57 protein-coding genes, 3 tRNA genes and 1 riboswitch (1 of these 61 cut by a window edge) are annotated in these 54703 nt (G+C 73.6%); of the genes, 29 read left to right on the top strand and 31 right to left on the bottom strand.

What is annotated here, in order from left to right:
* Positions 1 to 58 precede the first annotated feature (58 nt).
* Positions 59 to 1078, top strand: coding sequence for a class II fructose-bisphosphate aldolase (fbaA, locus tag BCL65_RS01595; RefSeq protein WP_106264555.1), 1020 nt, complete (start codon positions 59 to 61; stop codon positions 1076 to 1078).
* A gap of 64 nt (positions 1079 to 1142) precedes the next feature.
* Here fbaA and BCL65_RS01600 read toward each other — a convergent pair whose 3' ends face one another.
* Positions 1143 to 1565 (bottom strand): STAS domain-containing protein, encoded by a 423-nt coding sequence (locus BCL65_RS01600; RefSeq protein ID WP_106264557.1) that lies wholly within the window; start codon positions 1563 to 1565, stop codon positions 1143 to 1145.
* Positions 1566 to 1679: 114 nt separating this feature from the next.
* Between BCL65_RS01600 and BCL65_RS01605 the strand changes: the two genes are divergently transcribed.
* Positions 1680 to 3950: an ATP-binding SpoIIE family protein phosphatase gene (locus BCL65_RS01605; RefSeq protein ID WP_106264559.1), complete on the top strand. Its 2271-nt coding sequence runs from the start codon at positions 1680 to 1682 to the stop codon at positions 3948 to 3950.
* Positions 3951 to 4021: 71 nt separating this feature from the next.
* On the opposite strand, the gene BCL65_RS01610 is transcribed toward BCL65_RS01605, so the two are convergent.
* Positions 4022 to 4471, bottom strand: coding sequence for a DUF3151 domain-containing protein (locus tag BCL65_RS01610; protein ID WP_106264561.1), 450 nt, complete (start codon positions 4469 to 4471; stop codon positions 4022 to 4024).
* A 124-nt stretch (positions 4472 to 4595) separates the two neighbouring features.
* Here BCL65_RS01610 and BCL65_RS01615 point away from each other — a divergent pair, with 124 nt between their 5' ends.
* From BCL65_RS01615 to BCL65_RS01635, 5 genes are all read left to right on the top strand, one after another.
* Positions 4596 to 4973, top strand: coding sequence for an STAS domain-containing protein (locus BCL65_RS01615; protein ID WP_106264563.1), 378 nt, complete (start codon positions 4596 to 4598; stop codon positions 4971 to 4973).
* Positions 4974 to 5093: 120 nt separating this feature from the next.
* Complete coding sequence (locus tag BCL65_RS01620) at positions 5094 to 6389, top strand: adenylosuccinate synthase (RefSeq protein ID WP_106264565.1); 1296 nt, start codon at positions 5094 to 5096, stop codon at positions 6387 to 6389.
* 34 nt (positions 6390 to 6423) lie between these two features.
* Complete coding sequence (locus BCL65_RS01625; protein ID WP_106264566.1) at positions 6424 to 7158, top strand: transporter substrate-binding domain-containing protein; 735 nt, start codon at positions 6424 to 6426, stop codon at positions 7156 to 7158.
* 85 nt (positions 7159 to 7243) lie between these two features.
* Positions 7244 to 8539, top strand: a complete 1296-nt coding sequence (purD, locus tag BCL65_RS01630; protein WP_106264568.1) for a phosphoribosylamine--glycine ligase — start codon at positions 7244 to 7246, stop codon at positions 8537 to 8539.
* Between the two features lie 75 nt (positions 8540 to 8614).
* Entirely contained in the window at positions 8615 to 9577 is a 963-nt protein-coding gene (locus BCL65_RS01635; RefSeq protein ID WP_106265147.1) for a phosphoribosylaminoimidazolesuccinocarboxamide synthase, read from the top strand.
* Between the two features lie 6 nt (positions 9578 to 9583).
* On the opposite strand, the gene BCL65_RS01640 is transcribed toward BCL65_RS01635, so the two are convergent.
* The 3 genes from BCL65_RS01640 to BCL65_RS01650 form a co-directional block, all read right to left on the bottom strand.
* Positions 9584 to 9799 (bottom strand): helix-turn-helix domain-containing protein, encoded by a 216-nt coding sequence (locus BCL65_RS01640; protein WP_106264570.1) that lies wholly within the window; start codon positions 9797 to 9799, stop codon positions 9584 to 9586.
* A complete protein-coding gene (locus BCL65_RS01645) occupies positions 9799 to 10596 on the bottom strand; it encodes a DUF2975 domain-containing protein (protein ID WP_106264572.1) in 798 nt (265 codons plus the stop codon). The genes BCL65_RS01640 and BCL65_RS01645 overlap by 1 nt, the downstream gene beginning before the upstream one ends.
* Before the next feature lie 81 nt (positions 10597 to 10677).
* Positions 10678 to 11517, bottom strand: coding sequence for a DUF4190 domain-containing protein (locus BCL65_RS01650; protein ID WP_125206477.1), 840 nt, complete (start codon positions 11515 to 11517; stop codon positions 10678 to 10680).
* A 218-nt stretch (positions 11518 to 11735) separates the two neighbouring features.
* Here BCL65_RS01650 and purS point away from each other — a divergent pair, with 218 nt between their 5' ends.
* The 3 genes from purS to BCL65_RS01665 are packed head-to-tail and all read left to right on the top strand — an operon-like array spanning position 11736 to position 13266.
* Positions 11736 to 12008 (top strand): phosphoribosylformylglycinamidine synthase subunit PurS, encoded by a 273-nt coding sequence (gene purS / locus BCL65_RS01655; protein WP_106264576.1) that lies wholly within the window; start codon positions 11736 to 11738, stop codon positions 12006 to 12008.
* Positions 12008 to 12739: a phosphoribosylformylglycinamidine synthase subunit PurQ gene (gene purQ, locus BCL65_RS01660; protein WP_106264578.1), complete on the top strand. Its 732-nt coding sequence runs from the start codon at positions 12008 to 12010 to the stop codon at positions 12737 to 12739. The genes purS and purQ overlap by 1 nt, the downstream gene beginning before the upstream one ends.
* Entirely contained in the window at positions 12736 to 13266 is a 531-nt protein-coding gene (locus BCL65_RS01665; protein WP_106264580.1) for a GNAT family N-acetyltransferase, read from the top strand. Before purQ ends, BCL65_RS01665 begins: the two co-directional genes overlap by 4 nt.
* 91 nt (positions 13267 to 13357) lie before the next feature.
* On the opposite strand, the gene BCL65_RS01670 is transcribed toward BCL65_RS01665, so the two are convergent.
* Genes BCL65_RS01670 through BCL65_RS01680 form a run of 3 tightly spaced genes read right to left on the bottom strand, consistent with a single transcriptional unit; the run spans position 13358 to position 16139 of the window.
* A complete protein-coding gene (locus tag BCL65_RS01670) occupies positions 13358 to 14257 on the bottom strand; it encodes an LLM class flavin-dependent oxidoreductase (protein WP_106264582.1) in 900 nt (299 codons plus the stop codon).
* A gap of 41 nt (positions 14258 to 14298) precedes the next feature.
* A complete protein-coding gene (locus tag BCL65_RS01675; RefSeq protein ID WP_106264583.1) occupies positions 14299 to 15066 on the bottom strand; it encodes an MBL fold metallo-hydrolase in 768 nt (255 codons plus the stop codon).
* A 35-nt stretch (positions 15067 to 15101) separates the two neighbouring features.
* Positions 15102 to 16139, bottom strand: a complete 1038-nt coding sequence (locus BCL65_RS01680; protein ID WP_106264585.1) for an LLM class flavin-dependent oxidoreductase — start codon at positions 16137 to 16139, stop codon at positions 15102 to 15104.
* A gap of 170 nt (positions 16140 to 16309) precedes the next feature.
* Between BCL65_RS01680 and BCL65_RS01685 the strand changes: the two genes are divergently transcribed.
* The gene (locus BCL65_RS01685; RefSeq protein WP_106264587.1) at positions 16310 to 17365 is read left to right on the top strand and encodes an FUSC family protein; all 1056 of its coding nucleotides are present in this window, start codon (positions 16310 to 16312) and stop codon (positions 17363 to 17365) included.
* Between the two features lie 27 nt (positions 17366 to 17392).
* Here the strand turns inward: BCL65_RS01685 and BCL65_RS01690 are convergent, their stop codons facing one another.
* Together BCL65_RS01690 and BCL65_RS01695 are read right to left on the bottom strand one after the other, a co-directional pair.
* Positions 17393 to 18664, bottom strand: a complete 1272-nt coding sequence (locus BCL65_RS01690; RefSeq protein ID WP_106264589.1) for an O-succinylhomoserine sulfhydrylase — start codon at positions 18662 to 18664, stop codon at positions 17393 to 17395.
* The gene (locus BCL65_RS01695) at positions 18661 to 19140 is read right to left on the bottom strand and encodes a rhodanese-like domain-containing protein (RefSeq protein WP_106264591.1); all 480 of its coding nucleotides are present in this window, start codon (positions 19138 to 19140) and stop codon (positions 18661 to 18663) included. The genes BCL65_RS01690 and BCL65_RS01695 overlap by 4 nt, the downstream gene beginning before the upstream one ends.
* Before the next feature lie 308 nt (positions 19141 to 19448).
* A riboswitch (SAM riboswitch) is annotated at positions 19449 to 19564 on the top strand.
* Positions 19565 to 19595: 31 nt separating this feature from the next.
* Between BCL65_RS01695 and BCL65_RS01700 the strand changes: the two genes are divergently transcribed.
* Positions 19596 to 21032 (top strand): aminotransferase class V-fold PLP-dependent enzyme, encoded by a 1437-nt coding sequence (locus BCL65_RS01700; RefSeq protein ID WP_106264593.1) that lies wholly within the window; start codon positions 19596 to 19598, stop codon positions 21030 to 21032.
* Between the two features lie 13 nt (positions 21033 to 21045).
* Here the strand turns inward: BCL65_RS01700 and BCL65_RS01705 are convergent, their stop codons facing one another.
* Positions 21046 to 21522, bottom strand: a complete 477-nt coding sequence (locus BCL65_RS01705; RefSeq protein WP_106264595.1) for a redoxin family protein — start codon at positions 21520 to 21522, stop codon at positions 21046 to 21048.
* A 75-nt stretch (positions 21523 to 21597) separates the two neighbouring features.
* Between BCL65_RS01705 and BCL65_RS01710 the strand changes: the two genes are divergently transcribed.
* Complete coding sequence (locus BCL65_RS01710; RefSeq protein WP_165799932.1) at positions 21598 to 22062, top strand: MarR family winged helix-turn-helix transcriptional regulator; 465 nt, start codon at positions 21598 to 21600, stop codon at positions 22060 to 22062.
* Between the two features lie 86 nt (positions 22063 to 22148).
* Here the strand turns inward: BCL65_RS01710 and BCL65_RS01715 are convergent, their stop codons facing one another.
* Complete coding sequence (locus tag BCL65_RS01715) at positions 22149 to 23618, bottom strand: amidase (RefSeq protein WP_106264599.1); 1470 nt, start codon at positions 23616 to 23618, stop codon at positions 22149 to 22151.
* 72 nt (positions 23619 to 23690) lie between these two features.
* On the opposite strand from BCL65_RS01715, the gene BCL65_RS18225 reads away from it, so the two are divergent.
* Positions 23691 to 23825: a hypothetical protein gene (locus BCL65_RS18225; protein ID WP_258176856.1), complete on the top strand. Its 135-nt coding sequence runs from the start codon at positions 23691 to 23693 to the stop codon at positions 23823 to 23825.
* 65 nt (positions 23826 to 23890) lie between these two features.
* Here the strand turns inward: BCL65_RS18225 and BCL65_RS01725 are convergent, their stop codons facing one another.
* From BCL65_RS01725 to BCL65_RS01735, 3 genes are read right to left on the bottom strand one after another with little or no spacing between them, the layout of a single operon-like run.
* Complete coding sequence (locus BCL65_RS01725; protein WP_106264602.1) at positions 23891 to 24883, bottom strand: MaoC family dehydratase; 993 nt, start codon at positions 24881 to 24883, stop codon at positions 23891 to 23893.
* Positions 24880 to 26226, bottom strand: coding sequence for a 3-oxoacyl-ACP reductase (locus tag BCL65_RS01730; protein ID WP_106264604.1), 1347 nt, complete (start codon positions 26224 to 26226; stop codon positions 24880 to 24882). Before BCL65_RS01730 ends, BCL65_RS01725 begins: the two co-directional genes overlap by 4 nt.
* A 16-nt stretch (positions 26227 to 26242) precedes the next feature.
* Positions 26243 to 27598, bottom strand: coding sequence for an acetyl-CoA C-acetyltransferase (locus BCL65_RS01735; protein ID WP_106264605.1), 1356 nt, complete (start codon positions 27596 to 27598; stop codon positions 26243 to 26245).
* A gap of 91 nt (positions 27599 to 27689) precedes the next feature.
* Between BCL65_RS01735 and BCL65_RS01740 the strand changes: the two genes are divergently transcribed.
* The gene (locus tag BCL65_RS01740; RefSeq protein ID WP_106264607.1) at positions 27690 to 28415 is read left to right on the top strand and encodes a TetR/AcrR family transcriptional regulator; all 726 of its coding nucleotides are present in this window, start codon (positions 27690 to 27692) and stop codon (positions 28413 to 28415) included.
* Positions 28415 to 30526 carry an acyl-CoA dehydrogenase family protein gene (locus BCL65_RS01745; protein WP_106264609.1) on the top strand — a complete coding sequence of 704 codons (2112 nt, stop codon included), beginning with the start codon at positions 28415 to 28417 and terminating at the stop codon, positions 30524 to 30526. The genes BCL65_RS01740 and BCL65_RS01745 overlap by 1 nt, the downstream gene beginning before the upstream one ends.
* A 42-nt stretch (positions 30527 to 30568) precedes the next feature.
* On the opposite strand, the gene BCL65_RS01750 is transcribed toward BCL65_RS01745, so the two are convergent.
* Together BCL65_RS01750 and BCL65_RS01755 are read right to left on the bottom strand one after the other, a co-directional pair.
* On the bottom strand, positions 30569 to 30910 hold the full coding sequence (locus BCL65_RS01750) for a hypothetical protein (RefSeq protein ID WP_106264611.1): 342 nt from the start codon (positions 30908 to 30910) through the stop codon (positions 30569 to 30571).
* A 154-nt stretch (positions 30911 to 31064) separates the two neighbouring features.
* On the bottom strand, positions 31065 to 31538 hold the full coding sequence (locus tag BCL65_RS01755) for a hypothetical protein (RefSeq protein WP_106264612.1): 474 nt from the start codon (positions 31536 to 31538) through the stop codon (positions 31065 to 31067).
* 154 nt (positions 31539 to 31692) lie between these two features.
* Between BCL65_RS01755 and BCL65_RS01760 the strand changes: the two genes are divergently transcribed.
* Complete coding sequence (locus BCL65_RS01760) at positions 31693 to 32322, top strand: hypothetical protein (protein WP_106264614.1); 630 nt, start codon at positions 31693 to 31695, stop codon at positions 32320 to 32322.
* On the opposite strand, the gene BCL65_RS01765 is transcribed toward BCL65_RS01760, so the two are convergent.
* From BCL65_RS01765 to BCL65_RS01785, 6 genes are read right to left on the bottom strand one after another with little or no spacing between them, the layout of a single operon-like run.
* Complete coding sequence (locus tag BCL65_RS01765) at positions 32300 to 33196, bottom strand: prenyltransferase (RefSeq protein WP_106264615.1); 897 nt, start codon at positions 33194 to 33196, stop codon at positions 32300 to 32302. The two genes, BCL65_RS01760 and BCL65_RS01765, sit on opposite strands and share 23 nt — an antisense overlap.
* Positions 33193 to 33504 (bottom strand): lycopene cyclase domain-containing protein, encoded by a 312-nt coding sequence (locus BCL65_RS01770; protein ID WP_106264617.1) that lies wholly within the window; start codon positions 33502 to 33504, stop codon positions 33193 to 33195. The genes BCL65_RS01765 and BCL65_RS01770 overlap by 4 nt, the downstream gene beginning before the upstream one ends.
* A complete protein-coding gene (locus BCL65_RS01775; RefSeq protein ID WP_243400786.1) occupies positions 33501 to 33851 on the bottom strand; it encodes a lycopene cyclase domain-containing protein in 351 nt (116 codons plus the stop codon). Before BCL65_RS01775 ends, BCL65_RS01770 begins: the two co-directional genes overlap by 4 nt.
* Positions 33848 to 35458, bottom strand: a complete 1611-nt coding sequence (gene crtI / locus BCL65_RS01780; RefSeq protein ID WP_165799934.1) for a phytoene desaturase family protein — start codon at positions 35456 to 35458, stop codon at positions 33848 to 33850. The genes BCL65_RS01775 and crtI overlap by 4 nt, the downstream gene beginning before the upstream one ends.
* Entirely contained in the window at positions 35455 to 36315 is an 861-nt protein-coding gene (locus BCL65_RS17895; protein ID WP_165799935.1) for a phytoene/squalene synthase family protein, read from the bottom strand. The genes crtI and BCL65_RS17895 overlap by 4 nt, the downstream gene beginning before the upstream one ends.
* Positions 36312 to 36518, bottom strand: a complete 207-nt coding sequence (locus BCL65_RS01785; protein ID WP_106264618.1) for a hypothetical protein — start codon at positions 36516 to 36518, stop codon at positions 36312 to 36314. Before BCL65_RS01785 ends, BCL65_RS17895 begins: the two co-directional genes overlap by 4 nt.
* A gap of 85 nt (positions 36519 to 36603) precedes the next feature.
* Here BCL65_RS01785 and BCL65_RS01790 point away from each other — a divergent pair, with 85 nt between their 5' ends.
* Positions 36604 to 37176, top strand: coding sequence for a MarR family winged helix-turn-helix transcriptional regulator (locus BCL65_RS01790; protein WP_243400787.1), 573 nt, complete (start codon positions 36604 to 36606; stop codon positions 37174 to 37176).
* A gap of 168 nt (positions 37177 to 37344) precedes the next feature.
* Positions 37345 to 39690 (top strand): phosphoribosylformylglycinamidine synthase subunit PurL, encoded by a 2346-nt coding sequence (gene purL, locus BCL65_RS01795; RefSeq protein WP_106264620.1) that lies wholly within the window; start codon positions 37345 to 37347, stop codon positions 39688 to 39690.
* Between the two features lie 57 nt (positions 39691 to 39747).
* On the opposite strand, the gene BCL65_RS01800 is transcribed toward purL, so the two are convergent.
* A complete protein-coding gene (locus BCL65_RS01800) occupies positions 39748 to 40233 on the bottom strand; it encodes a Dps family protein (protein WP_106264622.1) in 486 nt (161 codons plus the stop codon).
* 227 nt (positions 40234 to 40460) lie between these two features.
* Between BCL65_RS01800 and BCL65_RS01805 the strand changes: the two genes are divergently transcribed.
* Positions 40461 to 40853 (top strand): hypothetical protein, encoded by a 393-nt coding sequence (locus BCL65_RS01805; protein WP_106264623.1) that lies wholly within the window; start codon positions 40461 to 40463, stop codon positions 40851 to 40853.
* Between the two features lie 60 nt (positions 40854 to 40913).
* On the opposite strand, the gene BCL65_RS01810 is transcribed toward BCL65_RS01805, so the two are convergent.
* The gene (locus BCL65_RS01810) at positions 40914 to 43148 is read right to left on the bottom strand and encodes an NADP-dependent isocitrate dehydrogenase (RefSeq protein ID WP_106264625.1); all 2235 of its coding nucleotides are present in this window, start codon (positions 43146 to 43148) and stop codon (positions 40914 to 40916) included.
* 122 nt (positions 43149 to 43270) lie between these two features.
* Between BCL65_RS01810 and BCL65_RS01815 the strand changes: the two genes are divergently transcribed.
* The 7 genes from BCL65_RS01815 (at position 43271) to purM (ending at position 52127) form a co-directional block, all read left to right on the top strand.
* Positions 43271 to 44767, top strand: coding sequence for an RNB domain-containing ribonuclease (locus BCL65_RS01815; protein WP_106264626.1), 1497 nt, complete (start codon positions 43271 to 43273; stop codon positions 44765 to 44767).
* Positions 44768 to 44832: 65 nt separating this feature from the next.
* Entirely contained in the window at positions 44833 to 45204 is a 372-nt protein-coding gene (locus BCL65_RS01820) for a sterol carrier family protein (RefSeq protein WP_106264628.1), read from the top strand.
* Between the two features lie 134 nt (positions 45205 to 45338).
* The gene (locus BCL65_RS01825) at positions 45339 to 46010 is read left to right on the top strand and encodes a GAF and ANTAR domain-containing protein (RefSeq protein WP_106264629.1); all 672 of its coding nucleotides are present in this window, start codon (positions 45339 to 45341) and stop codon (positions 46008 to 46010) included.
* A 152-nt stretch (positions 46011 to 46162) separates the two neighbouring features.
* Positions 46163 to 49003 carry an ExeM/NucH family extracellular endonuclease gene (locus tag BCL65_RS01830; protein WP_106264631.1) on the top strand — a complete coding sequence of 947 codons (2841 nt, stop codon included), beginning with the start codon at positions 46163 to 46165 and terminating at the stop codon, positions 49001 to 49003.
* Between the two features lie 35 nt (positions 49004 to 49038).
* Entirely contained in the window at positions 49039 to 49395 is a 357-nt protein-coding gene (locus tag BCL65_RS01835) for a histidine kinase (RefSeq protein ID WP_106264632.1), read from the top strand.
* A gap of 43 nt (positions 49396 to 49438) precedes the next feature.
* The gene (purF, locus tag BCL65_RS01840; protein ID WP_106264634.1) at positions 49439 to 50986 is read left to right on the top strand and encodes an amidophosphoribosyltransferase; all 1548 of its coding nucleotides are present in this window, start codon (positions 49439 to 49441) and stop codon (positions 50984 to 50986) included.
* 37 nt (positions 50987 to 51023) lie between these two features.
* Positions 51024 to 52127: a phosphoribosylformylglycinamidine cyclo-ligase gene (gene purM, locus BCL65_RS01845; protein WP_106264636.1), complete on the top strand. Its 1104-nt coding sequence runs from the start codon at positions 51024 to 51026 to the stop codon at positions 52125 to 52127.
* A 73-nt stretch (positions 52128 to 52200) separates the two neighbouring features.
* Here the strand turns inward: purM and BCL65_RS01850 are convergent, their stop codons facing one another.
* Positions 52201 to 52404: a DUF3073 domain-containing protein gene (locus BCL65_RS01850; protein ID WP_106264637.1), complete on the bottom strand. Its 204-nt coding sequence runs from the start codon at positions 52402 to 52404 to the stop codon at positions 52201 to 52203.
* Between the two features lie 359 nt (positions 52405 to 52763).
* Here BCL65_RS01850 and BCL65_RS01855 point away from each other — a divergent pair, with 359 nt between their 5' ends.
* Positions 52764 to 53018 carry a BldC family transcriptional regulator gene (locus tag BCL65_RS01855; protein WP_106264639.1) on the top strand — a complete coding sequence of 85 codons (255 nt, stop codon included), beginning with the start codon at positions 52764 to 52766 and terminating at the stop codon, positions 53016 to 53018.
* Between the two features lie 37 nt (positions 53019 to 53055).
* Here the strand turns inward: BCL65_RS01855 and BCL65_RS01860 are convergent, their stop codons facing one another.
* The 5 genes from BCL65_RS01860 to BCL65_RS01880 form a co-directional block, all read right to left on the bottom strand.
* Positions 53056 to 53391: a DUF3618 domain-containing protein gene (locus BCL65_RS01860; protein ID WP_165799936.1), complete on the bottom strand. Its 336-nt coding sequence runs from the start codon at positions 53389 to 53391 to the stop codon at positions 53056 to 53058.
* On the bottom strand, positions 53388 to 53804 hold the full coding sequence (locus BCL65_RS01865; protein WP_106264641.1) for a phage holin family protein: 417 nt from the start codon (positions 53802 to 53804) through the stop codon (positions 53388 to 53390). Before BCL65_RS01865 ends, BCL65_RS01860 begins: the two co-directional genes overlap by 4 nt.
* A 226-nt stretch (positions 53805 to 54030) precedes the next feature.
* Positions 54031 to 54106 (bottom strand) — tRNA-Phe (locus tag BCL65_RS01870).
* Between the two features lie 56 nt (positions 54107 to 54162).
* Positions 54163 to 54236: transfer RNA gene (locus BCL65_RS01875), tRNA-Asp, on the bottom strand.
* Positions 54237 to 54385: 149 nt separating this feature from the next.
* Positions 54386 to 54458: transfer RNA gene (locus tag BCL65_RS01880), tRNA-Glu, on the bottom strand.
* 70 nt (positions 54459 to 54528) lie between these two features.
* On the opposite strand from BCL65_RS01880, the gene BCL65_RS01885 reads away from it, so the two are divergent.
* Positions 54529 to 54703: the 5' end (the start) of a metallopeptidase family protein gene (locus tag BCL65_RS01885; protein WP_106264643.1), read on the top strand. 188 nt of this gene lie beyond the right edge of the window; the window shows 175 of its 363 coding nt (coding positions 1-175); the start codon lies at positions 54529 to 54531; its stop codon lies off the right edge, out of view.

The following is a 54703-nucleotide window of genomic DNA, read 5'->3' on the forward strand; positions in this document are numbered from 1 at the left end:
AGGGTGTGTCGCCCGCCCGCCTGCGTTCCTCGTACGTTCCCTCATTGGAGTACCGCAGATGCCTATCGCAACCCCCGAGGTCTACGCCGAGATGATCGACCGGGCGAAGGCTGGCAAGTTCGCCTACCCCGCCGTCAACATCACCTCGTCGCAGACCGTCACCGCCGCGCTCCAGGGCTTCGCCGAGGCGGAGTCGGACGGCATCATCCAGGTCTCCGTGGGCGGCGGCGAGTACGCCTCGGGCTCCACGATCAAGGACCGCGTCTCCGGCTCGCTGGCCCTCGCCGCGTACGCCGCCGAGGTCGCGAAGAACTACCCCGTCAACATCGCGATCCACACCGACCACTGCGTCAAGAAGAATCTCGACTCCTGGGTCCGCCCGCTGCTGGCCCTCGAGGCGGAGCAGGTGAAGGCGGGCAAGAACCCGACCTTCCAGTCGCACATGTTCGACGGCTCGGACATCCCGCTGGAGGAGAACCTCGTCATCGCCGAGGAGCTGCTCGAGCTGTCGCAGGCCGCGCGCACCATCCTCGAGGTCGAGATCGGCGTCGTCGGCGGCGAGGAGGACGGCCACGAGGCCGAGATCAACGAGAAGCTCTACACCACGGTCGAGGACGGCCTGGCCACGGTCCGCGCCCTCGGCGCCGGCGAGAAGGGCCGCTACCTGACGGCCCTGACCTTCGGCAACGTGCACGGCGTCTACAAGCCGGGTGCCGTCAAGCTGCGTCCGGAGATCCTCGCCGAGATCCAGCAGGCCGTCGGCGCCGAGATCGGCCAGGAGAACCCGTTCGACCTCGTGTTCCACGGTGGGTCCGGCTCCACGGCCGAGGAGGTCGCCACGGCGGTCGACAACGGCGTCATCAAGATGAACATCGACACGGACACGCAGTACGCGTTCTCGCGCCCCGTCGCCGGTCACTTCTTCACCAACTACGACGGCGTCCTGAAGGTCGACGGCGAGGTCGGCAACAAGAAGGCCTACGACCCGCGCGCCTGGGGCAAGCTGGCCGAGGCCGGCATGGCCGCGCGCATCGTCGAGGCGTGCCAGTGGCTGCGCTCGGCCGGCCACAAGATGTGATCTCTCCTCGTCGAGAGAGTGCTCAGCGCCCCTTCGCCGGTCACCGGCGGAGGGGCGTCGTGCGTCAGCGAGGGCCGGCGGTCGTGATGTCCAGGTCGACGCCGGGGTCCTCGTCGACGATCTCCAGGAGCTCGCCGATCCGGGTGACCTCGAGGAGGAACCGCACGGTGGGAGGTGCGCGCAGCACCCGCACCTTGTGCGGGCTCCGTGACGCCAGCCGCGCCAGGAACGCCACGCCGGAGGAGTCCATGAAGGTGACGTGGTGCGCGTCGAGCTCCACCGGGAGGCCCGAGGCCTCGGCGTCGGAGATCGCCTCGCCGAGCTCGGCGCTGACGTCGGCGTCGATCTCGCCCGAGAGGACGACCCGTGCCCGGGAGGTGCCCACGATGACGTGGATGCTCGCGGGGTCGCCGATCTGGGGCGCCGTGTGCCCCGTGCCGTCGCCGGCCGCCGGGGCGCTCGGCGTCGCGTTCGATCCCTCCTGCACGGTGCTCCTTCCTCGAGCTGCTCGCTCTTCTCGGGTCTCAGCGGACACCAATCTACGGTTGAATGTGCAGCGAATGCACCAACTTGGCCGCGACACGTCGGAAACGGAGGGCGTATGACCGATTTGCCCGTCCCTTCCTCGCTCGCGGCCCTGGTTTCCGGCGAGCAGCTCGCCGCCGCGATCGCCACCACCACCGTCCCCGCCTTCATCACCGGGCCGTGGGAGGCCGGGATGCCGGTGATCTGGGTCAACGAGGCCTTCGAGCGGCTGGTCGGCGTCGGCGCCGACGGCCTGCGGATGCTCGGCCCGCACCCGCTCCTGGCACTCGTCGAGGACGACCCGAACCGTGCCGCCGCCCAGGCGGACCTCGCCGCGGGGCGTTCGATGCGGCGCATCGTCAGCGCCCGCAAGCGCGACGGCGGCGTCAGCTGGCTGCAGGTGGACGTCACGCCGATCCCGCACGCCGAGGGCGAGGAGATGCGCTGGGTCGGCGTCACGACCGACGTCTCCGAGTACGTCGACCAGCAGGCCGCCCAGCTCGCCTCGCTGGAGGTCGAGCGCCGGCAGCGTGCCGACCTGGACCTCATCGCCCAGACGACGGAGCTCCTGGGCGACCTGGAGTACCCGTTCGCGCTGCGGGACATCGCGGACCTGCTGCGCTCGCTCGTCCCGTGGAGCGGCTTCTACCTCAACGACGACGGCCTGCAGTACGCCGAGGGCGTCGACGTCGCGTCGCCCCCCTCCGGCCGCGGCCGGCGGCACACCCGGTACGTGCCGGAGACGTGGCACACCGACGACCTGCAGGGCGACGCCCCGCACCCCGACGAACCGGGCGAGGCGCCGGCCGGCGGACCGGATGGGAGCGCTCGCACCCCGGGTGCCGCCCCGTCGGTCGACCACGTCCAGGAGCTGCTCGACGGCGTGGTCGACGGTCCGGTCCGTCTCGACCTGGGCGGGTCCTACGGCCCGCACTCGGCGTCGGGCTGGCTGCGCCGCGACCTGGTGCGCCGCGTGGTGGAGGAGTCGGGCGTGGTGCCGCGCTCCGTCGTCGTGCACGCCGTGGCGGGCCGACGGCGGGTGCTGGGCCTGCTCGTGACGTGGCACGGCGACGCCGCCCGCGGGCCGGGCGCCACCGAGGCCGGTGGCTGGTCCGAGCCCGGGCCGGAGCACATCTTCACCGTCGTCGAGGTCGTCGCGCGCCGTGCGGGCACGGCCATCGACAACGCGCGCCTGTACGCCCGGGAGCACCGGCTCGCCGAGGCGTTGCAGCGCGCGATGCTGCCGGAGCAGGCGGACGTCTCGGGGCTCGACGTCTGGACCTACTACGCGCCCAACGCGGAGCACGCCCAGGTGGGCGGCGACTGGTACGACGTGCTGCAGATCAGCGACGGCACGGTCGGGCTCGTCATCGGTGACGTCGTCGGGCACGACGTCGAGGCCGCGGCCGCGATGGGCCAGCTCCGGTCGGTGGTGCGCGCCTACGCCTACGAGCTGACGACGCCCGGGACGGTGCTCGACCGGGTCGACCAGCTCGTCGCAGGGATGCGCGTGCCCCGCCCCGCCTCGATGGTCTACGCCACGCTGCGCCACGTCGCCGACGACGACTCGTGGTCGGTCGAGTACACGCGCGCCGGCCACCTGCCCCCGCTGCTGCTGCGCGACGGCGACGTCCGGCAGCTCGCGGGCGCGGGCGGCTCCCTCGTCGGGTTCGGCACCACGACCCGCACGACGGGCAGCGAGGTGCTGCACCGCGGCGACATCCTGCTGTTCTACACCGACGGTCTCATCGAGCGCCGCGACCGGTCGCTGAAGGTGGGGCTGGACACCCTCGTGGAGATGTCGGGCCGCATCACGGCGCGGGACTCCGCGGGCGTCGGCGAGGAGCTGCTCTCCCGGCTGGCGGACTCCCCGGAGGACGACGTCGCCATCGTGGTCGTGCGGGTGCCGGACCCGGTGCAGGACGCCCAGGTGACGGCGCTGAGCCCGCGCTCGCGGCGCTGGCTGCTCCCGAGCGAGCCCGCGTCCATCGGGCGGGCGCGGCACGCCGTGCTGCGCACCTGCCAGGCCTGGGGGCTGCCGGAGTCCGCGGCCGCCGAGCTGGTGGTCTCCGAGCTCGTGGCGAACGGCGTGCTGCACGGCTGGGGGAACATCGCCCTGCGCCTCTTCGACACGGGCGACGGCCTGCGGATCGAGGTCGAGGACGCCAACCCCGCACCGCCGGTGGCCACCGACGGGCACCCGAACCGGGTGGGCGGGTTCGGCATGCAGATCGTCGAGCGGCTGGCGGACTGGGGCTGGCGTCCCGCGGGCTCGGGCAAGCTGGTGTGGGCCAAGCTGCGGTCGCAGCCCGCCGATGGGCAGGACTCGGTCCCGCTGCCGGGCTGAGGCCCCGTGTCGGCCCGGCGTCCGCGGCAGCCCCGTGCGCGTCAGCCCCGTGCGCGTCAGCCCCGTTCGCGTCAGCTCAGCGTGAGCGTGCGCACCTCGCCCGCCGAGGTGCCGGCGTCCACGAGGAACTGCGCGCAGCGGTCGGCCTCCGCGTCCTCGCCGATGCTGCCGGCGGCACGCGACAGGGAGAGCAGGGCTCGCAGGAATCCTTGGTTGGGCAGGTGGTCGGCGGGGATCTTCCCCTGGCCCCTCCAGCCCGCGCGCCGCAGCGCGTCGAGCCCGCGGTGGTAGCCGGTGCGCGCGTAGGCGTAGGCGGTCACGGCGTGGACGACGTCGTCGCCCCCGTCGAGCGTCTGCTCGGCCAGCACGGCCCACACCAGGCTCGACGCCGGGTCCGCGGCGGCGACGCGGGCCGGGTCCTGGCCCTCGGCGAGGGCGGTCCGCGCCGCGGCGTGCTCGTCCGGCAGGTACGTCGGGGGCGGCCCACCGAGAAGGTTGTCCACAGGCTGGGAGGTGCTCATGGCGACATTCTCCCAGGCGATCGGCCGATTGCCCACGCCGTGCACCCACGGCGCGCTGCCCGACGCGACGTCGAGGGCGGCCTCGGGGGTCCGTGGAGCGCCCGACGCGGGTAGTCTCGTGGGCATGATCGAGATCGCGACGTCCTCGACGACGACGACGCTCGTGATCGCCGGGGACCTGGACCTTGCCGAGCGGGACCAGTTCCCCGAGATCGCGGCGCGGGTGGTGGGGCTGCGCCGTCAGCTCCTGGTGATCGACATGTGCCGGGTGACGTTCATGGACTCCACCGGGGCGGCGTTCCTCATCTCCCTGGCGGACTCGGGGCGCAAGCGCGGTGGCGCGACGGTGCTCCGCGGGTCCGACGAGCGCGACCTCTTCGTGCTGGAGGTCTGCGGCGCGCTCGACCTGTTCCGGATCGACCACGACCACCAGTGCGAGCAGTCGGACACGTCCACCGGGGCGACACCGGTCCAGCTCCCGCAACGCCCGCGACCGTCCTGACCTGCCGGCCGCGACCCGCCCGGCGCCGCCCCCGGCCCCGGGCCAAGGTCATGGCCGGGTAAACTTCGGCGAGGCCCGGGGCAGCCCCCGGGCTCACCGATTCACGAGGAGAGTTGATCCATGCCAGCCGTGGTGCTCGTCGGCGCCCAGTGGGGCGATGAGGGCAAGGGGAAGGCGACCGATCTTCTCGGAGACCGCGTCGACTACGTGGTGAAGTTCAACGGCGGCAACAACGCCGGGCACACCGTCGTCATCGGGGACGAGAAGTACGCCCTGCACCTGTTGCCGTCCGGCATCCTGTCGCCCGGCGTCACGCCGGTCATCTCGAACGGCGTCGTGGTGGACATCGAGGTCCTCTTCGAGGAGCTGGACGGGCTGATCGAGCGCGGTGTGGACGTCTCGCGCCTGCTCGTCTCGCAGGGCGCGCACGTCATCGCCGGCTACCACCGCACGGTGGACAAGGTGACCGAGCGGTTCCTGGGCAAGCGCCGGATCGGCACGACGGGCCGCGGGATCGGGCCCGCCTACGCGGACAAGATCAACCGCGTCGGACTGCGTGTCGCGGACCTCTTCGACGAGAAGATCCTGGCGGAGAAGATCGAGGGCGCCCTCGACCAGAAGAACCACCTGCTGGTGAAGGTCTACAACCGCCGGGCCATCGAGGTCCAGGAGACCGTCGACGAGCTCCTGCAGCACGCGGAGCGGCTGCGGCCCATGGTGGCCGACACCGGGCTCGCGCTGAACCAGGCGCTCGATCGCGGCGAGACCGTCCTGTTCGAGGGCGGCCAGGCGACGATGCTCGACGTCGACCACGGCACGTACCCGTTCGTCACGTCGTCGAACGCGACGGCCGGCGGCGCGGTGACGGGCTCCGGCGTCGGGCCCACGCGCGTCGACTCCGTGATCGGCGTGGTCAAGGCCTACACCACCCGGGTGGGCGAGGGGCCGTTCCCGACGGAGCTGTTCGACGACATGGGCGCCTACCTGCAGAAGGCCGGCGGCGAGTTCGGCGTGACGACGGGCCGGGCCCGCCGCTGCGGCTGGTACGACGCCGTCATCTCCCGCTACGCGGCGCGCGTCAACGGGCTCACGGACCTGGTGCTGACCAAGCTCGACGTGCTCACCGGCCTGGAGAAGGTCCCGGTCTGCGTCGCGTACGACGTCGACGGCGAGCGGTACGACGAGATGCCGATCGACCAGACGGCGTTCCACCACGCGAAGCCGATCTACGAGGAGCTCGACGGCTGGTGGGAGGACATCTCGCGCTGCCGGACGTTCGAGGACCTGCCGGTCAACGCCCAGCGTTACGTGCGCCGGCTCGAGGAGATCTCCGGCTGCCGGGTCTCCGCCATCGGCGTCGGGCCGCGCCGCGACGAGATCATCGGGATCCACGACCTGATCCACGCGCGGGCCTGAGTCGTCGGCAGCACCGCTGTCTACACTCGCGGGCATGGTCGACCAGCCGCCCGTCCCCGGCCCTGACGTCGTCGCCGCGCTCGCCCCGGAGGGTGCGCTGCGGGCGGTGGTGAACCTCGGCAACCCGGTGCTCGCCCAGGGCGCGCCGGACGAGCCGCGGGGCGTCACCGTGGACATCGCCCGGGAGCTCGCCGACCATCTCGGGGTGCCGGTGTCGTTCGAGTGCGTCGACGCCGCCCGGTTGTCGTTCGCGGCCGTGGCGGAGGGGCATGCCGACGTCGGCTTCCTCGCCGTGGAGCCCGCCCGCGCCGCCGAGGTCGCGTTCACCGAGCCGTACGTGCTGATCGAGGGCGTGTTCGCCGTCCCGCAGGCGTCGTCCGTGCAGGTCGCGGACGACGTGGACGCCCCCGGGGTGCGTGTCGGGGTCAAGGAGGGGTCCGCCTACGACCTCTACCTCACGCGCACGCTGACGCGAGCCGAGGTGGTCCGCGGCGACGAGGGGACGGCCGTGTTCGAGGCCGAGGGCCTCGAGGTCGCGGCGGGCATCCGTCAGCCGGTCGAGCGGTGGGTCGCGCAGCGGCCCGGGCTGCGCGTCGTCGAGCCACGTTTCACCGAGATCCGCCAGGCCGTCGCCACCGGTCGCGACCGCTCGCCGGAGGCCGTCGCGTGGCTGCGGGACGCGGTCGTGGCCCTGCGCGACGGCGGGTTCGTCGCCGCGGCCCTCGCGCGGTCCGGTCAGGAGGCGACCGTGCCGGGGACGCCTGCCTGACCCGGCCGGTCGTCCCCGGCACGACGCCACCGGTCAGGGCCGTGGTCCTGGCAGGCGGTCGTGGGCGCCCCTAGACTGGGCGCCCGTGAAGATCCTCGTCGTCGGGAACGGTGCCCGCGAGCACGCCATCGTCCACTCCCTCGCCTCGGAGCCGGCTGCCGGCGGTGTCGCGCACGAGCTGCACGCGGCTCCCGGGAACCCGGGCATGCGAGCGCAGGCCACGGTGCACGCGGTGGACGCGAACGACGGCGGGGCGGTCGCTGCGCTCGCCGTCTCGCTCGGCGCGGACCTCGTCGTCGTGGGTCCGGAGGCACCGCTGGTCGCCGGGGTCGCCGACGCCGTGCGGGCCGCCGGGGTGCCGGTGTTCGGCCCGTCCGCCGAGGCCGCGAGGCTCGAGGGATCGAAGGCGTTCGCGAAGGAGGTCATGGCCGCGGCCAACGTGCCGACGGCGATGGCCCACGTGTGCACCACCCTCGACGAGGTCACCGCGGCCCTCGATGCCTTCGGGCCGCCGTTCGTCGTCAAGGACGACGGGCTGGCCGCCGGCAAGGGCGTCGTGGTGACGTCCGACCGGGACGCCGCCGTCGAGCACGCCCGAGCCTCCCTGGCCGCCCGCGGCGACGCGGGCACCGTGGTGATCGAGGAGTACCTGGACGGCCCGGAGGTGTCCCTGTTCTGCCTCTGCGACGGCACGACCGTGGTGCCGATGGTGCCCGCACAGGACTTCAAGCGCGTGGGCGACGACGACGCCGGACCCAACACCGGGGGGATGGGCGCCTACACGCCGCTCGACTGGGCTCCTGCCGGGCTCGTCGGTGAGGTGGTCGACCGCATCGCCCAGCCCACCGTCGACGAGATGGCTCGCCGTGGCACACCGTTCACCGGTGTGCTGTACGTGGGGCTCGCGCTGACCTCCCGCGGGACCCGTGTCGTCGAGTTCAACGTGCGGTTCGGCGACCCGGAGATCCAGGCGGTGCTGGCGCGGTTGCGCACCCCGCTGTCGGGCGTGCTGCTGGCCGCCGCCCAGGGCAGGCTCGCCGAGATCGAGCCGCTCAACTGGTCCGACGACGCCGTCGTCAACGTCGTCGTGGCGTCGCAGGGCTACCCCGAGTCGCCCCGCAAGGGCGACCCGATCAGCGGGATCGACGCGGCGGCCGCGCTGGACGGGGTGCACGTGCTGCACGCCGGCACCGCGGTGGCCGACGGCGGCACGCTCGTCAGCGCCGGGGGCCGCGTCCTGTCGGTGGTCGGGCACGGCGCGGACCTCGCGGCCGCACGCGCGGCGTCGTACGCGGGGGTCGCGCTGGTGGACCTGCCGGGCTCGCACCACCGCAGCGACATCGCGCTCCGGGCGGAGCGCGGCGAGGTGTCCGTGCCCTGAGCTCGGCCCGTCGGACGGCGGAGTGAGAGACTGTGCGCCGTGACCGACGCGCGCCCCACCTCGACGCCCGAGAACCTGACCAACGACGCCTTCGCCGGCGGCCCGCTGGACCTGCCCGGCTGGCGGCACGTGTACTCCGGCAAGGTCCGCGACCTGTACGAGCCGGACCTGCCCGCGCTCGGCGGGGTGCACCCGCTGGGTGACGTCGTCCTCGTCGTCGCGAGCGACCGGGTCTCCGCGTACGACCACGTCCTGTCGCCGGGCATCCCCGACAAGGGTGTGGTGCTCACGCAGCTCAGCCTGTGGTGGTTCGAGCAGCTCGCCGACCTGGTCGACAACCACGTGGTGACCACCGAGCCCAGCGCCGAGCCGGGCGACGGGCTGGTGCCCGACGTCGTCGTCGGCCGCGCGATGATCTGCCGTCGCCTGGAGATGTTCCCCGTCGAGTGCGTGGCGCGCGGCTACCTCACCGGTTCGGGACTGGCCGAGTACCGGGCCGGCGGCGAGGTCACCGGCATCCCGTTGCCGGACGGCCTGGTGGACGGCTCCCGCCTGCCGGAGCCGATCTTCACCCCGGCGACCAAGGCCGAGGTGGGGGAGCACGACGAGAACGTGCCGTTCGACGAGGTGGCGCGCCGGATCGGCGGCGAGGACGCCGCTCGCCTGCGCGACCTCACGCTGGCGGTCTACCGCCGCGCCGAGGAGATCGCCCGGGACCGCGGCGTCGTCCTCGCGGACACCAAGCTCGAGTTCGGCACGGTGCCCGACGGCGGGACCGGCGCCGAGCGGATCGTCCTCGGCGACGAGGTGCTCACCCCGGACAGCTCCCGGTTCTGGCCCGCCGACTCCTGGGAGCCGGGCCGGGCGCAGCCGAGCTTCGACAAGCAGTTCGTGCGGGACTGGCTCACCTCGGACGCCTCCGGGTGGGACCGCGCGGGCGGGGGCGAACCGCCCGCGCTGCCCGCCGACGTCGTGCGCCGCACCCGCGACCGCTACCTCGAGGCGTACGAGCGGATCACGGGCGCGGCGCTGGCCTGACCGACGTCAGGACGCGACGTGGTCGACGTGCTCGAGCAGGTCGCCGGGCTGGCAGTCGAGCTCCCGGCAGATGGCGTCGAGGGTGGCGAGTCGCACCGCCCTGGCCTTGCCCGTCTTGAGGATGGACAGGTTCGCCACCGTGACGCCGACCCGGTCGGCGAGCTCGGTGAGCGTCATCTTCCGTTCGACCAGCATCCGGTCGAGCCGGATCACGATCGGCATCAGACCGTCAGCCTGCGCTCGTCCTCGATGGCGGCGCCGTGGCGGAAGACCTCGGCCACGAGGAGCACCAGACCTCCGAGCGCGACCTGGACGAGGTCCACGCCGTCGGGGTAGCCCTGCGTCCCCACCGGGTCGAGGAACGGCGGTCCGTACCCCGCGAAGTGGAGCGCTTGGACCTGGTGCAAACCGGTGAAGTGGTCCAGTGCCGGTGCCAGGGCTGCGCTGGCGATCGTCAGCCAGCCCATGGCGCGCAGATACTGCACGGTCCTCGCGCTGAACGCGTTCCCGGCTGCCGCCGCCGCGAGCAGTCGCCACAGCAGGAGCAGCCATACGGTGATCACCGTCCCGATGATCACCTGCTTGACGACCTGGGCGGCCACCCAGGGGTTCCAGCCGCCCGTCGTGGCCAGGCGAACCTCGCCGGTCAGCACAGCCTCCGTCGGCCGGAGGCTGGGGTCCTGGTAGACGACGTCGTCGCGGATGAGCTGTTCGCCGCCGTCCTGGACGAGCTTGTAGCAGAACGATCCGTCGCCGGGGTACTCGTTCGGCAAGAGCTCGGTGATGTCGAACTCCTGGCAGACCGGCGACGCGGTCGTCACCTGGACCGACAGCGTGTCCTGGAAGTACAGGGGGCCGAGGCTGTAGTCCGCCGGGTAGGTCACCTTGCCCGTCAGTGCCATGGCACCGATCACCGCCGCCGCGACGGCCAGGGCCGCAGTGACGACGGCGGCGGCCAGGGCGACCCAGCCCCCGATCTTGAACGCTCGCCGTGCTCGGGCCATCGGTTCGTCTCCCATATTGTCTTTCGATGTGTTCACATCGTTGGGCGACGATCTCTTATCGAGAATCGATACGTCAAGCGTCGGGGGCTGGAGTCGTCAGAGGCCGGAGCCGGCGACGCTGCCCGCCTCGAGCGGGCTGCCGTCCATCGTGGCCGCCGAGCAGAGCAGCAGCCGGTCCCCGAGGGCCCACGACGCCTGGGTGGGGTGGAAGTAGACCGCCTCGAGCGCGGAGTCCGCGTACTCGACGCCGATGTACTCGGAGAATGCGTCCAGGCACAGCGTCTCGATCTGGCTGACCATCGCGTCGTCGCCGGGGTACTCCGTGGCTTCGACCTGGTCCACGGCGATGACCTCGGCGCCGTGCGGGCCGGCGCAGTCCGCGGGGCTCATCGGGTCGCCGCTGGTGAGGTCGGCCGGCGGGTCGAAGCAGTCGCCCACGACCATGTCGAGCCCCATCGACTGCTGGTAGCTGTCGTTGAAGCTCTCCTGGAACCCCTCCTGGAAGCTGTCCTGGACGTCCTCGTTGGTGGCCAGCACGAAGAAGAACACGATGACCAGGCTCCAGGCGACGGTCGCGATCGCGCCGAGGACGATGCCCGCGATCGCGAAGCCCTTGCCGGAGCGGCCGGACCGCTTGGTCCGGACCAGGCCCGCGATACCGAGCCCCACCGCGACGAGGGCCATGCCCAGGATGCCCGTGACCAGCGCTGCGATCGAGACGCCGTCGGTCCCCTGCGGCTGCGGTGCCGCGTACGACGGCTGTTCCCCGGGCACTGGTGCGGGCGGCTGACCAGGGCCGTACGGCGACGTGCCCGGGGCCGCCGGCGGTGCGTCCTGCCCTGCACCGTCACGGGACGGGTAGGGACCCGTCGGCGGGGTCGGTGTGGCGGTGCCGTCCGCCGGCCGGTACGGGTCGGGCGAAGGGGTCGACGTCACGGTTTCTCCAGTTGTGTGTGCTGTTGCGACAGTTGCGACCCTAGCGGTGCCCACCGACGGTGGGCGAGACCCGGGTCACGGACCGGGACGGGTAGACTGACGCCGGAATCCCGCCGTCGTGCTCCCGCCCGTCTCGCGCGCCCCGCGTAGCTCGTACCGTCCGCGCGTGGACCGGGATCCCGGAGCGACGGCCCGTGCAGAGCCCTGAGGAGCCCGTTGTGGGACGCGTCGTCGTCGAGGTCATGCCCAAGCCCGAGATCCTGGACCCCCAGGGCAAGGCCGTGGTCGGGGCGCTGCCGCGCCTCGGTTTCACGCAGTTCTCCGGTGTCCGTCAGGGCAAGCGGTTCGAGCTCGAGGTCGACGGCGAGGTGACGCCCGAGGTGCTCGAGGCCGCCCGTCAGGCCGCCGGGACGCTGCTGTCCAACCCGGTCATCGAGGACGTCGTGCGCGTCGCCGACGCCTCGGAGGAGTCCGCCGGGGTGTCCGCCTGATGAGCGCCGGCACCGTGGAGAGGACGCTGGCCTCCGCCCGCATCGGCGTCATCACGTTCCCCGGGACGCTGGACGACCGGGACGCCGCCCGCGCCGTCCGCCTCGCCGGCGGCGAGCCGGTGTCGCTGTTCCACGCCGACGGCGACCTGCAGAACGTCGACGCGGTCGTGCTGCCCGGCGGGTTCTCCTACGGCGACTACCTGCGAGCCGGCGCGATCTCCCGGTTCGCCCCCGCGATGGACGCCGTCGTCGACGCCGCCCGCGGCGGGATGCCCGTGCTGGGCATCTGCAACGGGTTCCAGGTCCTCACCGAGTCGCACCTGCTGCCGGGGTCCATGGTCAAGAACGACCACCTGCACTTCGTGTGCCGCGAGCAGGTGCTCGCCGTCGAGAACGCCGAGACCGCCTGGACCAACCGGTACACCGCGGGGCAGCAGATCACGATCCCGCTGAAGAACCAGGACGGCCAGTTCGTCGCCGACGAGCGCACCCTCGACGAGCTCGAGGGCGAGGGCCGGGTCGCGTTCCGCTACGTCGGCACGAACCCGAACGGTTCGCGCCGCGACATCGCGGGCATCACCAACGCCGCGGGCAACGTGGTCGGTCTCATGCCGCACCCTGAGCACGCCGTCGAGGCCGGGTTCGGCCCGGACAGCGCCGAGGGTCACCGTGCCGGTACGGACGGTCTCGGCTTCTTCACCTCGGTGCTGGCCTCGCTCGTCCACGCGTGACCACGAGAAGCCCTCGCGTGACGGCGGAGGTCTGCGCCGGCACGGCGGAGATCGTCGAGGTGCCCTGGGGGGACGCCGACGCCGCCGCTCTGCGTGCCGAGGCCGTCGCGGACCTCGGGCGCCGCTACGGCGGGGACGAGGACGCGAAGGAGGTCATCGACCCGGCGAGCATCGTCGTGACCCTGCTGGCACGGGTCGACGGGGCCCCGGCGGGCTGCGGCAGCATCCGGGACGTCTCGGGCACCGACGACGGCCGCGGCCGGGGTGCCACGCACCCCGCGGCCACCGGTGAGGTCAAGCGGGTCTACGTGCTCGACGGCCACCGCGGGCGGGGCATCGCACGACGGCTCATGGCGGGTCTGGAGCGGGCCGCGCGCCAGGCGGGCTTCCGCCGCCTCGTGCTCGAGACCGGGACGGCGCAGCCGGAGGCGATGGCCCTCTACCCGGCGCTGGGCTACGAGCCGATCGAGTCCTACGGTCGGTACGCCGCCGAGCCCGACCAGCGCTGCTTCGGCAAGGATCTCTGACTCTCTCGTTCGGCAGCTTCGGCGTCGTTCGGCAACTTGAATTGCCGAACGTGACGCGAGCTGCCGAACGAAGCGGCTGGATCGGCGGTGCTCAGGCGTGCAGCAGCGGCCGCACCTCGCGGCCGAGCAGCTCGACGAAACCCACGAGGTCCGGGTCGTCCGCCGTGGGCTGGATCGCGACGGCGGTGGCACCGGCGTCGGCGAGCGCGCGGACGCCCGCGGCGATCGCCGCCGCGTCACCGGCGGCTCCGATGCCGCGGTCCGGCGCGGCGCCCCACTGCGGGAGCTCCCGCGCCAGGCGGTCCTCGGCTCCCGGCCCGGTCGTGGCGATGAGCGTGGCGTGCACGTCGGTCAGCTCGTGCCCGGCCGCCCGGGCGGCCTCCTGGGCCGTGCCCACCGCGGCGCGGACGTCGTCGGGCGTCAGCGCGTTCGCCAGGATCAGGCCGTCGCCGAGCTCGCCGGCCAGCTCGAGGGACCGTGGCCCGACACCGCCGAGCCAGAGCGGCACGTCGTCCGCGGGCGGCCAGTCGAGTCGGACGGCGTCCAGGTGCACGTAGCGGCCCGACGTCGTCACCTCCTTGCCGGCCAGGAGCCGGCGGAGGGCATCGGTCGTCTCGCGCAGCAGCGTGAGGGGGGAGCCGACCTTCACTCCCGACTGCGCCATCCACTCCTGCACACCGTGCCCGACGGCCGGCACGAACCGGCCGGGGAACATCCGCGCCAGGGTCGCGATCTCCATCGCGGTGATCGCCGTGCTGCGCAGCGGCGCGGGCATGAGCCCGAGGCCGACGCGGACGCGGTCCGTCCACGCCAGGGCGGCGGCCGCCGAGGCGAGCCCGCTCTGCTTGAAGCAGTCCTCCCAGACCCACAGGTCGTCGAGACCGGCGTCCTCGGCCGCGGTCGCCAGCGTGCGCAGGCTCTCGGGCGGGTAGGTCGGGACGAAGGCGACCCCGAGGCGGGGAGCGGGCGACGTGAGCGGCGCTGCAGTCATGGCCCCCATCATGCAACGGGGCACCGACGCGGTCGCGGTGCTCAGCGCTCCGCGCGCAGGTAGGCGAGCTGCGCGGCGACGGACTGGCGGGCGGCGGGCAGCACCGCGGCGTCGACGTCGGCGTACACGTGGGCGACGACGTCGTCCACCGTGGCTTCGGGGCCGAGCGCAGCGAGTACCGCGCGCACCTGGGCCAGCCGCTCCAGGCGGTGGGACCGGTAGGCCTGCACGGCCGCACCGAGGTCCTCGATAGCGGGACCGTGCGCCGGGACGGCGAGCCGTCCAGCACCGAGACGTTCCAGCACGTCGAGGCTGTGCAGGTAGTCCGCGAGCGAGCCGTCGGGCTCCGCGATGACGGTGGTGCCGCGGCCGAGCACCGTGTCGCCGGTGAGCACCACCGGTGCCTCGCCGGGGCCGTCGACCCGGAACGAGACGGAGTCGCCGGTGTGGCCCGGCGTGGCGACCACCTCGATCCGCACACCGGCGGCCTCGATCACCTCTCCGTCGCGCAGGGGTGCGCCCCCGTGGCAGTGCTCGGGGTCCGCCGCCCGCACCGGGGCGCCGGTCAGCTCCCGCAGCCGCGGCGAACCGGCCGTGTGGTCGGCGTGCCGGTGGGTGACCAGCACCAGGTCGACCGGGCCGGCCGCGGCCAGGGCGCGCAGGTGGGTGTCGTCGTCGGGCCCCGGGTCCACCACCACGCACGACGGCGATCCCGGTGCGCGCAGCACCACCGAGCGGGTCCCGTCGAGGGTCATCGGGCCGGGATTGTCGGCGCGCAGCACCGTCACCGAAGGCGTCACGCCGCCCATGGTGGCACGGCGCCGCGCGGCGTGGACCGGGGCGGTCAGTCCGCGAGGAGCTCCAGCGTGCGCACCCGGCCGGGAGTGGCGTCCAGCGGCTCGCCCGCGTACGTGCCGGCCACCGGGACGACCATGACCTCGTCGACCCCGCGTCGTGCTGCGAGGTCCGCGATCTCCTGGCGGGCGGCCTCGGGCTCGCCGATCACCCAGCGGGACCGCATGTCGTCGATCATCTGCTGGCCGAGCCCGTCCAGCGGCGTCGCGAGCGCCTCCTCGACCGTCTCGGCGCGTCCCATCGGCCTGCCGGTGCGCAGCCGGGCCATCGCCCGGAGCTGGGGCAGCGCGCGTTCGTGCGCCTCGTCGGCCGTCGGGGCCACGACGGCGTTGACGGTGAGGAACGTGCGTGGCTCCGGGTGCGCGTCGCTCGGCCGGTAGCCGTCGCGGTACAGGGCCAGCACCTGGTCGATGCCGGCTCCGGAGAAGTGGTTGGCGAACACGTAGGGCAGCCCGAGCTCCGCCGCGAGCCGGGCAGAGTAGTCGCTCGAGCCGAGCAGCCACACGGTCGGGGAACCGGTGGCCGCCGGGGTGGCGCGCACGTCGTAGATCTTGCCGTCGGTCAGGCGCAGCCGGGCGCCGTCGGGCTCCATGAGCGCGAGGATGTTCTGCACGTGCTCGGGGAACCTCTCGACGTCCGACGTCGGTCCGGACGCCCGCAGCAGCGCCGTCACCACCGGGTCGGAGCCCGGCGCGCGGCCGATGCCCAGGTCGATCCGCCCCGGTGCGAGGGCCTCCAGGGCGGCGAACTGCTCGGCGACCACCAGCGGAGCGTGGTTCGGGAGCATGACACCGCCCGACCCGACCCGGATCCGCGAGGTCCGAGCCGCCGCGGCGGCGATCATCACCGGCGGTGTCGAGGCGGCGACCGCGGCCATGTTGTGGTGCTCGGCGAACCAGTAGCGCTCGTAGCCGAGCTCGTCGGCACGCTCCACGAGGGCGAGCGAGGCGGCCAGCGCCTGGGCGCTCGTCTGCCCGGAGCGGACGGGGACCAGGTCCAGGACGGAGAGGGAGGGTGAGGTGCTCATCGCCAGGAGCAACCGTCGGGGCGCCCCAGGACTTCCCGGTACGGGTGGGGCGAGCATCACGCCGCTGCCGCTGCCGCTGCCGCTGCCGCCGGGGCTCCGGATGCGGCGACCCGTCGACGCGCCCACGATCAGGGCGAGGCAGGGGGCCGACGACGAGAGGAGGGACCCCGGTGGGCGGACGCACGACCACGGGACCGATCAGCACCCTGCACCGCACGTGGCTGCGGCAACCGCGCTGGTCGTTGGCCGCACGCGGCGCGATCGCCGCGGGCATCGCCTGGTTCGTCGGGGTGCTCGCCCCCGCTCCGTTGTCGGAGTACCCCTACTACGCGCCGCTCGGCGCGGTGATCGCGACCACGAGCACCCTGGTGCGCTCCGTCCGGGACTCGCTCCAGGTCACCGCCGCCGTGCTGGCGGGTGCAGGGATCGCCCGCGCCGCCGACGCGTTCCTGTCCCCGGGAGCGCCGTCGGTCGCCGTCGTCGTGGGGGTGTCGCTGCTCATATCCGGTTGGCGGTTCTTCGGGGAGATGGGCACGTGGGTCGCGACGTCGGCGATCTTCGTGCTGATCCTCGGCAACGCCGACGCGCTGGAGTACGTGGGGTCGTTCGCCGGGCTGGTCGCCGCGGGTGCCGTCGTCGGCATCGGTGTGAACCTGGCGATGCCGCCCCTGCGGCTCACACCCACCGAGGACGCGCTCGACCGGCTGAGCACCGTGCTGGCGGACGTGACCGAGGACCTCGCGAACGAGCTGGACGCCCGGCAGGACCCGTCGGTCGACGACTGGAACCGACGTCGCCACACGCTGCGACGGGCGCTGGACCTGGGACGCGACGAGAGCGGCCACACCCGCGAGGCGGAGCGGGGCAACCCTCGCGTGCGGCGGCACCGCCGCTGGGCCGACGGGCAGCAGGTGCGCATCCGCGAGCTCGAGACGGTGGTCGCCTCGGTGGACCAGCTGGCGAGCCTGCTGGTCGACGCCGCCGAGCCGGTCGAGCTCGGCGACGGGTTGCGGGCCTCGCTCGTGCGGGCTCTGCGCGGCCTCGTCGAGGTCCTGCGGGCGGACGTCCGCGGGACCGAGCGCGGGCCCCTGGTCGACCGCTTCGAGGAGGCGGTGCAGGACTTCGACGGGCGGTTCCGGCGGGAGCCGCCGGAGGCGAGCGAGGAGCTGGTCTCGGCGGCGTCCGCGGTCGCGCTGCACCGCGCCGTCGCCGCGTTCCGCGGCTGAGCGGCCGCCGGTGCCGCTCCGTGCGGGCTAGGCCCGCAGCGCCTGGTCCACGTCCTCGATGATGTCCAGCGGGTCCTCGAGCCCGACCGACAACCGCACGGTCGCCTCCCCGATCCCGACCGCGGCGCGCCCTTCCGCGCCGAGCTTGCGGTGCGTGGTGGTCGCCGGGTGCGTGACGATCGACTTGGCGTCGCCGAGGTTGTTGGACAGGTCCACGACCCGCAGGGCGTCGAGGAAGCGGAAGGCGCGCTGCTTCGCCTCGTCCGGGGAGGCGCCGTCGGGCACCGTGAGCTCGAGCGTGACGACGGTGCCGCCGCCGCTCTGCTGGGAGAGCGCCAGCTCGTGCTGCGGGTGCGAGGGCAGGTACGGGTAGAGCACCCGCGCAACCTCGGCGTGGCCCTCCAGGGCCTGGGCGACCTGCAGGGCGGCCGCGTTCTGGGCGCGGACGCGCACGTCGAGCGTCTCGAGCCCCTTGAGCAGCACCCAGGCGTTGAACGGGCTGAGCGACGGTCCGGTGTGCCGCAGGAACGTCTGGACCGGCCCCGACAGGAACTCCTCGGAGCCGAGGATGGCCCCGCCGAGCACGCGACCCTGGCCGTCGATGTGCTTGGTCGCGGAGTAGACGACGACGTCGGCGCCGAGCTCGAAGGGCTTCTGCAGGATCGGCGTGGCGAACACGTTGTCGACGACGACGACGGCCCCGGCCGCGTGGGCGAGCTCGGACACGCGGCGCACGTCCACGAGGTCCTGCATGGGGTTCGACGGCGTCTCGAAGAACACGACGTCGGCTCCGGTGGCGAGGGCCTGCTCCCACTGCTCGGGCACGTGCCCGTCGACGAGGTCGACGCGGACGCCCCACTTGGCGAGGATCTCGTCGTAGATGACGTTGGTCGAGCCGAACAGGGCGCGGGCGGAGACGATGCGCGAGCCGCTGGACACCAGTGCCGCCAGCGTGGTGAACACCGCGGACATGCCGCTGGCGGTCGCGTAGCAGGCCTCGGCGCCCTCGATCAGACGCAGCCGCTCCTCGAAGGTGCGCACGGTGGGGTTGCCGTAGCGCGAGTACATGAACCGCGAGGTCTCGCCGGCGAACGCCGCCTCGGCGTCGGCGGCGGAACCGTACGTGTAGCCCTGGGTGAGAAAGATGCCCTCGGACATCTCCTCGAAGTCGGAGCGGCGGTGACCGCCGCGCACGGCGAGGGTGGCCGGGCGGACGCCGTCGGGCAGCGGGCCGCGGCCGGAGCCGCCGGAGCGGGCCGGGTCGGCGCCCGGGCCCGTGGGGACCTCGGTGCCGGTCACGCCGTGGCCTCGTCGTAGGAGCCCCAGGGCAGGCCGCGCACCTTCCAGCCCTGCTGGTCGCGGACCCCGCCGAAGCCCGGCGCACCCTCGAAGCCCTCGAGGACGTTGTACGACGGGCCGATGCCGGCGGACGTGGCCAGCCGGGCCGCACCGATGGAGCGCTGCCCCGAGCGGCACAGGAACACCACCGGACGGTCGGGGCCGACGCCCGCGGTCTCCAGCTCGGCCAGGAACGCGGGGTTGGGGCGCCCGTCCGCGGTGACCCACTGGCTGAAGACGGTGTTCTTGCCGAGCTCGCCGACGTCGGGGACGCCGACGGTGCGCCACTCGCCGTCCGTGCGGACGTCGACCAGGACGGCGTCCGGGTCGGCGGCGAGCAGGTCCCACGCCTGCTGCGGGGTGATGTCTCCGGCGTAGCCCTGCGCGGGGCGCGGTTCGAACGGCGGTTCGGTCGGTGGTTCGAGCGGTGCAGTCATGGCACTCCTCCCATCGGTCGTGGCGGTAGCACCCACGTCCGGTCCCGCGCCGCTGGCGCCTGCCTCGCTCGAGGCTCGACGGCGGCGGCCCGGTCCCGCGGGTTGCTGCGGCGTCGACGTGCCACGTCACTCGGCCGCTCGGGATGGTCTCCGCGATCGTACGACACGGCGTCCGGTGCGCGGGACGCCGGTCTCACCTCGTGGGCGCCCTGCGACCGGATCGTCGATCCTGGCCCAGGATGATCGCATCCTGAGACGACGCGCCCACGTGTTGACACCGTCGTCGCGCGCCGGTGATCCTGTCGTCAGGTCATGAGCGCCAGCGCGAAGCCCCGGCTCGCTGGCCGGCAACCCTCCCCTCGCGGCGGGGTGCCCCGGGTGACGACCTGGCTCCGCGCCGTCCGGCGTCGGGCAAGCGCGGGGAGGTCGCTCCCCGGGACACTGAGGAGGACCGCATGACCGCTCTCGCCGAGACCCCCGCCTGTACCGACGTCGACGCCGTCGTCGCGCAGCTCGCGCCCGTCCTGCCGGTGGTGGGCCACGACACGCCCGCCCCGCTGGTCGACGGTCGCCGCGTCCCGTACGCGAACCTCGATGTCGCCGCGTCGGCCCCCGCGCTGCAGGCCGTGGCCGACCGCGTCACCCGCACCCTGCCGCTCTACGCCTCCGTGCACCGCGGCGCCGGCTACCTCTCCCAGGTCTCGACCTCCCTCTACGAGACGGCCCGGCGCACCATCGGCGAGTTCGTCGGCGCGCGGGACGACGACGCCACGCTGATCGTGCGCAACACCACCGACGCGCTCAACCTGCTCGCGGGCTGCCTGCCGGCCGCCGACGACGGCGAACCCGGCCGGGTGCTCGTCCTCGACGTCGAGCACCACGCGAACTTCCTGCCCTGGCAGCGGTCCGCCCGGGCGACCGTGCTGACCGGCCGTGAGACGGCCGCCGCCACCGTCGCGGCGCTGCGCGACGAGCTGGCGGCGGGTGCCGCCGTCGGGCACGGGTACGCGCTCCTGGCCGTGACCGGAGCCTCCAACGTCACCGGCGAGGTGCTGCCGGTGGCGGACCTGGTCGAGGCCGCGCACGCGGTGGGCACCCGCGTGCTGCTCGACGGCGCCCAGCTCGTGCCGCACCGCCGCTTCTCCCTGGCCGAGACCGGCGTCGACTACCTCGCGTTCTCCGGGCACAAGACGTACGCGCCGTTCGGTGCCGGGGTGCTGGTGGGCCGGCGTGACTGGCTCGACGCCGGCACGCCCTACCTCGCGGGCGGCGGCGCCGTGCGCAGCGTGCGGGTGGACGGGACCGAGTGGCACGACGGGCCTGCGCGGCACGAGGCCGGGTCGCCCAACGTGCTCGGCGCCGTGGCGCTCGCCGCGGCCTGCGAGGCGCTGGCCGACGTCGACGCGGACGCGCTGCGCGGGCACGAGGACGCCCTGCGCCGGCGGCTCGTCGGGGGCCTGGAGGCGATCGAGGGCGTCGAGGTCGTGCGGCTCTGGCCCGACGCCGCCGACGCCGTCGGGGTCGTGACGTTCACCGTCTCCGGGTACGAGCCCGGCCAGGTCGCGGCCTACCTGTCGGCCGAGCACGGCATCGGCGTGCGCGACGGCCGGTTCTGCGCGCACCCGCTGCTCTCCCGGCTCGGGTACGGCGCGGGGGCGGTCCGGTCGTCCGTGGGCGTCGGCACGGCCGGCGAGGAGGTCGAGCGCCTGGTCGCGGCCGTGGGCGCCCTGGTGGCCGACGGCCCGCAGGCGCGCTACGACGTCGTCGACGGCCTGTGGATCGTGGTCGACGACCCGCGCCCCGTGCCGGAGGGCTCCGGGCTCGAGGGTCTGCTCGCCACCGCCGGCCCCGGCGGCGACGAGGCGTTCGGCTGCCTGCCCGAGGACGCCTGAGCCCGGAGCCCGCTCAGGCGAGGGCCGCGCGGACCTCGTCCGCGTCGAAGCTCGAGACCGGCAGCGCCGACGTGCGCGCGGACCGCACCACTCCGCTGTCGTCGAGGACGAACGTGCCGCTGTGCTGCAGCAGCGCGACCTTCCGGAGGCCCGCGTCGGCGTGGTCGCCGGTGGCCCACACCTCGGCCAGCGGCGACCTGCGTGCCGCACGCCCGGCGGCCGTGGCCGCCTCCGCCGCGCCGCCCGGTGCCAGCAGCAGGAACGCCGCACCGGCGAGCTCGCCGGCGTCGTGCATGCGCTGGACCTGCGCCGCGTGCGCGAGGCACACGGGGCAGGTCGCGGACCGCATGAAGTGCACGACGGCGGCGCGCCCGGCCACGACGTCGTCGAGCTGACGGCGCTCCCCGTCGGCGGACACGAGGGTCAGCGGGGGCAGGGTGGTGCCGAGGGCGGGGTGCTGGTCCTGCGGGGGACGCGCGTCGGTGCTCATGGGGTCTCCTGCCGTCGTAGAGTGGTGGCATGATCGTCAACCGGCTTGCCTATATTGTCAAGGGGGTTGCGCATCGTGTTCGATGAGGAGCTGCGCCGGTTCTCGGCGGGCGCCCGCGACGACCTCGGCTTCCTGCTGCTGGCCGCCGCCGACGACGTCGTCGCCGCGACGCTCGCGGAGGTGGCCGCCCAGGGGTACCCCGAGATCCGGCGGGTGCACGTGCCGGTCTTCGTGCACCTCGACCCGGACGGCACCACGATCAGTGCCCTCGCGGAGCGGGCCGGGGTGACTCGTCAGGCGATGACCGGCGTGGTCCGCGAGCTCGAGGGGCTCGGGTACGTCGTCACCGCGCCCGACCCCGGCGACCGCCGGGCCCGGCGCGTCACGCTGACCGGCCATGGCGCCGAGTACTGCCGGGCGGCGACCCAGGTCAGCGAGCGGTTGACCGACCGCTGGCGCGAGGAGCTGGGCGACGAGGCGGTGGACCGGCTCCGCGACCAGCTCCGCGGGCTGACCACCGGCCTGCCCGCGCCGAGGTAGAACCGCCCGCGCCGAGGTAGTAGCGCCCGCGTCGAGGTAGTACCGCTCACGTCGAGGTAGTAGCACCGGCGCCGAGGTAGTACCGCTCACCAGACCGGTGGACGCCTCTCCGGCCAGCGCAGCACGTCCTCGAGCTGGGCGGCCAGGGCCAGCAGCGTCAGCTCGCCGCCAGGCCGGCCGATGATCTGGATCCCCATCGGCAGGCCGTCGTCGGTCCAGTGCGTCGGCACGGTGATCGCCGGCAGGCCCGCCACGTTGAGCCACGAGGTGAACGGCGTGTACTGGCACTGCTGCCGGAAGTTGCGGTCCGGATCCTCGGCGTCGTACCACCCCACCGGCCGCGGCGTCATCGCCAGCGCGGGGGTGACCACCGCGTCGAGGTCGCCCATCCCGGCGATCAGCCGACGCTCGAACGCCGAGAGGGTCCGCAGCGCCTCGACCAGCTCGCGGGCGGGCACCTCGCGGCCCCGCCCGACCAGCCACCGGGTCAGCGGCTCGAGCCGGTCCAGCGCGGCCTCGTCGTCGATGGGCACCGCGGACGCGCCGCCCATCCACAGGCTGCGGAACGCGTCGCCGTACTCCGGCGCCGGGTCCCAGCGGTGCTCCGCCACCTCGTGCCCGAGCCCGGCCAGCGCCGCCACCCCCGTGTCGAGGGCCGCCGTCGCCTCCGGGCTCACGGTGATCTCGTAGTAGTCGTCCCAGGCGGACCAGGTCGTCACGCCGAGCCGGAACCGGGCGCCGCGCCCGTGCGCCCCGCCCTGCCTGCCGTCCGCCCCGGCCACCTCGCCACGCTGGGCCGCCGCCAGGTACGCTCCCGCGCTCGCCGCCTCGGTGCGGAGCGTGTACGGGTGCGCCACCCGGCCGTCGGCCTGCCGGGCCAGCATGCCCTCCAGCAGCAGCGCGGTGTCCGCGGTGGTGCGGGCGAGCGGCCCGTTGGTCACGAGCCCGCCCGGCGCCTCGACGCCCGAGCCCGAAGGCAGCAACCCGCGCGAGGGCTTCAGGCCGACCACGCCGCAGGCCGCGGCCGGGATGCGCACGGAACCACCGCCGTCGGACCCGGGGGCGAAGGGCAGCATCCCGGCCGCGACGGCGACCGCCGCACCGCCGCTGGACCCGCCCGCGCCACGCTCGAGGTCCCACGGGTTGCGCGCGACCGGCCCGGCGAGCGGCTCGGTGTAGGCGGGGAAGCCGAGCTCAGGCGCGGTGGTGCGCCCGAGGCTGACCGTGCCCGCCGCGTCCAGGTCGAGCACGACGCCGTCGGAGACCTCCGGCACGAACCCGGCCAACGCCCGCGAGCCGAACCCCGTCGGCACCCCGGCGCGGGCGAACAGGTCCTTGTCACCCGTCGGCATCCCCCACAGGGTGCCCGACGGCGGCCCGAGCGTCGCGACGCGTTCCCGCGCCAGGTCCGCGGTCACCCGGGAGAACGCGCCGAGCTCGTCGTTGCGGGCCGCGATGCGCGCCAGGAAGTGCTCGGTCACCTCGGCCGGGGTGAGCTCGCCGGCGCGGAGCCGGTCGCGCAGCTCGACAGCGGTCAGCTCGTGCAGGGCGTCCATGCCCCGACCCTACGACGGCGACGAGACGGGCTGACCGTCGTCGCGCTCGTCGGATCCCCGGGGGTCATGGAGATGTCGCCGACGTGGATGCTGCCGGGAGGCCTCATCGTGCTCCCGCTGCTCGTGGTCGCCCTGGTGGGGTTCGTCTGGTTCATGGTCCTGCTGTGGCGGGTCCGGAACCGTCCCGGCCTCGCCGGTGCGACGTAGGGGAGGGTCGTGCTTCAGCACCTGAAGCACGACCCTCCACGACGTCGCCGGCACGGACGTGCCGATCAGAGCGGCGTGACCGTCCCGGAGAAGTGCTTCTGCCGACGCCGACCGTTCCAGCCGACGTACTCGAACCCGTCCTCCTCCTGGGTGACCGCGAGGTCCACCGTCCCGGGCAGGAGCACCGGCTTGGCGAACTCCACCGTCCACCGGTAGGCGTCGCCGCGCTGGTGCCCGACGTCGGCCAGCGCCCGTGCGGCGGTGTACATGCCGTGGGCGATCGCCCGTGGGAACCCGAAGGCCTTCGCCGACAGGGCTGACAGGTGGATGGGGTTGCGGTCGCCGGACACGGCGCCGTAGGCGCGGCCCGTGCCGGGGCCGAGCGCCCAGCGCCCCGTCGGCAGCGGCAGGTGCCACTCCGCGCGGGGCTCGTCGTCGGCCGCCGGGGCGTCCGGCAGGGAGAAGCCCTTGGCGAGGTACGTCGACACCCCGCGCCACACGGGCCGCTCGGCCGGGTCGCCGCCGTCGCGCCGGATCTCCGCGACGAGGTCCACCTGGACACCTCGCCGGTGCGGGCGCAGGTTCTCCGCCCAGGCCCGCACCTCGAGGGCGTCCCCGAGTCGGACGGGGCCGCGCAGCTCCACGGCGTTGTGCAGGTGCACCATGCCGAGCAGGGGCAGCGGGAAGTCGCCGCGCACCATGACCGCCGTGGCCAGCGGGAACGCCAGCACGTGCAGGTAGCCGGCGGGCAGGACGTCGCTGACGGGTTCGTGCAGCAACCGCTGGTACTCGTGCAGGTGCCGGCCGAGACCGGCGGTCGACACGCCCGCGACGCGGTACGCGACGTCGGGCAGCGTGAGCGGGCCGCCGTCGTGGTCCGTGTCCGACGGCGACCGCCCGGCCCCGATGACGGGCAGCCCGGGCAGGGCGCGGCCGGCGGCGATCCGGCCCGACGCCGCGGCGCCCCGCGCGTAGAGCCCGCCGAGCCCCGGGAGGCTCGGCTGGGTCTCGACGCGGAGCGCCGTGCCGTCGCCGGTCCGCAGGGGTTCGGCCGTCACTGGCCCACCATGTGCTGGCCGCACACCCGCAGGACCTGGCCGTTGACGCCGGCGGCCGCGGGGGAGGCGAGGAACGCGATGGCCTCGGCGACGTCGACGGGCTTGCCGCCCTGGGCGAGGGTCGGCAGCCGGCGGGCCACCTCGCGGGTGGCGAACGGGATCGAGGACGTCATGTCCGTCTCGATGAAGCCGGGTGCGACGGCGTTGGCCGTCCCGCCCTGCGCGGCGAGCAGGGGAGCGGTCGCCCGCGTGTGCCCGATGACGCCCGCCTTGGAGAACGCGTAGTTCGACTGCCCCTTGTTGCCGGCGATGCCCGAGGTGGACGCGAGGGAGACGATGTGCAGCCCTTCCAGCCCGGCAGCCAGGAGGGACTCGTTGATGCGCAGCTGCGCGGCCAGGTTGACGGCGACGACCGACTCCCACTGGCCCGGATTCATGTTGGCCAACAGCTTGTCACGCAGGATCCCGGCGTTGTGCACCACGATGTCGAGCGCGCCGTGGCGCTCGCGGGCGTGGGCGAGGATGCGCTCGCCCGCGTCGTCGGCGGTGACGTCGAGCTGCAGCGCGGTGCCGCCCACGTCGTTGGCGGTGCGGCTGAGGCCCTCGCCGGCGGCGGGGACGTCCACGCAGACCACGGTGGCGCCGTCGCGGGCGAGCGTCTTCGCGATGGCCGCCCCGATGCCGCGGGCGGCGCCCGTGACCACGGCGACCTTGCCCGCCAGCGGGCGGTCGGTGGTGAGGTCGGTCCCGGCGGGGCCGGCGGGGCCGACGCGCAGGAGCTGGCCGTCGACGTACGCGCTCTTGGCCGACAGGAAGAACCGCACGGTGGCGAGCGTCGACGGGGCGTCGACGGCCGCGCCGTCGGTGAGCACCACGCCGTTGCCCGTGGCTCCGCCGCGCAGCTCCTTGGCGAGCGAGCGCAGGAACCCGTCCACACCGTTCCGCGTGGCGGCCAGGGCGGGCGAGTCGCCGTCGACCGGGGCGCGGGAGACCGTGAGGACGCGGCCGTTCGGCGCGAGGCTGCGCAGCACGGAGCCGACGGCGAGGACCGGCTCGGCGAGGTCGGTGGGGTGGGCCGCCTCGGTGACCACGAGGAGCACGGCTCCCCAGCGGACGTCGTCCGTGGGCTGGCGGCGCACGTCGACGTCCCAGGCGAGGAGCGCCTGGGCGAGCGCGTCGGCGTCGGCCTTCGAGGCGCCGTCGGCCACCACGAGCACGGGCCCGACGGTGAGCGGGTCGCCGGCGCGGTAGCGGCGCAGGATGGCGGGGCGGGGCAGGCCAAGCTTCTTGGCGAGCGTCTTGGTGAACCCGGAGTTGACGGCCTGGGTGTAGCGGTCGGTCATCGGTTTCCTTCCCGGGTCAGACGGACTCGACGACGGCGGTGGCCCCGAGGCCGCCGGCGGCGCAGACGGAGATGAGGGCGCGGGCGGGCCTGCCCGTCTCGGCGGCACGCTGGGCGACGAGCTTGGCGGCCGTGGCGACGATCCGTCCACCGGTGGCGGCGAAGGGGTGCCCGGCGGCCAGCGACGACCCGTTGACGTTGATCTTGGCGCGGTCCACGGTGCCGAACGCGCCGGAGAGACCGAGCTCGTTCTTGCCGTAGTCGACGTCCTCCCACGCGGCGAGCGTGGTCAGCACCGTCGAGGCGAACGCCTCGTGGATCTCGAAGAAGTCGATGTCGTCGAGGGTGAGCCCGTTGCGGGCGAGGAGGCGGGGCACGGCGTGCACCGGGGCCATGAGCAGGCCCTCGTGACCGTGCACGAAGTCCACGGCGGCGGTCTCGGCGTCGACGAACCGGGCGAGGACGGGCAGGTCGTGGGACTCGGCCCACTCGCGGGAGCCGAGGAGCACGGTGGAGGCGCCGTCGGTGAGCGGCGTGGAGTTGCCGGCGGTCATCGTCGGCGGTGTCTCGAGCGACCTGCCGAACACGGGCTTGAGGCTCGCGAGCTTCTCGATCGAGGTGTCCGCGCGGAGGTTGTCGTCGCGGGTCAGCCCGCGGAACGGGGTGACGAGGTCGTCGAAGAACCCGGCGTCCCACGCGGCGGCGAGGTGCTGGTGGCTGGCGAGCGCGATCTCGTCCTGCGCCTCGCGGGCGATGCCCCAGCGGGCGGTGGTGATCGCCTGGTGCTCGCCCATGGACAGCCCGGTGCGGGGCTCGTCCGTGGCGGGCGTCAGCGGCTTGAGGTCACCGGGACGGAGCGCGGCGAGCGCCTTGGCGCGGGCCTGCCAGGTCTTGGCGTGCTGGGCCTCGAGCAGTGCGCGGCGCAGGCCCTCGCTGACGGCGATCGGCGCGTCGGAGACGGTGTCGCTGCCGCCGGCGACGCCGGACTCGATCTGGCCGAGGCGGATCTTGTTGGCGACGTTGATGGTCGCCTCGAGGCCGGTCGCGCAGGCCTGCTGGAGGTCGAAGGCCGGCGTGGCGGGGGACAGCGAGGAGCCGAGCACCGACTCGCGGATCAGGTTGAAGTCGCGGGAGTGCTTGAGCACGGCCCCGCCGACGACCTCGCCGAGCCGTTCGCCCTGGAGGCCGAACCGGGCGACGAGTCCTTCGAGGGCGGCGGTGAACATCTCCTGGTTTGACGCGTCCGCGTACTTCTTCCCGGCGCGCGAGAAGGGGATGCGGTTGCCGCCGACGACGACGGCGTCACGGACGGTCTGCGGCTGGGCGGCTGCGCCACCGGCCGCGGGGGCGCTGGTCTTCTGGCGAGTAGCCACTGCGGTGCTTCCTTACACTCCGACGGGTACAGGTGGTACTCACAGTACCTGATACTCTGAGTTTCGTGAGACGAGTCGTGAGGGGTGACCGATGACGGTCGCAGCACAGGGGACGCAGTCCCGCCCGAGGCCTGACGGCCGGTCGACCCGCTGGGACGATCATCGTGCCCAGCGGCGGACCTCGCTCGTGCGCGACGCCCGTCGGGCCATCCACGAGCTCGGCCCCGGCGCCTCCATGGACGAGATCGCGACCGCCGCCGGCACCTCCAAGTCGATCTTCTACCGGTACTTCGACGACAAGGCCGGGCTGCGGCTCGCCGTCGCCGAATCCGTCGTGGCGGGCATGCACCGGCGGCTCGCCGAGGCCGCCCACGAGGCGCCGACGCCGCACGCCGCCCTGCGGGCGATGGTGCGCGTCTACCTGCAGACCATCGAGGGCTCGCCCCACGTGTACTGGTTCGTCACCCGCACCGCCATCGGCGGCAACGTGCCCGACGACGGCGGGTCCGGCCGGGTGGAGGCGCTCGGCGCCTACCTGGACTCGGTCATCACGCTGGTCGCCGAGCCGGCCGCGCAGGCCGCCGGTGTCCCGGAGCCGACGGCGGCCGCCTGGGCGGCCGGTGCGGTCGGCTTCGTGCGAGGCACCGGCGAGTGGTGGCTCGGCCACACGCTCGCCGCGGGGCTCACGCGCGAGGAGCTCACGGACCAGATCACCACCTGGCTGTGGAACGGACCCGTCGGGGTGCTGCACCACGGCGCCACCGGCCGGTCCGCGGAACCCACGGACACATCCACCACCGAGAAGCAGGAGCCCTGATGACGACGACGTCCGACCGCCCCGCGGCCGACCACGCCAGCACCGCCTCCGCGAGCCGCCCCTCCGCGAGCGACGCGGAGGCCCGCATCGATGTCGACGGCCTGACCCGGCTGCTGCTGGGCCGCTGGCCCGCCGAGCGTCGCGCGGCCCGAGACCGCTCCGCCGACCCGCGGTTCCACAAGGACGAGACGCTGACGCCGGCCGAGCACCGCGAGCGCACCCTCGAGCAGATGCGCGAGATGGTCGCCGACGACGACAAGATCACCTGGCTGGCGTTCCCCGAGCGCATGGGCGGCCGGGACCAGCCCGGCGCGAACCTCGCCTGCTTCTCCGAGCTGGTCGCGGCCGACCCGTCGCTGCAGATCAAGGCCGGCGTCCAGTGGGGCCTGTTCGGTGCGGCGATCCTGCACCTGGGCACGCCCGAGCAGCAGGACCGTCTGCTCCCCGGCGCGATGGACCTGACCGTCCCGGGCGCCTTCGCCATGACCGAGACGGGGCACGGCTCCGACGTCGCCTCCATCGGCACCACGGCGACGTACGACCCGGAGACCGAGGAGTTCGTGCTCGACACCCCGTTCCGCGGCGCGTGGAAGGACTACCTCGGCAACGCGGCCCAGCACGCCACCGCCGCCACGGTGTTCGCCCAGCTCATCACGAACGGTGTGGACCACGGCGTGCACTGCTTCTACGTGCCGATCCGCGAGACGAACGCCGACGGCAGCGCCGGCGCGTTCCTCCCGGGCGTCGGTGGCGAGGACGACGGGCTCAAGGGCGGGCTCCGCGGCATCGACAACGGGCGCCTGCACTTCAGCGGCGTGCGCGTCCCGCGCACCGACCTGCTGGCCCGCTACGGTTCCGTGGCCCCGGACGGTACCTACTCGTCGCCGATCGACAGCCCCGGGCGTCGCTTCTTCACCATGCTGGGGTCGCTCGTGCAGGGCCGCGTCTCGCTCGACGGCTCGGCCGTCAACGCGGCCAAGATCGGGCTCGCCATCGCCGTGAAGTACGGCGCCGAGCGGCGGCAGTTCGCCGGCCCCGGCGTCGACGAGATGGTGGTCCTGGACTACGCGACGCACCGCCGCCGCCTGTTCCCGCGGATCGCGGAGGCGTACGCCGGGCACTTCGCGAACGAACGCCTCCTCGACCTGTTCGACGACGTCTTCTCCGGCGAGCACGACACCCCGGAGAACCGTGAGGACCTGGAGACGACGGCGGCGGCCCTGAAGTCGACGTCGACGGCGTTCGCGCTCGACACGCTGCAGGAGTGCCGCGAGGCGTGCGGCGGCGCCGGGTTCCTCACCGAGAACCGCATCACGTCGCTGCGTGCCGACCTCGACGTGTACGCCACGTTCGAGGGCGACAACACGGTGCTGGCGCAGCTCGTCGCCAAGCGGCTGGTCGGCGACTACGGCCGCGAGCTCAAGGGCGCCACGAAGACGCCGGCGGGCATGGCCCGGTTCGTCGTCGAGCGGGCCACGGACGCCGCGCTGCACCGGACCGGCCTGCGCCGGGTGACGCAGGCGATCGCCGACGTCGGCGACCCGCGCCGGGCGGCCGGGCACCTGCGCGACGCCGAGACCCAGCGCGAGCTGCTCGCCGACCGGGTGGCGACGATGGTCGAAGACGTGGCCCTGGCGCTGCGGCCCGCGCAGAAGGCCGCTCCTGCTGAGGCGGCGCGGATCCTGGACCAGAACCAGGTGGCGCTCGTCGAGGCGGCGAAGGCGCACGCCGACCTGCTGCGCTGGGAGGCGTTCACCGACGCCCTGCCCTCGATCGAGGACGCCCACACGCGTCGCGTGATGACGTGGGTGCGGGACGTCTTCGGGCTCACCGTCATCGAGCGCAACCTCACCTGGTACCTGCTGCACGGCCGGCTCTCCGACCAGCGCGCCCGCACGGTGACCGCGTACGTCGACCGGCTGCTGCTGCGCCTGCGCCCGCACGCCGTGGACCTGGTCGACGGCTGGGGGTTCGGCCAGGAGCACCTGCGCGCGAAGATCGCCTCGGGGGCGGAGGCCGAGCGGCAGGCCGAGGCCCGCGCGTACTACGCGGCCCGGCGCGCGAGCGGCGAGGCGCCGGTGAGCGAGAAGTCCCTGAAGAAGAAGCGCTGAGCCACCGGCGGAGCGGCCCCTCGCGGGCTGCTCCGCCCGCCCTCAGGCGGCGACCGGGGCGGGTCGCCCGACGACGGCGCCAGCCGGCTCGCGCTCGGGCGCTGCGGGGTAGGCGAGCGGGTCGTCCGCAGCCACCGCGCCCTCGCCGGCCGTCGTCTCCTCGGGCTCGGCGGCGGTCTCCCGCAGGGGCAGCCCCAGCGTGACCGTGGCCGGCCGTGCCGGGGTGCGCGGGGGCGGTGTCAGCATCGCGACAGCGAGGGTCCCGACGGCTCCCGCGGTGATCGCCAGCAGCACCAGCACCGTCCATCCGAACGCGATCGCCGAGCCGAGGAGCAAGCCGTCGCCGACGGCGACGGCGCTCCCCACGAGCAGCACCCGTCTCATGACCTACCTCCACGGTCCGCCTCATCCGTGCCACTCCAGGACACGACAGATGAGCCCCCGCCGCATCCGCAGGGGCGCTCCAGCAGGTCACAACTCGGTACCGACCGCGACCGAACCTCTCGGCCACCTCAGGACGGTGTGAAGATCGGGCCCTTCAGGAGTGGGCGTGGCGCCCGGCGAGGCTGTGCCCCAGCAGCAGCGGCGACGGCTCCGGTCGGGCCTGGCGGTGCACCTCGCCGGCGAGCCGCAGAGCCAGCTCGAACCGGACCGGCACGACGGAGTCGGCGCTGAACCGGCCGCCGAGGCGGGGGTGCGGCATGAACGTCAGCACCTCGTCGTGCTGCGGGATCACGCCGTGCCGTGCCGCCTCGATGACGAGGTCCTCGAGCAGGATGTCGGTGCGACCGTCGGGGGACTCGAGCTCGGCCGTGAGCTCGACGGCGGTCGGCCAGCGCAGCTCCAGCGTGCCCTCCACCGTGTCCAGGAACCACCACCCCTCGAGCGACTCGAGGAACACGTCCCCGAAGAGGGAGGCGAAGCGCGGCGTCTTGCCGTGGATGCCGAGCCACGTCCAGGACGCCAGCCCGTAACGGAAGGCACCGGGGGTGAATGGTCGGAGGAGTTCCACGAGCGCATCAAAGCACGGTGTCGGACCGAGGCAAACCCCGGCCGCCTCTGAACAAGATGTGACCGGCTTCACGGGGACGGGTCACGTGGTCCAAGGGTTGTTCAAGTCCAGGCCGGGACGGAACCCGGGCCGGGCGCAGCGCGTTGTCCCGGGCATGACCACGCTCCACCTCTCCACCGAGCCACGGCCTGGCACCGGGCCGGACGGCGCCGCGCCGCACGGCGTCGACCTGGGTTCCGTCGCGCTCAGCGCCGGCGCCACGCTCGCCTGGTACGCGGTGCCCGACGTCGTCCGCCCCCGCTGGGCCCGCGTGCTCGTCAAGACGACCGTGCTCGTGGCCGGCGTCGGGCTCGCCCTCGCCGTGACGCGCGAGGGCGCGGAGGCGCGCGCCGCCGTCCGCGAGGTCCGCGACCTGCGCGACCGGCTGCGTGCCGTCGCCGACGCCCCCGGGGGCGACGATCCGGGTGCCGACGACGGTCACGATCAGGATCTCGATCTCGACCTCGACCTCGACGACGATCCGTCGGGCGTCCCCGACGACGACCCGGCGGAGAGGACCACCGGACCCGGCCGGGCCGTCGTCGCCGGTGTCGCCGTCACGGCCGGACTGGCGCTCGCCGGGAGCCTCGCCGTCCTGGGGGAGCGGTGGGCCTACCGCGTCGGCGAGCGCCTGCGCGCACGCGGGGTCCGTGCCCCGCACACGAGGGTCGGCCTCGTCCTCGGCGCCGCCGCGGCAGGACTCGCGGCGGTCGAGGGTCCGTTCAGCGCAGAGCGATCCAGATGAGCAGCTGCGTGACCAGGAACCCGGTGACGATGTTGAGCCACAGGAACCGGCTCCAGCCGGCGTGCGCCTGCTCGCAGTCGGCATCGGCCAGGTTCCGGAACGGCGCGATGCTCACCACGTACGGCACGGCGAGCAGTGCCGCGAGCATCCCCGGCCAGCCGGTGGCGATGAGGACCAGCCCGCCCACCACGTAGCAGGCCATGGCGGCGCGGACGGTCCGGGCCGCCCCGAGCCAGGTAGCGACCGAACCGATGCCGACGGCACGGTCCGCCTCGACGTCCTGGACCGCGCCGAAGGCCTGCGACGCCATGCCCCAGCAGAAGAAGCCGATCAGCGCCGCCAGCACCGGTCCGGTGAACGCACCGTCCGCCAGGGCGATCCCGAAGACCGCCGGGCTGACGAAGTGGGTGCTCGAGGTGGCCGAGTCCAGCACCGGGCGCTCCTTGAAGCGCAGGCGCGGTGCCGAATAAGCGACCACGGCGAACACGCTCACGGCGAGCACCGCCGTCGACGTCGGGTCGCCCACCGCGACGAGGTAGACGAGGAACGGCACGTTGGTCGCCACCGCCGCCCACACCGTGACCCGGTGCCAGCGGCGCGAGAGCACGACCCCCTCGATGCCGCCCTTGCGAGGGTTGCGCAGGTCGGACTCGTAGTCCCAGACGTCGTTGAGCCCGTACATCAGCAGGTTGTAGGGCACCAGGAAGTAGAGGGCGCCGAGGACGAGCTCGGTGACACCGGTGTCCGCGATGCCGCCCGCCATGACGAAGGCGGCGGCGAACGGGTAGGCGGTGTTGATCCAGCTCACCGGGCGCGACGACCCGACGATCTGGCGCAGCGCGGTCGAGGTCCGGTGCTGGGTGGCGGCGGTCACGGGGTGCTCTCCTTCGGTGCGGCCAGTGCCCACAGTCCGGGCAGCAGGAGCGCGGCGACGACCGGCCAGGCCAGGTCCTCGACGGGTGCCAGCCAGATCACCGGGCCCAGCAGCTCGTCCTCACCGTAGCGGAAGAGGTCGGCGGCGATCATGAGGCTGTCGAAGACGATGGTCAGGACGATCAGGACGGCGGCGGTCAGCGCGACGGTGGCCCACCACCGCGCACCCAGCCCGCGTACCACCGCGGCGACGACGGCGACCGCCAGGGCCCCGGCCGTGACCAGGACGGCGAGCAGCGCGTAGGTCATCGGGTCCCCCCTCGTGCGCGGCGGGCGCGCGCGGCGGCCCACCGCGCCGTCAGCCCGTGCAGCACCAGTGTGACGTAGCAGAGGAACAGGATGAAGAACAGCTCCTCGAGCGGGAGGTGCGGGGCGAGCTCGATCCCGGTCATGGCGCCGCCGCCGCGTTCGTAGTAGTCGGCGCCGATCGCCACGACGTCCCAGGCGAGGAACACGGCGGTGCCCGTCAGCAGGACGGCGGCACCGCGCACCGGGTGCGCCGAGAACAGCAGCAGCCGGGCGCGGTGGTCGATCAGGGCCATGCACCCCAGCGCGCCCAGCAGCAGCCCGAGGTAGACGAGGTCCGTCCAGCTCACGGCACCTCCGCCGCGCGTGTGGCGTCGGGACGGGGCCGGGAGAGGGGCAGGGGACCGCTGCTCGTGTCGCCGCGCAGCCGCTTGAGCACCAGCTCGGCGCTGATGAGGCACATGGGCAGCCCGATGCCGGGGACGGTGGAACCGCCCGCGTAGAGCAGGCCGCCGACGTGGCGCGAACGGTTGCCGGCACGGAACATGGCGCTCTGGCGCAGGGTGTGCGCCGGGCCGAGCATCCCCCCGGACCACGAGGACAGGTCGGTGGCGAAGTCCCCGGGCCCGACGGTGCGGCGCACCGTGATGCGGTCGCGCAGGTCCGGCACGTCCGCCCACGCGGCCACCCGGTCGATCGCTGCGTCGGCCACCTGCTCGACCGTCGCGTCCCCGGCACCGTCGATCCCGCCGCGGCCGATGGCGGGGTCGGCCGGGACGGGTACGAGCACGAACAGGTTCTCGTCGCCGGCCGGCGCGACGGTCGGGTCGGTGCGCGACGGGGCGCACACGTACAGCGACGCCGGGTCGGGCACCCGTCCGGCGGCGATGTCACCGAAGTTCCGGTGCCAGTCGGCGGTGAAGAACAGCGAGTGGTGGGCCAGCTCGGGGAGCCGGCCGCGCACCCCCAGCATCGCCAGGACGCCGCCCGGGCCCGGGTCGCGCCGGTCCCACCAGCGTTGCGGGAACGTCTGCAGGGAGGCCGGCAGCAGCTCGGTCTCGACGTGGTGCAGGTCGGCGGCCCCGACGACGACCTCCGCGCCGACCTGGTGCGACGTGCCCTCCGGGTCCGTCCACCGCACCCCGGTGACGTGGGCGCGGGCGCGGCGCGGGCCCGGTGCCGTGCCCGGGCCGGACGCCGTCGTGATCTCCGTGACGCGGGCGCCGGTGGTCACGCGGGCACCGGCCCGCTCGGCCAGGCGTGCGACCGCGGCGACGAGCGCGTGGAAGCCGCCCTGGGGGTAGCGCACGCCTCCGTCCAGGTCGAGCGCGCTCATCAGGTGGTACATGCTGGGCGCGCGGTCCGGCGAGGAGCCGAGGAACACGGCCGGGTACCCGAGCACCTGACGCAGCCGGACGTCGTCGAAGGAACCGGCGACGAACGACTCGAGCGAGCGGCCCAGGAGCGTCCCGAGGCGGGGCAGGCGGGTCAGCACCTCCCGCGTCGCGAGGCCGCGCCACGACGCGAAGGTCGTGTACAGGAAGTGCCGCACCGCCATGTCGTAGGTGTCGTGCGCCGAGTCGAGGTAGCGCTCCAGCCGTGCCCCGGCGCCGGGTTCGACGGCCTCGAAGGCGGCCACGTTGCGCGCCCGGACCCGGTCGACGTCCAGCGGGCCGGCGTGCCCCTCGAAGAACACCCGGTAGGCCGGGTCGAGCGCGTGCAGGTCCAGCTCCGCCTCCGCGGAGGAGCCCATGAGCCGGAACCAGTGGTCGAACACCTCGGGCATCAGGTACCAGGAGGGGCCGGTGTCGAACCGGAAGCCGCCCGCCTCCCAGGAGCCGGCACGCCCGCCGACGGCGTCGTGCCGCTCGAGGACCTCGACGTCGTGCCCCTCGCGCGCCAGCAGCCCGGCGGTCGCCAGACCGGCGATCCCGCCGCCGACCACGACGACCCTCACCGGACCGCCTCCCGGGCGAGGGCGCGGGCGACCAGCCGTGCCTTGACGGGGTCCGGCACGCGCACCCGTTCGTGACGCAGGGCGGCGGCCGGGGTGTCGCGCAGCCGCCGTGCCAGCTCGGCGAAGAGGTCGTGCGCGAGCTGCACGGCCACCCGGCTGGACCGGGGCAGGTCCCGGATCGCCCGCTGGGCGACGGCCAGGTCCGCCTCGATGTCGTCCAGCAGGCGGTCCTTCGTGGCGTCGTCGAACGCCGCCGGGTCGAGTCCGGGGAAGTAGCGACGCCCGCGGACGTCGACGTCGTCGGCGAGGTCCCGCAGGAAGTTGACCTTCTGAAAGGCGGCGCCGAGGCGCGCTGCACCTGCCGCCCGGCGGGCGTAGGCGCCGTCCGCCCCGTCGACGAAGATGCGCAGGCACATCAGCCCGACCACCTCCGCCGAGCCGTGCACGTAGCGCGCGAAGCTCTCGGCGTCGTGCTCGGTGACCGACAGGTCGGTGCGCATCGACGCGAAGAACGGGTCGACGAGGTCGGCGCCGATCCCGAACTGGCGTGCGGTGCGGACGAACCCGTGCACCACCAGGTGGTGGCTGTAGCCGCGCTTGGTGGCGGAGGACACCTCCTCCTCGAGCCCGGTGAGCAGCTCGTCGCGCTCCGCGACGGTGAGGTCGGCGGCCACGTCGTCGACGATCTCGTCCGCCACCCGCACCAGCGCGTAGACGGCTCGCACGTGGTCGCGCACCGAGGGGCCGAGGAGCCGGCAGGCCCAGCCGAACGACGTCGAGTAGGTGTCGACGACGGCGGCGGCGGTCCGCCGGGCGGCGCGGTCGAAGTCGGTGAGGGGCGGGACGGGGGCGGTCATGCGACGGCCGCCAGGGTCGCGGCAGGAGCCGGGCCCGACGCTCGCACCGCCGTCTCGCGCTCCGCCGTCGTCAGCACGTCGTTCAGCATGTCGCACGACGCCGGTGCCGACCACTCGGCGGTCTCGGCGGTGGTGCCGCCGGCCGGTGGGTGCCGACGCGCCAGGACGCCGCTCCCGCCGGTGTCCGGCTGTCGTCGAGCCACGCTGGGCCTCCTTCTAGAACCTCAGTCTGCTGAGTAAGTATCTTGCTAGGCGAGATACTAACCACAATGAGGCTACGATGTCGCCGTGACCCAGGCAAGCAGCGGATCGTCGCCGTACTGGTACGACACCGCGGACGCCGAGGCGCGCGGACTGCTCGACGCCGTGCGTGGATTCCGCCGTGCCGACGAGTCCATGCGTCAGCGCGCCAGCCGCGACATGGACATGAACGTGATCGACCTGCGGGCCCTGCGCTACGTGATCGAGAGCGAGCAGAGCGGCACCCCCGTGACCCCGCGCATGCTGACCGCGCAGCTCGACATCTCCACCGCCGCCACCACCAAGCTCGTCGACCGGCTCTGCCGCTCCGGCCACCTGGAGCGCCAGCCGCACCCCACCGACCGCCGCTCCGTCGTGGTCCGGGCGACGGGCGGCGCGCACCACGAGGTCCGGGAACGCCTGGGGAGCATGCACTCGCGCATGCTCGAGATCGCGCGAGCCGTCCCGGCCTCCGCGCGCCCCGCGGTCCGCGACTTCCTGGAGGCGATGGCCGCCGAGCTCGCGCGCGAGCACGACGACGCCGCGACGCACGTGGTCACCGACGCCCCGGAGGGCCGGGCCGCCGGCGCTCCGGGGACCGCTCCCGCGCCGGTAGACTGACCCTGCGCCGCCCCGCCCCGCGTCGAGCCCGCTCGTGGCACGCCGTCGGGACCAGGGGTCGCGCGCGACCTGGCCCGGACCGACGCCGGATTCCGTGGGCGTGCGGCGACCGTCCCGTGCCCACGGAGATCACCCGGTCCGGCGCCCCGTGCGACCCGAGGGATGTTGATGACCGCCGCTGCCGACCGTGCCGCCACCGTGCCGCCCCCGCGCCCGACGCTCGACACCGTGGAGAACGCCGCCGCGAACCCTGATGAGCCCCAGCCGTACGGCGAGCTCGGGCTCAAGGCCGACGAGTACCAGCGGATCCGTGACATCCTCGGGCGGCGCCCCACGGCCGCCGAGCTCGCGATGTACTCGGTGATGTGGTCCGAGCACTGCTCGTACAAGTCGTCGAAGAACCACCTGCGCAAGTTCGGCGACCGGGTCACGCCCGAGATGACCGAGCACCTGCTGGTGGGCATCGGGGAGAACGCCGGCGTCGTCGACATCGGTGACGGCTGGGCCGTGACCTTCAAGGTCGAGTCGCACAACCACCCGAGCTACGTCGAGCCCTACCAGGGCGCCGCGACCGGCGTGGGCGGCATCGTGCGCGACATCATCTCGATGGGCGCGCGCCCCGTGGCCGTGATGGACCAGCTGCGGTTCGGCGCGGTGGACCACCCCGACACCGCCCGCGTCGTGCACGGCGTCGTCTCCGGCGTCGGCGGCTACGGCAACTCCCTCGGCCTGCCGAACATCGGCGGCGAGCTCGTCTTCGACTCCTCGTACCAGGGCAACCCGCTCGTCAACGCGCTCTGCCTGGGCGTGCTGCGGCACGAGGACATCCACCTCGCCAACGCCTCCGGCACGGGCAACAAGGTCATCCTGTTCGGTGCGCGCACGGGTGGCGACGGCATCGGCGGCGCCTCCATCCTCGCCTCGGAGACCTTCGAGGACGGCGTGCCAGCCAAGCGCCCGTCGGTGCAGGTGGGCGACCCCTTCATGGAGAAGGTGCTCATCGAGTGCTGCCTCGAGCTCTACGCGGCGAAGGTCGTCGAGGGCATCCAGGACCTCGGCGCGGCCGGCATCTCCTGCGCCACGTCCGAGCTCGCCTCCAACGGCGACGGCGGCATGCACGTGGACCTCGACGACGTCCTGCTGCGCGACCCGTCCCTGAACGCCGGCGAGATCCTCATGTCGGAGTCGCAGGAACGGATGATGGCCGTCGTCACCCCGGAGAAGCTGGACGCCTTCCTGGCGATCACCGACAGGTGGGACGTCGAGACGTCCGTGATCGGCGAGGTCAACGGTTCCGGCCGCCTCACCATCGACCACCACGGCCAGCGCATCGTCGACGTCGACCCGCGGACGGTCGCGCACGAGGGACCGGTCTACGACCGCCCGTACGCCCGCCCGGTCTGGCAGGACGAGCTGCAGAAGGCGTCCGTCGTCGGCCTCGGGCTCACCCGCCCGGAGTCCGCCGACGACCTGCGGGCCACCGCGCTGCGCCTGCTCGCCTCGCCGAACCTCGCCTCGCCCGCCTGGGTGACCGACCAGTACGACCGCTACGTCCAGGGCAACACCGCGCTCTCGCAGCCCGACGACGGCGGCGTGGTGCGGGTGGACGAGTCGACCGGCCTGGGCGTGGCCCTGGCCACCGACGCGAACGGCCGCTACGGCAAGCTGGACCCCCGGGCCGGCGCCCAGCTCGCGCTGGCGGAGGCCTACCGCAACGTGGCGACGACGGGGGCGACGCCGCTCGCCGTCACCGACTGCCTCAACTTCGGCTCGCCGGAGCACCCCGACTCCATGTGGCAGCTCGTCGAGGCCATCGAGGGGCTGGCCGACGCCTGCCAGGAGCTCGGCGTGCCCGTCACCGGCGGCAACGTCTCGCTCTACAACGGCTCGGGTGAGCCCGGCCAGATCGACTCGTCGATCCACCCGACGCCCGTGGTCGGCGTGCTCGGGGTCATCGAGGACGTCCGCACCGCGTTGCCCTCGGGCTGGCGCGCCGCGGGCCTGTCGGTGCTGCTGCTGGGCGCCACGGCCGACGAGCTCGACGGGTCGGCGTGGGCCGACGTCGAGCACCGCCACCTGGGCGGCCTGCCCCCGCGCGTCGACCTCGCGGCCGAGCGGGCCCTGGCCGGCGTGCTCGTGGAGGCGCGTCGCTCCGGGGCGGCGACGGCGGCGCACGACCTGTCCGAGGGCGGGCTCGTGCAGGCGCTGCTCGAGGCCTCGCTGCGCTACGGCGTGGGCGTGACGGCCACGGTGGACGCGGTCACGGCGCGGGACGCCGTGACGCCCTTCAGCGCGCTGTTCAGCGAGTCGACCGCCCGGGCGCTGGTCGCCGTCGCGCCGGAGCGCGAGGCGGAGCTCGTGGCAGCGGCCGAGGCGGAGGGTGTGCCCGTCGCGCGGCTCGGCGAGACCGGCGGCGACGCGGTGACGGTGTCGTTCGGCGACGAGTCCTTCGCGATCGCGCTGGACGAGGCGCGCGAGGCCCACGAGGGCACGCTGCCCCGCATCTTCGGCTGACACGACGACGGCGCGGCCCCTCGGGTGAGGGGCCGCGCCGTCGTGCGTGCTGCGTGCTCAGGCCTCGGTGTTCTCCGAGGAGATCATCCAGGCCTGCTTCTCCAGGTCGGCGATGATCTCGTGGAGCAGGTCGGCCGAGGTCGGGTCCTCGGCGTCGACCTCGTCGTGCACCGTGCGGGCGACCTCGACGGTCTGCGCCACGCGCTCGACGATCGTGTCGACGGTGTCGCCGACGGACACCAGCCCGGCCGGGTAGGGCGAGAGGTCGGTCTGGGTGGCGACGGTCTCGGTGCGGCCGTCCGGCACGGCCTGCAGCGCCCGCAGGCGCTCGGCGACGGTGTCGCTGTGCTCGCGGGCGACGTCGACGAGCTCGTCGAGCTGCAGGTGGAGGTCGCGGAACCCGCGCCCGGTCACGTTCCAGTGGGCCTGCTTGCCCTGGACGTGCAGGTCGACGAGGGCCACGAGGACCCGCTGCAGGTGTGCGTGGAGCTTCTCCGACGCCTCGGCGCGGTGCGTGCTGCGATGGATCGACGGTGCGGACATGGTGTTCCTCGCTCTCTCGGGGATCGCCCGGTGGCGGTCACCGTGCTTGCTTCGCGGTGCTTCCCGTTCTCTTGAACGATTCCAGGCTAGGAGCATTCCCGCAGGTGCGCCAGCAAGGGCAGGCGTGCCTTCGGGAGCCCGGGCAGGCCAGGCAAACCTTCGCCGATGCCGATCTCCGGCGGTAGGATGTGGCACAGGTCACCGTGCTGGGACCGGGAGGCTGTTCGATGACGTGGCCGCTGGCGTACCTGGTGTCGGTCGTGCTCGTGCTGACGATCATGGCCGTCGTCACCTGGCTGCGCTCGGCACCCCACCGGGCGGCGGTGGCACGGCGGCGACGGCGCCGCGCCGGGCCCGACCCCCTCGTCACGCTGGCGATCCAGATCCGCCTCGGCGAGCTGTCGCACGAGCTGCGCAAGGTCACCGAGGACCCCGACGTCTACGCCCGTGCCCACCACTGGAGAGCCGCGCAGGACGCGTACGACGCGATGCTGCGGGACGCGTGCCGCGCGGCCGGGCTGGCCGTCGTCGACCACCCCCTGCGCGCCGACGAGCGCGTCACCGAGGACGAACGGCTGCGGGAGGAGCTGGAGCTCAGCGCGCGTGGCTGGTCCTGGTGACGAACGTGGACGGGCCCGGCCGAGGAAGAGATCTCGGCCGGGCCCGTCCTCGTCCTCGGGTCAGAACGAGTCGATCGCCGTGTTGAGGGTCCGCGACGGGCGCATGACCGCGGCGGCCTTGTCGCCGTCCGGGTAGTAGTACCCGCCGACGTCGACCGGGTTGCCCTGGGCCGCGAGCAGCTCGTCGACGATCGTCGCCTCCTGCTCCGCCAGCGTGGCGGCGAGCGGGGCGAACGCCGCGGCCAGCTCGGCGTCCTCGGTCTGCGCGGCGAGCTCCTGCGCCCAGTACAGGGCGAGGTAGAAGTGCGAGCCGCGGTTGTCGATGCCGCCCACGCGACGCGTCGGGGACTTGTCCTGGTCGAGGAACGTGCCGGTGGCGCGGTCGAGCGTGTCCGCGAGGACCTGGGCGCTCGCGTTGCCGGCCACGCGGGCCAGGTGCTCGAACGACGCCGACAGCGCGAAGAACTCACCGAGCGAGTCCCAGCGCAGGTAGTTCTCGGCCAGCAGCTGCTGGACGTGCTTCGGCGCCGAGCCGCCCGCACCGGTCTCGAAGAGCCCGCCGCCGTTCATCAGCGGGACGATCGACAGCATCTTGGCCGACGTGCCGACCTCGAGGATCGGGAAGAGGTCGGTGTTGTAGTCGCGCAGCACGTTGCCCGTCACGGAGATCGTGTCCAGGCCCGCACGGATCCGGTCCAGGGAGTAGCGCGTCGCCTCGGCCGGAGCCATGACGAGGATCTCCAGGCCCTCGAGGTCGTCGTGCTCCCCGAGGTACTTCTCCACCTTGGCGATGAGCTGGGCGTCGTGCGCACGGTTCGCGTCGAGCCAGAAGACGGCCGGGTCGCCGGTCTCCCGGGCACGGCGGACGGCGAGGGCCACCCAGTCGCGGATCGGCGCGTCCTTGGTCTGGCAGGCGCGCCAGACGTCACCGGCGGCGACGTCGTGCGAGAAGAGCACCTCGCCGGTGGCGTTCACGACCTCCACGGTGCCGTCGGCCGGGATCTCGAACGTCTTGTCGTGGGACCCGTACTCCTCGGCCTTCTTGGCCATGAGGCCGACGTTCGGCACGGAGCCCATGGTGGCCGGGTCGAGGGCGCCCTTGGCACGGCAGTCGTCGATGACGGCCTGGTAGACCCCGGCGTAGGAGGAGTCCGGGATGACCGCGAGCGTGTCGTGCTCGGCGCCGTCCGGCCCCCACATGTGGCCGCCGATGCGGATCATGGCGGGCATCGAGGCGTCGATGATGACGTCCGAGGGCACGTGGAGGTTGGTGATGCCCTTGTCCGAGTTGACCATCGCGAGCGCCGGGCCGTCCTCGAGGCCCTTCGCCACGGCGGCCTTGATGGCCTCGCCGTCGGGCAGCGCGTCCACCCCGGACAGGATGCCGCCGAGACCGTCGCGGGACGAGAGCCCGGCGGCCTTGAGCTGCGCGCCGTACTGCTCGAAGACCTCGGGCAGGAACGCCTCGACGATGTGGCCGAAGATGATCGGGTCGGAGACCTTCATCATGGTGGCCTTCAGGTGCGCGGAGAACAGCACGCCCTCGGACTTCGCGCGCTGGATCTGCTCGGCGAGGAAGCGGTGCAGCGCGGCGACGGACAGGAACGTCCCGTCGACGACCTCGCCCTCCTCGACGGCCAGGTCGTCCTTGAGCACCTGGGTGCCCTCGGCGGTGCGCAGGCGGATCGTCAGGGTGTCGGCGGCGGGCATCGTCACCGACTTCTCGTTCGAGAAGAAGTCGTCAGCGCCCATCGTGGCGACGTTGGTCCGCGACTCGGGGGACCACTCGCCCATGCTGTGCGGGTGCGCCTTGGCGTAGTTCTTCACGGCCGCCGGGGCGCGCCGGTCGGAGTTGCCCTCACGCAGGACCGGGTTCACGGCGGAGCCCTTGACCTTGTCGTAGCGGGCCCGGGCCTCGCGCTCGGCGTCCGTGGACGGGTCCTCCGGGTAGTCCGGGATCGCGTAGCCCTGGCCCTGAAGCTCGACGATGGCCGCCTTGAGCTGCGGCACCGACGCCGAGATGTTCGGCAGCTTGATGATGTTCGCCTCGGGCGTGGTGGCCAGCTCGCCGAGCTCACCGAGGGCGTCGCCGACGCGCTGGGACTCGGTCAGGTGGTCCGGGAACTGCGCGAGGATGCGCCCGGCGAGGGAGATGTCCCGCGTGTCGACCTCGACGCCGGCCTTGGCCGCGTACGCCTGGACGATCGGGAGGAACGAGTACGTCGCCAGCAGCGGCGCCTCGTCGGTGTACGTGTAGTAGATCCGGGCGGCGGCTGACTGCGGCTGGGTCGTCATGCGGAGATGCTCCTGAGGACGTCGAGATTGCTTGATATCAAGATACTTTGCTCCGAGCGGCCGTGTCGAAACAGCGTCTCGCTCCGCGCGCGGCGGCGCACGGGCAGAACTACGGTCGTGGCGTGCCCACCCGTGACCTGCGACTCGCGCCCGTCAGCCCCGACGACGTCGTGTCCGCGCTCGCCGCGCTGCGTGCCGAGATCGGCGTGCCCGCCATGTACCCCACCGACGCCCGGGCGGAGGCGGAGCGTGCGGCGCGCGGGGACCTGAAGGACTTCCGCCAGGACCGCCGGGACATCGACTTCGTGACGATCGACCCGCCGGGCTCGCTGGACCTCGACCAGGCGGTCCACGTCGCGTCCTCCGGCCACGGGTACATCGTGCGCTACGCCATCGCCGACGTCGCGGCGTTCGTGTCCCCCGGGGGCGCCCTGGACGCCGAGGTGCACCGCCGCGGCCTGACGTTCTACGGCCCGGACTCGCGCACGCCGCTGCACCCGGCCGTGCTGTCGGAGGGCGCGGCGAGCCTCCTGCCCGACGAGGACCGGCCGGCCGTCCTGTGGACCATCGCCGTCGACTCCTCCGGCGAGATCTCGAGCACCACCGTCACCCGCGCCGTCGTGCGGTCGCGGGCACGGCTCACCTACGGCGAGGCGCAGACCGCGCTCGACGCCGGGTCCGCGCCGGAGTCCCTGACGCTCCTGGCCGACGTCGGGCGGCTGCGGCACGCACGGGAGCAGGACCGCGGCGGGGTCTCGCTGGCGGTGCCCGAGCAGGAGGTGGTGCGGCGCGCGGACGGCGCCTACGACCTGGAGCTGCGCCGCACGCTGCCGATCGAGGAGTGGAACGCCCAGATCTCGTTGCTGACCGGCATCGCGGCGGCTCGGCTCATGCGCGAGGCGGGCGTGGGCATCCTCCGCACGCTGCCACCGGCCGAAGCGGGCGACGTCGCCCGGTTGCGGCGCACGGCAGCCGCCCTTGGCATCGACTGGCCCGAGCAGACCCCGTACGCCGAGCTGTTGCCGCGCCTCGAGTCGCGGCGGTCGTCCCACGCCGCCTTCCTCAACGAGGCCACGACCCTCTTCCGCGGTGCGGGCTACCTCGCGTTCGGGGTGCCGGGGCCCGACGGCGGCCCGCGGGTCCCGCTCCCGGCGGACGCCCGGCACGCCGCCATCGGGGCGGAGTACGCCCACGTCACGGCCCCGCTGCGGCGGCTGGTCGACCGGTACGGCACCGAGATCTGCCTCGCGCAGTCCGCCGGGCGGGACGCGCCCGAGTGGGCGCTGGCCGCGCTGCCGACCCTGCCGGCCACCATGCAGACCGCCGCACGCCGGGCGAACACCTTCGAGCGGGCGTGCATCGACATCGTCGAGGCGGTGCTGCTGGGCTCGCGCGTCGGCCGGCAGTTCGACGGGGTGGTCGTCGACACCGACGGCGGCGCCGTGGACGAGCACGGCCGGTCCCGGCGGCCCCGGGGGCAGGTCATGCTCCGCGACCCGGCGGTGCGCGCCGCCGTCGTCGGGACGGACGGCGTGGAGCTGCCGCTGGGGGAGCGCGTGCGCGTGACGCTGGCGGAGGCCTCCGTGGCCGAGCGGCGCGTGCTCTTCACCCTGCCGTGAACCCCGCCCGGTAGAGGTCGCGCAGGAGGCACATCTCCGCGCCGGCACCGACATAGCCTGTCCCCATGACTGCACGACGACGGACGGACCCGGCAGCAGGCCGGGCGGCGGTGGCCGAGTGGCTCACCGGGACGGCGGACCGCCGGAGCACGACGACGGCGGTCCGGTTCACCCTCGAGGAGCTGGCCGACGTCGCGCCCGGCAACGCCGTCGAGGTGCGGGTGCCGCCGGCCGGCGCCGTCCAGGCCGTCGAGGGGCCGCGGCACACGCGAGGCACCCCGCCGAACGTCGTGGAGACCGACGTGCAGACCTGGTTGGCGCTCGCGACCGGTCGCGAGACGTGGGCCGAGGCCGTCGCGTCGGGTCGCGTGCACGCGTCCGGGGAGCGGGCCGACCTCGCGGCCCTGCTCCCGCTGCAGGCAGCCCGCCCGCGCTGAGCGGACGACCTGCCGCCGGGTGGTGCGGGTCCCGGGCTCCTGTGCCTACGGTGTTCCCGGGGGAGCGACGCCGGTGCCGGGCGGGCCGGACGTCGTGAGGGTGCCGGCCGCCCGCCGCGGAAGGAGCACTGAGGATGAGCATCTCCTCGTACCCGGAGGAGTTCGCACGCCGGGCTGCCACCGTCCTGGGCCTGGACATCGAGGCGAGCGTGATCGTGCGCGACCACCAGCTGTCGTTGCGCGCCGGGAGCAGCTCCCCGGCCTCTGCCCGGTGCGACCAGGCCGAGACGGCAGCGAACGCCGGCCCGTGCGTCGACGCGATGGACAAACGGTCCGTCCGCGTCGTGCCGAGCATCGCGGACTCGACCGGCTGGGAGCGCTGGCGCGAGCAGGCGCTCGCCGAGGGCTACGTGTCGGCGCTCGCGGTCCCCGCGCTGGTGCGCGAGGACCTCGCGGTCGCCCTCAACCTCTACTCGCGTTCCCCGGACCCGTGGACGCCGGAGGTGCTGACCGCCGCGGACGGCTACGCCCAGCTCATCGCCTCGATGGTTCGGGTGCGCCTGCAGCTCGCCGAGATCGAGGACGCCGCGGCCGGCCTGTACCGGAACATGGGCGACGCGCTGGTCGCCGAGCGTGCCGTGGGCGCCATCATGCAGACCAACGGGTGCAGCGAGGACCAGGCGCGGCACATCCTCGAGTCCGCCTCGAAGCACCGCAGCGTGGATCGGCGCGAGGTCGCCGAGACCATCCTCCGCGCGCTCGTCGACGTCGACGCGGGCGATCAGCAGGACCCCCTCGGCGGCTGAGCAGTCCGGGGTGCCGCCGTCGGTGGGTGGCGATAGCGTCGCGGGCACCGGCCTCCTGCCCGCAGCACGCCCGTGACCCGGGGTTCAACCGGGGTTCACACCGGCCTGCTTGGCTGAGCCCGCCCTGTCGACCCTGATCGAGGAGGACCAGAGTGACTCATCCGTCACCGACCCCACGACGTCCCCGGACCGCAGGCACGGCGGCGGTCGCCGCGCTGCTGCTCCCGGCCGCCGCGCTGCCCGCCCTGCCTGCCGCGGCCGTGCCGTCGTCGGACGCCGTCGTCCTCGTCGACGAGGTCTACGGGGGTGGCGGCAACAGCGGCGCCGTCTACGACCAGGACTTCGTGGAGCTCTACAACCCGGGTGACGAGCCCGTCTCCCTGGACGGCTGGTCGGTCCAGTACGGCTCGGCGGGCGGCACCACCTGGTCGGGGCAGACCGACCTGTCGGGCGAGATCCCCGCGGGCGGGTCGTTCCTCGTCGGGCAGTCGCGCGGCAACGACACCGACCTGCCGGACCTCCCGACGCCCGACGCCGAGGGGTCGATCTTCCTGTCCGGCTCCGGCGCGGAGGTGGCGCTGGTCTCCTCCACGGACCGGCTCGACTGCACCGGTGCGGCGTGCGCCGACGTCGCGGACCTCGTCGACCTGGTCGGCTGGGGCTCGGCGAACACCTACCTCGGGTCCGGTGCGGCCCCGGGCACGAGCAACGCGACGTCGGTCGCGCGGGTCGGGCACAGCCACACCGTCGACAACGCCGTGGACTTCGTGGCGGGGACGCCGACGCCGGCCAACAGCGGCACGGCGACCGACCCGGACCCGGACCCCACGCCGACCGACGACCCTGACCCACAGGCCGCCACCATCGCCGAGATCCAGGGGACGGGGGACGCCTCGCCGCTCGACGGGCAGGTCGTCACGACGCGCGGCGTGGTGACCGCCGTCTACCCCACCGGCGGTTTCGACGGCCTCTACCTGCAGACCGCGGGGACCGGCGGCGCCCCGGCCGACGACGCCACCCCGGGCGCGTCCGACGCGCTCTTCGTCTACTCCGCCGCCGCGGCCCGGGAGGTCGAGGTCGGCGACCACCTCGAGGTGACCGGCGTCGTCGGCGAGTTCTACGGCCTGACGCAGGCGACGCCGTCGGCCTGGACTGTCCTGGACGAGCCGGCCGTCGCCGTGAAGCCGACCACCACCACCTGGCCCGCCGCCGAGGCCGAGCGCGAGGCGCTCGAGGGCATGCTGCTGGAGCCCCGGGGCGACTTCACCGTGACCGACAACTACTCCACCAACCGCTACGGCACCGTCGGCCTCGCCGCGGGCGACACCCCGTCGGTGCAGCCCACCAGCGTCGGCCGTCCCGGCTCGCCGGAGGCGGCCGCGCAGGCCGCCGACAACACGGCCCGCGCCGTCCAGCTCGACGACGGCGCCACGTGGGACTACACGAGCTCCTCCCGCTCGGGCACGCCGCTGCCGTGGCTCAACGGCACCGACCCGCTGCGCGTCGGCGCGTCCGTCACCTTCACCGGACCGGTCGTCCTCGACTACCGGTACAGCGCCTGGTCGTTCCAGCCGCTCGAGCAGCTCACGGGTGAGAACGCCGACGGCGTGCAGCCGGCCACGTTCGCCGACACCCGGGAGGCGTCTCCCGAGGACGTCGGGGGCAACCTGACGGTCGGCACCTTCAACGTGCTCAACTACTTCACCACTACCGGTGACCAGCTCGACGGGTGCCAGTACTACACCGACCGTGACGGCGACCCGATCAGCGTCCGCACCGGGTGCCTCGCCCGCGGCGCCGCCGACGCCGAGAACCTGGAGCGCCAGGAGACCAAGATCGTCGCCGCGATCGGCGCGCTCGACGCCGACGTGGTCGCGCTGGAGGAGATCGAGAACTCCGCGCCGTTCGGCAAGGACCGCGACCAGGCCCTCGCGGACCTGGTCGACGCCCTGAACGCGGCGCAGGGGACCGGCACCTGGGCGTACGTGCCGTCACCTGCGCAGGTGCCGGCGGACGAGGACGTCATCCGCAACGCGTTCATCTACCGCCCGGCGGCGGCCGAGCCGGTCGGCGACTCGCGGATCCTCCTCGGGTCCGAGGCGTTCGGCAACGCCCGCGAGCCGCTGGCGCAGGTGTTCCAGCCCGTTGACGGAGCGTCCGGTGAGGCGGGCGACGACGTGCTGGTCGTCACGAACCACTTCAAGTCCAAGGGGTCGGCCGGGCCGTGGCCCGGGGACGCCGACACCGGCGACGGCCAGGGCGCGTCGAACGAGTCCCGGGTGCGTCAGGCGACCGCGCTGGTCGACTTCGCCGACGAGGTCGCGGCCGAGGCCGGTACCGAGCGGGTCCTGCTGGCCGGCGACTTCAACGCGTACGAGCAGGAGGACCCGATCGTCGTCCTGACCGACGCCGGGTACACCGACCTGGGCCCGACGACGGGCGAGTACACCTACCTGTTCGGCGGTCAGGTCGGCTCCCTCGACCACGTGCTCGCCTCGCCGGCGGCGCTCGACGCGGTGACCGGCGTCGACGTCTGGGACATCAACGCCGACGAGCCCGTCGCGAACGAGTACAGCCGGTACGACTACAACGTGACCGACCTGTACGACGAGACGCCGTTCCGGTCGTCCGACCACGACCCGGTGCTCGTCGGGCTGGACCTCCCGGCGGACGGCTCCGGCGAGCCCGACGCCCCCGCCTGGGAGAGCGACGTCGTCTACACCGCCGGGGACCGGGTGAGCCACGACGGCCGGGTCTTCGAGGCGCTGTGGTGGACCCGCGGCCAGACGCCGGGAGCGAGCCCCTGGGGCGCCTGGGCGGAGATCGGCACGCCCGTCGAGACCGAGGCCGGCACCTTCCCCGCCTGGACGTCCTCGCAGGTGTACGTGGGCGGCGAGACCGTGGTGCACGACGGCGAGCGGTGGCGGGCCCGCTGGTGGACGCGGAACCAGGAGCCCGGCCAGCGCCACGGCCCGTGGGAGCTGCTCGACTGATCGGCGCTCTCCTGCGCGGGAGATAGGCTCGAGGGGTGAGCAGCACCAGCCCCGAGCCCTCTCCCGCGCAGCCGGCCGAGCAGCCCGTCGAGCAGCCGGCCGAGGAGTCGGCCGAGCAGCCTGCGCCGGACGACCACCTGCTCGTCGACCCGGCCCGGGTGCGGCGGGCGCCCCGCTACCGAGGCTTCTTCACGGTGGGGGCCGTCGTCGGCGTGGTGGTCGGCGTGGTCCTCGGCATGTGGCTGACCGACGTCGCCGGGGACGAGGGTGCGCTGCTCCTCAAGCCGGGTGTCTTCGTCTCGGTGGTGGTGCTGGGCACCACGACCTTCTTTGTGCTGCTCGCGGGCGGTCTCGCGGCGCTGGCGGACCGCCGGAGCCTGCGCCGCAGGTGAGCGCGACGCGGGCCCGTGCCGTCGTCTGTGGGATACTCGGGGCATGCCCCTGCGCCCTGACGGCCGTCTGAACCACGACCTCATGCCCGGCGAGAAGGGGCCGCAGGACGCCTGCGGTGTCTTCGGCGTCTGGGCCCCCGGCGAAGAGGTCGCGAAGCTCGCGTACTTCGGCCTGTACGCCCTGCAGCACCGCGGCCAGGAGTCCGCCGGCATCGCCACCAGCAACGGTGAGCAGATCCTCGTCTACAAGGACATGGGACTCGTCTCCCAGGTGTTCGACGAGACGGCGCTGAACGCTCTCACCGGGCACATCGCCGTCGGACACTGCCGCTACTCCACGACCGGTGGCGTGACGTGGGAGAACGCCCAGCCCACGCTCGGCGCCACGGCGTCCGGGACGGTCGCCCTCGGTCACAACGGCAACCTCACGAACTCGGCCGAGCTCGTCGACCTGGTCGCGGAGCGCTACGGCGCGCAGCGCCGCGGCGAGCTCGCGCGCGGCAACACCACGGACACCGCGCTGGTGACCGCGCTGCTCGTCGGCGACGAGGACCACACCCTCGAGCAGACGGCGCTCGAGGTGCTGCCCCGCCTGCGCGGCGCCTTCTCGCTGGTGTTCATGGACGAGCACACCCTGTACGCGGCGCGTGACCCGCAGGGCGTGCGTCCCCTCGTCCTCGGGCGCACCCAGCGCGGTTGGGTGGTCGCCTCGGAGACGCCCGCGCTCGACATCGTCGGGGCGTCGTTCGTCCGGGAGGTCGAGCCGGGCGAGCTGATCAGCATCGACGACGACGGGTTGCGTTCCACGCGGTTCGCCACGCCCGAGCGCGCCGGCTGCGTCTTCGAGTACGTGTACCTGGCCCGGCCCGACACCTCGATCAAGGGCCGGCCGGTGCACGCCGCCCGCGTCGAGATGGGCAGGGTCCTGGCCCGGGAGCACCCGGTGGACGCCGACCTGGTCATCCCGGTGCCCGAGTCGGGCACCCCGGCGGCCGTCGGCTACGCCCAGGAGTCCGGCATCCCGTTCGGCCAGGGACTCACCAAGAACGCCTACGTCGGGCGGACGTTCATCCAGCCGTCCGACACGCTCCGCCAGCTCGGCATCCGGCTCAAGCTCAACCCGCTGCGCGAGGTGATCCGCGGCAAGCGGCTCGTCGTCGTCGACGACTCGATCGTCCGCGGCAACACGCAGCGCGCGCTGATCCGCATGCTCCGCGAGGCCGGTGTGGCGGAGGTGCACGTGCGCATCTCGTCGCCCCCGGTCAAGTGGCCGTGCTTCTACGGCATCGACTTCGCCTCGCGGGCGGAGCTCATCGCCAACGGCCTCACCCCGGAGGAGATCGGCCAGTCCCTCGGCGCGGACAGCCTCGGCTACATCTCGACCGAGGGCATGATCGCGGCCACCGAGCAGCCGGCGTCGCAGCTCTGCGCCGCCTGCTTCACCGGCACCTACCCGATCGAGCTCCCGGAGGAGCACCAGCTCGGCAAGTACCAGCTGGAGCAGGCGGAGCTGCCCCTCGGCGCCCCGGAGGACGGCCTCTCGCAGCTCTCCGTCGGCGTGGGCGGCCAGACCGCGCTCGACCACCCCTGACCCGCACCGCCCCGCGACACCCCAGGAGCCTCGCCCCGTGACTGATGGACTGACCTACGCCGCCGCCGGCGTCGACACCGAGGCCGGCGACAAGGCCGTCGAGCTGATGAAGGACGCGGTCCGCCGGACGCACGGCCCGGCCGTCCTCGGCGGCGTGGGCGGGTTCGCCGGGCTCTACGACCTCTCGGCCTTCCAGCGGTACCGCAAGCCGCTGCTCGCCACGTCCACGGACGGCGTCGGCACCAAGGTCGCGATCGCGCAGGCGCTCGACAAGCACGACACGATCGGGTTCGACCTGGTCGGCATGGTCGTCGACGACATCGTCGTGGTCGGTGCGGAGCCCCTGTTCATGACCGACTACATCGCCACGGGCAAGGTCGTGCCCGAGCGGGTGGCGGACATCGTGCGTGGCATCGCGCAGGCGTGCGAGGTCGCCGGGACGGCGCTGGTGGGCGGCGAGACGGCCGAGCACCCCGGCCTGCTGGCACCGGACGAGTACGACGTCGCCGGTGCGGCCACCGGGATCGTCGAGGCGGACGCGGTGCTCGGCCCGGAGCGGGTCCGGGCCGGCGACGTGCTCGTCGGCATGGCGTCCAGCGGCATCCACTCCAACGGCTACTCGCTCGTGCGGGCCGTGATCAAGCACGCCGGCTGGGAGCTCGACCGGCACGTGGAAGAGTTCGGCCGGACGCTGGGCGAGGAGCTGCTCGAACCGACGCGCGTGTACGCGAGCGACTGCCTGGCCCTGGCCCGCGACGAGGCGGCCCAGGTGCACGCGTTCACCCACGTCACCGGGGGAGGGCTCGCTGCGAACCTCGCGCGCGTGCTCCCGCAGGGTGTGGTGGCCACGGTGGACCGCTCCTCCTGGGAGGTGCCGGCCGTCTTCCGGACGGTGCGGGAGCTCGGCGGGGTGCCGCGCCGCGACCTGGAGAACACGCTGAACCTCGGCGTGGGCATGGTCGCCGTGGTCGGGGCCGACGGCGTGGACGCGGCTCTGGAGCACCTGCGGCGTCTCGGTGTGGACGCCTGGACGATGGGCACGGTGACGGAGCACGACCCCGCGGCCCCGGCCGAGGACTTGGTGGTGGGAACGAAGGGCGTGCACGCGGGAGCGGTCCGGCTCGTCGGCGACTACCGCTGACGGACGCACGAAGGGTCGGACGGCGGTTGCCGTCCGACCCTGTCGAGACGCGTGCTGGCGACGGAGGTGCGGCTCAGCGCCGGTCGTCGTCCCACGAGGCGTAGCCGTTGTCGTACGCCGAGTCCGCGCTGTCGTTCCACCGGTCCTCGGTGACGACGTCGGTCGACTGGTCGGCCTTGAGCTCTTGCTCCAGAGCGTGGTAGTTCGTCTCGGGGCTGTAGTACTTCAGCTCGCGAGCGACCTTCGTGTGCTTAGCCTTCTGACGGCCCCGGCCCATGGCTCCGACCCCCTCAACGTAAGAGCGGGGCGGCAACGTCGCAGACGTGCGGCCCCGAGAGAAGATTTCGTCTGTTCAGGTTCCAACGGTACATGCTGGAACGGCATTCCCTCCACTCGGCGCGGCACCAGAACCTCACCAGTCTGCGCCTGGTCAGGTCGGGGACCGTCCGGGGCGTGACTCATGTCACGTCGGGAAGCGCGGCGATCCGGACCCACGGGGCGAGCAGGACCTCACGACCGCAAAGCCTCTGCTCGGTTCAAGTCGCCTCAATCCCGCTTTCTGCACACAATGGAACGACACGGCCGTGGAGCTTCAGGGCGCCGCCCGGACCGGCCGCGTGCCAGGAGGTGCAGGGGATGTCGTTTCACGGTGACTCCGAGGTCCTGTTGACGCCCGCCGAGGTCGCCAGCCTCTTTCGTGTCGATCCGAAGACTGTGACTCGTTGGGCCAAGGCCGGCAAGCTCTCGTCCATCCGGACGCTCGGCGGGCATCGGCGCTACAAGGAGTCGGAGGTCCGGGCGCTGCTCGGTGCCGCCTCCGAGGCGGCCGAGGCCGAGGCGGCGGCGAACGCCGCGGCGGCAGACCCCGGGAAGGACGACCGGCAGCGGTGAGTCGCCGGCCCGTGACCGGGCCGACGACCACCGGGGATCAGTGACGGACCGCGCGGACGAGGATGATCGCGACGGTCGCCGCCCCGACGGCGGCCACGCCGAGGAGGATCTTGGCGTTGCGCGACCGGGACGGGTCGTGCTCGGGGAGGCCGTTGCCGGTGAGCAGCCCGCCCACGTCGGCCGCGGCCTGCTTCGTCCCGTGCGCGAGCTGCGCCGCCTGGTAGGAGGGTGACAGCCGGGTCGTCAGCTCGTCGAGGGCGTCGCCGAGCTCGCGCCGCGCCTCGACCACCTGGGCCTCCAGCTCCGCCCGGCTCATGGCCGCCGTGCCGTTGTCCCCGGGTGCCGCCGTCTGGGCTGCTCGCTCCGTGCTCATCCCTTGATCCCCTCCTTGAGCGCGGTGACGTCGTCCTTGACGCGGTCGATGGTCTCCGGCCGGCGCGCGGCCTGCTTGAGCTGGCGGACGGCCACCAGCACCAGCAGCGCGGCGAACAGCAGCATCGCCACACCGATGACGAGGGCCGAGAGCCACAGCGGCCAGACCACGTCGAGGCCCGCGATCGCGGTGAACACCAGGACCCCCACCGCGTAGAAGACGATGACGAGTGCCGCGCACACGAGCCCGACGCCGATGCCGGAGCGCTTGGCCTTTTCGCCCAGCTCCGCCTTGGCGAGGGCGATCTCGGCCCGGACCAGGCGGGTGGCCTGCTCCGAGAGCTGTTCGACGAGCCGGCCCATGCTGGGAGGCCGGTCTGCCGGTGGTGTCTGCCCGTCGTCCCAGTCCGTCATCGGCTGCTCCGATCCTCGACGAGTGTGTGCGTGTGGTCCCACTCAACCCGTCCTGACTGGTCCAGGCAATTCCAGAGCCCCGGTGAGTCGCCCCGGGTCTGCCGAAGAGGTCGTCTGCCGGCGGCCGGACGACGGGATCGTGGGGCGCGTGTCGCCGCCTGTGCGGGAGCCCGGGAACGACCCGGGAACGACGAAGACCCCCGGGCTGCTGCCCGGGGGTCTTCGGTGGTGGCTCCGACCGGCGTCGATCCGGTGACCTTTCGATTTTCAGTCGAACGCTCTACCAACTGAGCTACAGAGCCGAGCCGTGACACGAACGCCCGGGGCGCCGATACCGACGAACCGGGCGCTACATGCGCGACCCTGACGGGACTTGAACCCGCGACCTCCGCCGTGACAGGGCGGCGCGCTAACCAACTGCGCTACAGGGCCAAGATCGGTCGTGAACGTCCGATCCAGGGGCTCTTTTCGAGCCGAGGAAAAGCGTACCCCATGCTTGGCTGGATCCTAAAATCGAATCCTGACCAGGCACGATGCCCCGTGACGGGGCATCCGAGGTGACCGGGGTCACGTCACTCGAGTACCCCCAACGGGATTCGAACCCGTGCTACCGCCGTGAAAGGGCGGGGTCCTAGGCCGCTAGACGATGGGGGCCGGCCGAGACAGCATACCGGGGGAGCCGCGCAGGGTGAACCTGCGGCCGTCGGGGCTGCCGTGGGAGAGGATGGGCGACGTGGTGGAGATGTCGCGCGAGGACTTCGAGACAGCAGTCTCCGAGGGCCTGGACCAGGTACCGGCCGAGCTGACCAGGCTCATGGACAACGTGGTCGTCCTGGTGGAGGACGACGCGCCCGCCGACGACCCCGAGCTGCTCGGGCTCTACGAGGGCGTTCCGCTCA

It is taken from the genome of Isoptericola halotolerans, from assembly GCF_003003075.1.
Lineage (GTDB): Bacteria > Actinomycetota > Actinomycetes > Actinomycetales > Cellulomonadaceae > Isoptericola > Isoptericola halotolerans_A.

Bases quoted from the DNA above. Each gene is read 5' to 3' on its own strand.
- fbaA (WP_106264555.1), top strand. From the start codon at position 59: ATGCCTATCGCAACCCCCGAGGTCTACGCCGAGATGATCGACCGGGCG.
- BCL65_RS01605 (WP_106264559.1), top strand. From the start codon at position 1,680: ATGACCGATTTGCCCGTCCCTTCCTCGCTCGCGGCCCTGGTTTCCGGC.
- BCL65_RS01610 (WP_106264561.1), bottom strand. From the start codon at position 4,471: ATGAGCACCTCCCAGCCTGTGGACAACCTTCTCGGTGGGCCGCCCCCG.
- BCL65_RS01615 (WP_106264563.1), top strand. From the start codon at position 4,596: ATGATCGAGATCGCGACGTCCTCGACGACGACGACGCTCGTGATCGCC.
- BCL65_RS01620 (WP_106264565.1), top strand. From the start codon at position 5,094: ATGCCAGCCGTGGTGCTCGTCGGCGCCCAGTGGGGCGATGAGGGCAAG.
- BCL65_RS01625 (WP_106264566.1), top strand. From the start codon at position 6,424: ATGGTCGACCAGCCGCCCGTCCCCGGCCCTGACGTCGTCGCCGCGCTC.
- BCL65_RS01640 (WP_106264570.1), bottom strand. From the start codon at position 9,799: ATGCCGATCGTGATCCGGCTCGACCGGATGCTGGTCGAACGGAAGATG.
- BCL65_RS01645 (WP_106264572.1), bottom strand. From the start codon at position 10,596: ATGGGAGACGAACCGATGGCCCGAGCACGGCGAGCGTTCAAGATCGGG.
- purQ (WP_106264578.1), top strand. From the start codon at position 12,008: ATGAGCGCCGGCACCGTGGAGAGGACGCTGGCCTCCGCCCGCATCGGC.
- BCL65_RS01670 (WP_106264582.1), bottom strand. From the start codon at position 14,257: ATGACTGCAGCGCCGCTCACGTCGCCCGCTCCCCGCCTCGGGGTCGCC.
- BCL65_RS01675 (WP_106264583.1), bottom strand. From the start codon at position 15,066: ATGGGCGGCGTGACGCCTTCGGTGACGGTGCTGCGCGCCGACAATCCC.
- BCL65_RS01680 (WP_106264585.1), bottom strand. From the start codon at position 16,139: ATGAGCACCTCACCCTCCCTCTCCGTCCTGGACCTGGTCCCCGTCCGC.
- BCL65_RS01695 (WP_106264591.1), bottom strand. From the start codon at position 19,140: ATGACTGCACCGCTCGAACCACCGACCGAACCGCCGTTCGAACCGCGC.
- BCL65_RS01700 (WP_106264593.1), top strand. From the start codon at position 19,596: ATGACCGCTCTCGCCGAGACCCCCGCCTGTACCGACGTCGACGCCGTC.
- BCL65_RS01705 (WP_106264595.1), bottom strand. From the start codon at position 21,522: ATGAGCACCGACGCGCGTCCCCCGCAGGACCAGCACCCCGCCCTCGGC.
- BCL65_RS01715 (WP_106264599.1), bottom strand. From the start codon at position 23,618: ATGGACGCCCTGCACGAGCTGACCGCTGTCGAGCTGCGCGACCGGCTC.
- BCL65_RS18225 (WP_258176856.1), top strand. From the start codon at position 23,691: ATGTCGCCGACGTGGATGCTGCCGGGAGGCCTCATCGTGCTCCCGCTG.
- BCL65_RS01730 (WP_106264604.1), bottom strand. From the start codon at position 26,226: ATGACCGACCGCTACACCCAGGCCGTCAACTCCGGGTTCACCAAGACG.
- BCL65_RS01740 (WP_106264607.1), top strand. From the start codon at position 27,690: ATGACGGTCGCAGCACAGGGGACGCAGTCCCGCCCGAGGCCTGACGGC.
- BCL65_RS01745 (WP_106264609.1), top strand. From the start codon at position 28,415: ATGACGACGACGTCCGACCGCCCCGCGGCCGACCACGCCAGCACCGCC.
- BCL65_RS01750 (WP_106264611.1), bottom strand. From the start codon at position 30,910: ATGAGACGGGTGCTGCTCGTGGGGAGCGCCGTCGCCGTCGGCGACGGC.
- BCL65_RS01760 (WP_106264614.1), top strand. From the start codon at position 31,693: ATGACCACGCTCCACCTCTCCACCGAGCCACGGCCTGGCACCGGGCCG.
- BCL65_RS01770 (WP_106264617.1), bottom strand. From the start codon at position 33,504: ATGACCTACGCGCTGCTCGCCGTCCTGGTCACGGCCGGGGCCCTGGCG.
- BCL65_RS17895 (WP_165799935.1), bottom strand. From the start codon at position 36,315: ATGACCGCCCCCGTCCCGCCCCTCACCGACTTCGACCGCGCCGCCCGG.
- purL (WP_106264620.1), top strand. From the start codon at position 37,345: ATGACCGCCGCTGCCGACCGTGCCGCCACCGTGCCGCCCCCGCGCCCG.
- BCL65_RS01800 (WP_106264622.1), bottom strand. From the start codon at position 40,233: ATGTCCGCACCGTCGATCCATCGCAGCACGCACCGCGCCGAGGCGTCG.
- BCL65_RS01805 (WP_106264623.1), top strand. From the start codon at position 40,461: ATGACGTGGCCGCTGGCGTACCTGGTGTCGGTCGTGCTCGTGCTGACG.
- BCL65_RS01810 (WP_106264625.1), bottom strand. From the start codon at position 43,148: ATGACGACCCAGCCGCAGTCAGCCGCCGCCCGGATCTACTACACGTAC.
- BCL65_RS01820 (WP_106264628.1), top strand. From the start codon at position 44,833: ATGACTGCACGACGACGGACGGACCCGGCAGCAGGCCGGGCGGCGGTG.
- BCL65_RS01825 (WP_106264629.1), top strand. From the start codon at position 45,339: ATGAGCATCTCCTCGTACCCGGAGGAGTTCGCACGCCGGGCTGCCACC.
- purF (WP_106264634.1), top strand. From the start codon at position 49,439: ATGCCCCTGCGCCCTGACGGCCGTCTGAACCACGACCTCATGCCCGGC.
- BCL65_RS01850 (WP_106264637.1), bottom strand. From the start codon at position 52,404: ATGGGCCGGGGCCGTCAGAAGGCTAAGCACACGAAGGTCGCTCGCGAG.
- BCL65_RS01855 (WP_106264639.1), top strand. From the start codon at position 52,764: ATGTCGTTTCACGGTGACTCCGAGGTCCTGTTGACGCCCGCCGAGGTC.
- BCL65_RS01860 (WP_165799936.1), bottom strand. From the start codon at position 53,391: ATGAGCACGGAGCGAGCAGCCCAGACGGCGGCACCCGGGGACAACGGC.
- BCL65_RS01865 (WP_106264641.1), bottom strand. From the start codon at position 53,804: ATGACGGACTGGGACGACGGGCAGACACCACCGGCAGACCGGCCTCCC.